This window comes from Paenibacillus sp. CF384, assembly GCF_900106745.1.
Lineage (GTDB): Bacteria > Bacillota > Bacilli > Paenibacillales > Paenibacillaceae > Paenibacillus_Z.
Genome location: NZ_FNNV01000031.1, coordinates 1 through 43,041 on the forward strand (window position 1 = coordinate 1; position 43,041 = coordinate 43,041).

At 53.1% G+C, this 43,041-nt stretch carries 29 protein-coding genes; 9 read left to right on the forward strand and 20 right to left on the reverse strand.

The window, feature by feature from the left end; all coding sequences use genetic code 11:
- Positions 1 to 451: 451 nt before the first annotated feature.
- The 6 genes from BLW29_RS29880 to BLW29_RS29905 all read right to left on the reverse strand — a co-directional run bounded on the left by BLW29_RS29880 (position 452) and on the right by BLW29_RS29905 (position 8,333).
- Positions 452 to 1,711, reverse strand: a complete 1,260-nt coding sequence (locus tag BLW29_RS29880; protein WP_090986573.1) for a glucosidase family protein — start codon at positions 1,709 to 1,711, stop codon at positions 452 to 454.
- A gap of 42 nt (positions 1,712 to 1,753) precedes the next feature.
- The gene (locus tag BLW29_RS29885; protein WP_090986575.1) at positions 1,754 to 2,647 is read right to left on the reverse strand and encodes a carbohydrate ABC transporter permease; all 894 of its coding nucleotides are present in this window, start codon (positions 2,645 to 2,647) and stop codon (positions 1,754 to 1,756) included.
- Positions 2,648 to 2,665: 18 nt separating this feature from the next.
- Positions 2,666 to 3,571 (reverse strand): ABC transporter permease, encoded by a 906-nt coding sequence (locus tag BLW29_RS29890; protein WP_090986577.1) that lies wholly within the window; start codon positions 3,569 to 3,571, stop codon positions 2,666 to 2,668.
- 71 nt (positions 3,572 to 3,642) lie between these two features.
- The gene (locus BLW29_RS29895; protein ID WP_090986579.1) at positions 3,643 to 5,349 is read right to left on the reverse strand and encodes a sugar ABC transporter substrate-binding protein; all 1,707 of its coding nucleotides are present in this window, start codon (positions 5,347 to 5,349) and stop codon (positions 3,643 to 3,645) included.
- A 136-nt stretch (positions 5,350 to 5,485) separates the two neighbouring features.
- A complete protein-coding gene (locus BLW29_RS29900) occupies positions 5,486 to 6,523 on the reverse strand; it encodes a response regulator transcription factor (RefSeq protein ID WP_177186863.1) in 1,038 nt (345 codons plus the stop codon).
- The gene (locus tag BLW29_RS29905; protein ID WP_177186864.1) at positions 6,498 to 8,333 is read right to left on the reverse strand and encodes a sensor histidine kinase; all 1,836 of its coding nucleotides are present in this window, start codon (positions 8,331 to 8,333) and stop codon (positions 6,498 to 6,500) included. Before BLW29_RS29905 ends, BLW29_RS29900 begins: the two co-directional genes overlap by 26 nt.
- Positions 8,334 to 8,587: 254 nt before the next feature.
- On the opposite strand from BLW29_RS29905, the gene BLW29_RS29910 reads away from it, so the two are divergent.
- Genes BLW29_RS29910 through BLW29_RS31965 form a run of 3 tightly spaced genes read left to right on the forward strand, consistent with a single transcriptional unit; the run spans position 8,588 to position 12,152 of the window.
- Entirely contained in the window at positions 8,588 to 9,784 is a 1,197-nt protein-coding gene (locus BLW29_RS29910) for a hypothetical protein (protein ID WP_143044479.1), read from the forward strand.
- The gene (locus BLW29_RS29915) at positions 9,781 to 10,542 is read left to right on the forward strand and encodes a glycosyltransferase family 2 protein (protein WP_256209064.1); all 762 of its coding nucleotides are present in this window, start codon (positions 9,781 to 9,783) and stop codon (positions 10,540 to 10,542) included. The genes BLW29_RS29910 and BLW29_RS29915 overlap by 4 nt, the downstream gene beginning before the upstream one ends.
- Positions 10,539 to 12,152, forward strand: a complete 1,614-nt coding sequence (locus BLW29_RS31965; protein WP_256209065.1) for a glycosyltransferase — start codon at positions 10,539 to 10,541, stop codon at positions 12,150 to 12,152. Before BLW29_RS29915 ends, BLW29_RS31965 begins: the two co-directional genes overlap by 4 nt.
- Before the next feature lie 655 nt (positions 12,153 to 12,807).
- On the opposite strand, the gene BLW29_RS29925 is transcribed toward BLW29_RS31965, so the two are convergent.
- The 6 genes from BLW29_RS29925 to BLW29_RS29955 form a co-directional block, all read right to left on the reverse strand.
- The gene (locus BLW29_RS29925) at positions 12,808 to 17,532 is read right to left on the reverse strand and encodes a X2-like carbohydrate binding domain-containing protein (RefSeq protein WP_090986586.1); all 4,725 of its coding nucleotides are present in this window, start codon (positions 17,530 to 17,532) and stop codon (positions 12,808 to 12,810) included.
- A 961-nt stretch (positions 17,533 to 18,493) separates the two neighbouring features.
- Positions 18,494 to 20,248 carry a glycosyltransferase family 2 protein gene (locus BLW29_RS29930; protein WP_090986588.1) on the reverse strand — a complete coding sequence of 585 codons (1,755 nt, stop codon included), beginning with the start codon at positions 20,246 to 20,248 and terminating at the stop codon, positions 18,494 to 18,496.
- Positions 20,245 to 22,005 (reverse strand): glycosyltransferase, encoded by a 1,761-nt coding sequence (locus BLW29_RS29935; protein ID WP_090986590.1) that lies wholly within the window; start codon positions 22,003 to 22,005, stop codon positions 20,245 to 20,247. Before BLW29_RS29935 ends, BLW29_RS29930 begins: the two co-directional genes overlap by 4 nt.
- Positions 21,989 to 24,085 carry a glycosyltransferase family 2 protein gene (locus BLW29_RS29940; RefSeq protein ID WP_090986592.1) on the reverse strand — a complete coding sequence of 699 codons (2,097 nt, stop codon included), beginning with the start codon at positions 24,083 to 24,085 and terminating at the stop codon, positions 21,989 to 21,991. Before BLW29_RS29940 ends, BLW29_RS29935 begins: the two co-directional genes overlap by 17 nt.
- Positions 24,086 to 24,109: 24 nt before the next feature.
- Complete coding sequence (locus BLW29_RS29945) at positions 24,110 to 25,414, reverse strand: DUF6385 domain-containing protein (RefSeq protein WP_256209066.1); 1,305 nt, start codon at positions 25,412 to 25,414, stop codon at positions 24,110 to 24,112.
- A gap of 57 nt (positions 25,415 to 25,471) precedes the next feature.
- Positions 25,472 to 25,927, reverse strand: coding sequence for a DUF6385 domain-containing protein (locus BLW29_RS29955; protein WP_090986594.1), 456 nt, complete (start codon positions 25,925 to 25,927; stop codon positions 25,472 to 25,474).
- 202 nt (positions 25,928 to 26,129) lie between these two features.
- Between BLW29_RS29955 and BLW29_RS29960 the strand changes: the two genes are divergently transcribed.
- Together BLW29_RS29960 and BLW29_RS29965 are read left to right on the forward strand one after the other, a co-directional pair.
- Positions 26,130 to 26,663 (forward strand): hypothetical protein, encoded by a 534-nt coding sequence (locus BLW29_RS29960; RefSeq protein ID WP_090986596.1) that lies wholly within the window; start codon positions 26,130 to 26,132, stop codon positions 26,661 to 26,663.
- A gap of 6 nt (positions 26,664 to 26,669) precedes the next feature.
- Entirely contained in the window at positions 26,670 to 27,251 is a 582-nt protein-coding gene (locus BLW29_RS29965; RefSeq protein WP_090986598.1) for a hypothetical protein, read from the forward strand.
- Positions 27,252 to 27,375: 124 nt separating this feature from the next.
- Here BLW29_RS29965 and BLW29_RS29970 read toward each other — a convergent pair whose 3' ends face one another.
- The 5 genes from BLW29_RS29970 to BLW29_RS29990 all read right to left on the reverse strand — a co-directional run bounded on the left by BLW29_RS29970 (position 27,376) and on the right by BLW29_RS29990 (position 30,833).
- Positions 27,376 to 27,828, reverse strand: coding sequence for a MarR family winged helix-turn-helix transcriptional regulator (locus BLW29_RS29970; protein WP_090986600.1), 453 nt, complete (start codon positions 27,826 to 27,828; stop codon positions 27,376 to 27,378).
- Positions 27,829 to 27,943: 115 nt separating this feature from the next.
- Positions 27,944 to 29,527, reverse strand: a complete 1,584-nt coding sequence (locus tag BLW29_RS29975; RefSeq protein ID WP_090986602.1) for an ankyrin repeat domain-containing protein — start codon at positions 29,525 to 29,527, stop codon at positions 27,944 to 27,946.
- Positions 29,528 to 29,535: 8 nt separating this feature from the next.
- Positions 29,536 to 30,024, reverse strand: coding sequence for a CcdC family protein (locus BLW29_RS29980; protein ID WP_090986603.1), 489 nt, complete (start codon positions 30,022 to 30,024; stop codon positions 29,536 to 29,538).
- A 120-nt stretch (positions 30,025 to 30,144) separates the two neighbouring features.
- Positions 30,145 to 30,621, reverse strand: coding sequence for a NanQ anomerase/TabA/YiaL family protein (locus BLW29_RS29985; RefSeq protein WP_090986605.1), 477 nt, complete (start codon positions 30,619 to 30,621; stop codon positions 30,145 to 30,147).
- Positions 30,622 to 30,626: 5 nt separating this feature from the next.
- Positions 30,627 to 30,833, reverse strand: a complete 207-nt coding sequence (locus tag BLW29_RS29990) for a YwbE family protein (RefSeq protein ID WP_090986608.1) — start codon at positions 30,831 to 30,833, stop codon at positions 30,627 to 30,629.
- Between the two features lie 238 nt (positions 30,834 to 31,071).
- Here BLW29_RS29990 and BLW29_RS29995 point away from each other — a divergent pair, with 238 nt between their 5' ends.
- Complete coding sequence (locus BLW29_RS29995) at positions 31,072 to 31,296, forward strand: DUF1450 domain-containing protein (protein WP_090986610.1); 225 nt, start codon at positions 31,072 to 31,074, stop codon at positions 31,294 to 31,296.
- Between the two features lie 113 nt (positions 31,297 to 31,409).
- Positions 31,410 to 31,916 carry a ferritin gene (locus tag BLW29_RS30000; RefSeq protein ID WP_090986628.1) on the forward strand — a complete coding sequence of 169 codons (507 nt, stop codon included), beginning with the start codon at positions 31,410 to 31,412 and terminating at the stop codon, positions 31,914 to 31,916.
- 655 nt (positions 31,917 to 32,571) lie between these two features.
- Here the strand turns inward: BLW29_RS30000 and BLW29_RS30005 are convergent.
- Both BLW29_RS30005 and BLW29_RS30010 read right to left on the reverse strand, forming a co-directional pair.
- Complete coding sequence (locus BLW29_RS30005; RefSeq protein ID WP_090986612.1) at positions 32,572 to 33,303, reverse strand: WecB/TagA/CpsF family glycosyltransferase; 732 nt, start codon at positions 33,301 to 33,303, stop codon at positions 32,572 to 32,574.
- A gap of 67 nt (positions 33,304 to 33,370) precedes the next feature.
- Positions 33,371 to 33,895, reverse strand: coding sequence for a hypothetical protein (locus BLW29_RS30010; RefSeq protein WP_090986614.1), 525 nt, complete (start codon positions 33,893 to 33,895; stop codon positions 33,371 to 33,373).
- Positions 33,896 to 34,053: 158 nt separating this feature from the next.
- Between BLW29_RS30010 and BLW29_RS30015 the strand changes: the two genes are divergently transcribed.
- Positions 34,054 to 34,554, forward strand: coding sequence for a Gmad2 immunoglobulin-like domain-containing protein (locus tag BLW29_RS30015; RefSeq protein WP_090986616.1), 501 nt, complete (start codon positions 34,054 to 34,056; stop codon positions 34,552 to 34,554).
- A gap of 65 nt (positions 34,555 to 34,619) precedes the next feature.
- On the opposite strand, the gene BLW29_RS30020 is transcribed toward BLW29_RS30015, so the two are convergent.
- Entirely contained in the window at positions 34,620 to 35,021 is a 402-nt protein-coding gene (locus BLW29_RS30020) for a VOC family protein (RefSeq protein ID WP_090986618.1), read from the reverse strand.
- Between the two features lie 425 nt (positions 35,022 to 35,446).
- Between BLW29_RS30020 and BLW29_RS30025 the strand changes: the two genes are divergently transcribed.
- Positions 35,447 to 42,910 carry an immunoglobulin-like domain-containing protein gene (locus tag BLW29_RS30025; RefSeq protein WP_090986620.1) on the forward strand — a complete coding sequence of 2,488 codons (7,464 nt, stop codon included), beginning with the start codon at positions 35,447 to 35,449 and terminating at the stop codon, positions 42,908 to 42,910.
- Positions 42,911 to 43,041: the final 131 nt, after the last annotated feature.

A 43,041-nucleotide genomic window follows, 5' to 3' on the forward strand; every position in this document is an offset into this window, starting at 1 on the left:
GTAAAATCGTTTGCAGGATGGTGGTAAACATAGTAGACTTTTTCATAGGGCCGCCTCATTTCGGATGTTTGTAGGGGTACAAACACATTACCGAATGAGCGGTCTTTTTGCTACCTTTTTTTGGTTAATCAACAGTCCTGCATAAAATGCAACATTTTCAGGCTAATACGCTCATATGGCGCTCATCTGCTCAGAAATGTTGCATTTCCTGCAACATTAGCTCCCTCAGTAACCTCTGACAGCCGAATTGTTGCACTTTATGCAACAATCACGCACACTCGTTCGCTCCAAAGCCCCGCCTAAGCAGCAGATGGCAACAGAGGTTACCCTTTACCCGCGTGACAGCTGATTTGTTGCATTTCCTGCAACAATCACGCACTCGCCACGCCTAAGTAGAAGGACCGCATCACCGTATCACCGCCGGCTCGAGCCGTCCTAGCCGTCCTCATCGTCACACGCTGAATTCTTCCCGCTCCTCCAGCGAAACCCGCTTATCGCCAATGCGCACATGGATAACCGGTCCCGACTGGTTAGCTACCGTTATGCGGCCATCGCGAACTTCAACCATAAGCGTATTGCTCAGCATCGCAATTCCTTCTGCTCGTACCCAGTCCACTCCATCCGGCAGTTGCGGCGTAATCTCGATGAGCTGCTGGTCGGCATATGGTCGGACGCCTAGCATCCCCGTGACCATATTCCCGATAACGGAATACGACACTTCCGGGTACTCTCTGCGCTCCATCCCTTCGTCACACAGCGCCAACATTGCCTGATAGGCCGCTTCCTTCTCATCCGTGGCATAGTAGATATCAGCCAAATGCGACATCTCCTCCACATTGGAGACGCCGTTGCGAATGATATCCTGCACCGCCAGCCGCCGTTTCTCGCCAGACAAGATCAATCCAAAGTATACAGGCATGTATTGCGCCGACAAATAGAACCGCGTATGGTAACGACCATCCTGCAAAATAGCCGCACTGAACCGCTGCTCCGCCTCACTCCACCACTCTGCGTCGAACATACGCTGCAGCCGCTCCGCCAAAGCCATATAATGCGCCGCTTTATCAAACTCTCCGCGCAGTGATGCAATCGCACTATAGGCGGCATACGCGCCAAATTGCGCCGCAACCAGATCGCCTCCTACCTTCGGCGTCAGCGAATCCTCCACATAAGACGCAATGCCGCGCCGACCCTCACCCTTCACATGGTCGGGAATGCCGTCGCCATCGCGATCCCAGCGTTGCACATAGTCATTTAAGCTGCGCTCATAGAAAGCAACAAAACGCTCATCGGTCAAATACTCCCGATCCCCGCTCCACAAATACTGCCGATAGCAGCAGTCAATCACATCGAAGTTTGCGGGCAGGTTATACCAGAAATCCTCATCACTCGTATAATCATCCGGGCATGGAAGCCCGTCCTTCGTGATTTCCCAGTACGTACACCAATCCTTGGATTCGCTGATGTTCTCCGCAAACTTCAGCAGCATATTCTTAGTATGTGCGCCTAATCCAAGCACGGCGGCACCGGCGCTCATATGCGCCACATCTCTCATGCAGAATGCCTGACGCCCCGGCAGTGCAGCTTCATACCAAGGCCCAACCGGATCACTTACCGACGCATACGCCAGCGCCTGCTCCTTCGCCCAGCGCGCAGCAGCCTCCAGCACCTCGGACGAAGACGTCAGCTTAAACGGACTTAATACGGACATCGGACTCACTCCTTAACCGACTTTATCTCCAAGCAACCCAATCTACTTAACCGAACCTAACGTAATCCCGCCGATAAAATACTTCTGCAAAAACGGATACACGCACAGAATCGGCACCGTCACGAGGACAGTTGTCGCCGCACGCAGCGTCTGCGGAGATAAGCCCTGAAACTTATGCAGCAGCAGCTGTTGATCGCGAATTTGCTGTGTAGCCTCGACTTCCAGAAGCAGCCTACGAAGATACACCTGGAGCGTATCGAACTTCCCGTTAAAGTTATACAGAATGACATCAAACCAAGAGTTCCAATGCCCCACTGCTCCATAGATAGACACCGCGGCGAACACGGGCATCGCTACAGGAATGACAATGCGCCAATAGATGCGAAGCTCACTGGCTCCGTCAATCCGAGCCGATTCGAACAGCGCTTCCGGCAGGTCGGAGATATAAGAAGCCATGAGCAGCATGAAGTACGCATTAATAAGCCCCGGAATCCAGTACACCTGGAACGTATTCGTCAGATGCAGCTGGTTCATCAGAATATAAGTCGGGATGATGCCGCCGCTGAAGTACATCGTCATGAAGAACAGAATGCGCATAAACTTGCGGCCCGAGAATGTCCGAATACTGATGATGTAAGATAGGAGCCCTGTAACCAATAAGCAGGTTCCCGTGCCGACCACGACACGCAGAACGGACCAGCCGAGTCCTTTCAGCAGCTTCTCATTCTCGAAGAGCATGCTATAAGCAGAGAATGAAAACTTGCGAGGGAAGAAGTAAATGCCGCCGCGCGCCGCATCTTTGCCGTCATTAAAGGACAGAGCCAGCAGATTGATGAACGGATAGACAACGATAAAAGCCAACAGCAGCAGAGCAGCAACAATGAGGACATCCGCCACCCGGCTCGCAAAAGAGTTCTTGATATAAGAGGTTTCCATCGCAGGCAGTCCTCCTTCCTAGAAAATAGATGATTGCATGTAGCGCTTGGACAAGCGGTTCGCCACGATGACGAGAATCAGACCGATTCCACTCTTCATCAAACCGACGGCTGTTCCGTAGGAGTAATTCCCGAGCTGTACGCCGAAGCGATACACATACGTATCAATAACCTCGTAATGATCCTGCGTGAGCGGATTGCCGATCAAGAGCTGCTGCTCGAAGCCGGCATTCAGTATGCCGCCGATTGCGAGGATGAGCAGAAGTACGGCAGTAGAGCGGATGCCGGGCAGCGTAATATGACGCACAAGACCGAAGCGCCCCAGCCCGTCTACCCGGCCTGCTTCATACTGCTCCTTATCAATCCCGGCAATGGCGGACAAATAAATAATGGCGGAGAAGCCCATGTCCTTCCACACGTTGCTGCTAACCAGAATGGTCCAGAAGTATTTGCCCTCTGTCAGAAAGCCGATCGGTCCGTCAATGAAGCCAAGCCTGAGCAATATATCGTTCAGAATCCCGTCGCTTCCCAGCAGCGTAATGAGGATGTTGGCCACCACTACCCAGGAGATAAAATAAGGAATGTACGACAGCGATTGAATGGTCTTTTTAAAATAACGGCCTCTCAATTCATTCAGCAGCAGCGCGAGAATAATCGGGGCAGGAAAACCGACGATCAGATTTAAGAAGCTGATTACGAGCGTATTGCGCATGATTTGCAGGAAATCCGGTTCATTGAAGAAGCGCACGAAATTGTCCAGCCCGATCCAATTGGAGAACATGGAATGTCCGGGGATATAATTCTGAAAGGAGATGAGCAGTCCATACATGGGGTAGTACGAGAAGGTAAGCACCCATGCGATCATCGGAATACAGAGCAGCCAAATTTGCCGTTCACGCCGCACTCTTTTCCACAGCTGTGTCATACTTGAGCCTCCATTTCCTATGAGAAAGGGAACCGCCCCGAACAGGAACGATTCCCCCGCTTTGCGCGTCGTTACTGCATTTTAGCCAAATTGCTCTGATACTCCTTAGTACGGAAGGCTTCGATATCTTTCAGGCCAAGCTTCTCCGCTTTATCGCGCATATCGTTGAAGGCGTTAACCGCATCCTGCTCGGATTTGCTCATGACGGCCTTGGCGAAGCCGGTTTTGATCAAATCTTCAATCTGCTGATTGACGATGGTAAGCGGATTATCGACCGAGAAGACAACGCGTCTTGCGGTATTGTCATAAATCGTATCCTTCAGGTTCGTGTTCATCAGCGCTTTCCACTTGTCTTCCATGTTGAAGTTCTGATCGTACCAAGCGGTGCTCTTGTTGTCGTCACTCATGAGTCCTTGCGGATGAGCCAGCCAAATTTGATTCCAGCCCGTAACCTCATCTTCCTTCTCAAAATCAAGCGTACCCGAGAACAGCTCCTGCTTCTGCTTATCGTTGAAGGACCATTTGCCGCCTTCTTCATAGTTCCAAACGGAATCCGGTGTATTCGGAATACCCCAGCCCAATAAACGTGTGCCGATTGGCGTCATTTCAAAATCCAGGAATTTGATGATGTCTTCGGGATGCTCTTCTTTATCCGTAATGACGGTGTAATTCCAGCCTGTCGTATCTTTCGGCGACAAGTAAGCAGCTTCGGCCTCAGGCGCTTTCAAGCTGATTTGCACGTAGCGCTGCTCATCCGTCCAGCCCTGCATAGTCGTCTTCCACACCTCATGGCCGGCATTCCACGACTGCCACCAAGTCCCGATATGGCCGAGAATCCGTTCGTTCGAGAATTTGAGCTTCCAGTCATCGAATTTATTCAAGAAGCTGTCCGGATCCATCAGCCCTTCGCGGAAGAAGCGATTGTAGTATTTAACCGCCTCAAGACCTTCCGATGTATTCAGCCAGTGCGTCAGGTTGTGGCTTGCATCGTCTTTGTAGCCATCCTTTAAGCCCCAAATTCCCATTACGTTATTGATACCGACCTGATCGTTCCAGGAAATCGCGTACGTTTTCTCGCCTTGCGCGTTCTTCGGATGTTCAGCCACCATTTGCTTCAGCACATTGTAATAATCATCCGGCGTCTCGATCTTCGGCGAGCCCATCGCTTGATACCAATCCCAGCGAATATGAGCACTAAAGTCCGGAATCGGCAGGTAACCCCAGCCTCTTGGAATTCCCCAGAGTTTGCCGTCCTTGTCCAGATAGGAGCCGTATTTGGCACCGAGCTCTTTCTTGATGTTCGGGCCGTACTTATCTACCAGAGGAGCTAAGTCGATCAGCTTGCCTTGGGAACGCCATTTGTCGAGCGACTCGCTGTCAATGGAGGACATCACACCGGGGTAATCGCTGGAAGCCAGCATCAGGTTCAGCTTCTCTTTGCCATCCACGTCATATTGCGTTTTCTTCACGTCGACGTTGAAATTTTCAAGGAGGTAATCATGCATGGCGACTAGCTTCTTCGCCGCTTTATCGGGATTGTCTTTGTCTGCCGAATAGTAATCGATCGTAATGGTCTTCTCCGGAACCGCCCAGCCGAACATATTGACCTTCGGTGCAGCCGCTGCATCTGTCTCTGTATTCTGCTGCGTGTTTGCTGCTGCGCTATTCGTGTCATCGCTCGTGTTCGTATCCTTGGTATTGTCCGAGCAGCCGGCCAGCAGTCCTCCGGTTAGAAGCACCGAGCCTAATACGATAGCCGTGCTTTTTCTGAATTTCATCCTTTCATCCCCCTAACAGTGATAGTGTTTCGCTCAAGACGCAATGCTTACATGACTTATACTAGGGGACATGAAGGGAATTGAGGATGTACATATCTTCACGAGTATGTGTTATTCATCACTGGAATGACAGCGTTTACACGAGCTTCCGATATTCGCTTGGCGTGACGCCGACAACCTTCTTGAACAGCTTGGTGAAATGCGGGTAATCCGGATACCCCACCTGCTCGCCGACTTCATAGGTTTTGAGCTGTTTCTGCTGACTGAACAGCCCTTTGGCTTGCTCAATCCGGTATTCAATCAAGTAGGAGATGAACGATTTTCCTGTTTCCTGCTTGAACATATTATAGAAATGCGTGACCGATATATTGAGCACCGACAACAGCTCATCCAGCTTGAACTGCGGATCGGCGTAACGAGCTTGAATCACGGCAATGGCTTCGGAAATGGCGGAGTGTTTCCCCCAATTTCGACTGCTTCTTACTTGTCCCAGCTCATGAAGAAGCATGTCGTGAAAGTCCTGAATCATCTCCGGGAGCTGCTCCCTCCATACGAGCTCGAAGGCAAGCGGCGTGCCCCGCTCTTCCGATTGATGCCGAATGGCAGCGGCGGTGTCGAGCAAGCTTTCTTTCTTCTGCTCATCCGGCAGCTCATAGCTCAGTATCATCCTCACAACCTCTTCGGCCGCCGCTTTCACGCCGGGCTCGTCCACCTTCCAGATCAGCTCGAATAATCCGCCGGATGCCTGCAGGCATTGGAGCATCAGGTTGTTCTTCGTGCGGCTGCATTCGATCTTCTCCCGATGTTTCTCATAGAGCCCTACCATGAGTTCCTTCACGGCAGAGACGCGAATCGGCTTTAAAATATAATCGGCTACTCCATAGCGCAGCGCTTCCCGCGCATAATCAAACTCCCCATAACCGGATAGGATCACGATCTCCGGCTTCCAGCCCTTCTCGTGTATAGCGCGAATCAGCTCCAGCCCGCCCATGACGGGCATGCTGATATCGGTAATGATGACATGCGGCTGTTCCCGCTCCGCCAATTCCAGCGCTTCTTGACCATCCATCGCATCCCCCACAATTACGAAATCGGGATGCGTGTCGGTTATGATTTTGCGCATGCTCAGCTTGATCATCGGTTCATCATCAACCAGCAAGATGCGGTAGCTCATCGTTCTTGTCCTCCTTAGATTGGGCCTGCAGCGGCAGCACCAATTGAATCGTCGTTCCGTTCTCGTCCGAGGCGGCAATATACAGGCCATACGGTTCTCCGAAGAGCATCCGCAGGCGTGAATGCACATTATGCAATCCAATTGACAGCGAGCCCGGTTGCGGGCTGAAGCGGCTCGCTGCATCGGTTTCGTTTTGCAAGAAGACTGTATTGTATCGTTCCATCGTTTCAGGCGGCATGCCATGTCCGGTATCTGTGATCTCCAGCACGAATCGATTGTCATCGACGATACTGCCCGCAATTCGTATTGCGCCGGGACGGAGTTTATGGCGTTCATAGCCATGCTTGAAGCAGTTCTCCACAATCGGCTGGAGCGTCGAACGCACGGCCGGAATCGAAGCCGCTGTTGCACGATCGACGTCGATCCGATACGTAAACGTTGGATAACGCTCGGATTGAATCGCCAGATAAGCTTCGATATGCTGTAATTCATCGGCCAGAAACACGCCGCCGTTCGGATTCTGCACATTGTAGCGGAACATGTCCCCTAAGGAAACAATCATATTGCTGATCTTCTCGTTCCCTTCCACGATGGCGTTGGAGTTAATAAACTCCAAGGTGTTGTATAGAAAATGAGGATTGATCTGCGCCTGCATCGCATGCAGCAGCGACTCCTTCTGCTTCACTTCAAGCTCTTTCTCGCGAAGCTCGGACACATGCACGATTTCGATGAGCCGTTTGATTTCCTCGACCATTTTGTTAAAGCCTCGGTACAAGCTTCCAATCTCATGTCCGCCGCCTTCACTTGGAGCTTTCGCGGTGAAATCACCCATTTCTGCGCTCTTCATGAGCTGCAGCAGCTTCACCAAGGACTTGGTAATGGAGTAAACCACTCCGCTGGCAGCCAGCATGGAAAGCAGGAAGAGCAGCACCAGCACGACAATTGAAATTCGGCTTACGGTGACGATGGATTGATTGAGCTCCGACAACAGCACCTCCGAGATCAACGTCAAATCGGTACGGTCTGAACGTATAAACACGACGAGCTTCTTCCCTTGATCCGTATTCATCGTAAAGGTGCCGCTTTGCTTCGAGCCCATCTCCTTCAGATAATTAGCCGGGACTACCTGCGACAGATGGTCATCCTGCGGATGATAGATGACTTGATTGGCGGAATCCGCCACCCACACAAAGCCTGTCCGCCCAAGCTGCACCTGCTGAATGATATGCACCATCTCGTCGCGCTTAAGGTCCACGATGAGCATCCCTTGCTTCATCGTGCTTTGCGGCGGATTAAATTTCATCGCCATTGCTACGACCCTTGTGCTCGGCGTCCCTTCAAAGCCCATGATGCGGAATTTGCCCGGCGACTTCAGCCGTTTGAGATAGAAGGAGTAACGCTGTTCCGCGAGCATGAAGCTTGAGCTTGAGGTCGCTTTAATGCGGTCGGAGATCAGTGAGATCCCCTGGATATCCTGCCGATTCATGACGATCTTGGCAAACAGCTCTTTCTCGATCCGATAAGAAAGCTCATATCGCTTAATAGGGTCATCGTCCTGATTGTTGAGGAATGCTCCTGTCAGGTCGCTCGCCAGCATCGGCAGCATGGTCCGCTGCACTTCCGTAAAATACGTCTCCAAATGCTGATTGACCTGATTCACCATCTGGATGCTGGAATCTACCGCATTGTTCTCAATGACCTGATAGGTCCGCTCATACCAGATCCAGCCGAGAATCGGCAGCGGAAAATAGAGAAAAATCATAATGAAAAGCAGCTTCTTCTGAAGTGAAACAGACTTCAAGCGCTTCATAGGTAACCCTCCAATAAGCAATGGCTGTCGCCGTCGTAGTCGCTGATCGCGAGATAAGTCGATGAAATCAATGAACGAGGAACGATTAGAATTTGAATATAATCGATAATCTATGAAAGCGCTATAACAATTCAATTCGCAGCAACTGGGCATAAATGGAATGTTCGTCGCCCCCTATCCATACAATGATGGATGAGTCAAAAGTCTGCGCGCTGCCCTGCGGCAGTGCCGCTCAAACGGTGGGATGAGCTGAAATGGCAGATACCCTAGTGTTGTTCCCGCATTGTGCGTGGGGGGACTTCCCTTATCGTCCAATGATCGAGTCAGCCGGCCGCGGGCGGGCTGTCTATGTCGTAGCTTCGGCGGCCGCAATGGCAGGCGCACCGGAAGGCTATCGCGCTATCGCACCCGAGACGCTTGCTGATATTCCGTGGGCAAGTACGGCAGCTGTTGTTACCCATCCCTGCTGGATTTATGAAATTGCCGGCAGACAGCCGGAAGCTCTGATCATGCTTCTCCCCGCTGAGCTTGAGCAAGGGGATGAAGCTTATTTGCACTGCCGCGACGCCTTGTGCGCGTCGGCTTCGCTTGTCGTGGCCGGCTCGGAGCCGTTCTACTTCGAGCAGTGGTTTCGGCGCGACCGTGTCTTCATGCAGGATGGCATCGACACGGCGGCGGACGGGATTGCCGAGGCAGCCGTAAGGGATGCGATTAGCGGCAAGGGAGTTGCCTCGCTGGCGAAGCTGCAGCTGCTGCGCCGATGTGATTTTCGCGAGGAGCAGTTGAAGCTGCTGCTGCCTTCGGCCATGCAGACTTTTTTTCAAACGGTTTATTCCTATTTGCTTGGTGACGCCGATAAGGCCGAGCAGTTAGGTAAGGCGGCGTTCGAGCGGGCGATCTTCACGGGCGATTCCGGGGCGATTTCCACTTATTTTCGCTTCTTATCTGCCGTAAGGCTGCTGCAGGGGCGGCTGTCAGACGCAATTGATACGTATGGAATCAGTGCGGTAACCGATCATGAGCGTGACGCCTTCTCGGAGTTGGTTGAGCTATTAGCCAGCGGTAGGGATAAGCTAGCTTCGGCGCTGCTCTATCGGCTCAATGACGATTACCGGCATGCCGCTGAATTATTGCTACCGCTAGTTGGGGGTGCTGGCGTGGATCCCAGTGTCCGAAGCCGCGCTGCGGAACTCTTAGTTGAGGTTTATATGCTGAGCGGGCGGCCTGACGCGGCTTTGCCTCTGATGGAGGCGCCGCCGCGCAGTGTGCAAGCCCGATTGAAACGACTGCAGATTGAAGGTGCCGTGCTTGCGCTCCAGGGTGAGCGGCATGCTGCCGTACACGCGATGCTGCAGGCTGCAATGACCGGCATGGAGCCGCTGAAAGCCATAGCGGAACTGGCGGCCGTCGACTACAAAGCCCATCAGCTGGCAGAGGGGGAATATGCGTGAGCGATGCACCTCGACCTCGACCGCTTCGTAAGGCAAGCGGCAATAAACTGACGGCGATGATGCAGGTTCGCAATGAGGCCGGTCGTTATCTGGAGGCCGCATTGGCAGACTTGTCCGGCTTTGTCGACGAGATCGTCATCGTCGATGACGCCAGCGATGACGGAACGCCGGATATTTGCAGCGCCTTCCCTAAGGTGAAATTGCTGGTGCGGCTGGAAGAGCCGCTGTTCGGGCAGGAGGCGCGGCTTCGCCAGCTGTTATGGGAAGCCGCCTTGCGGACAGAGCCGGACTGGCTGCTGTCTATCGATGCGGATGAATTCTTCGAGCAGAAGGCAAAGACGCAGATAAGGGCACTCATTGACCAGGATCGGTACGACTGGGTAGCTTTTCGCATGTATGATTTCTGGGGCTCGCTCGCCTACTATCGGGACGACCCGTTATGGCAGCTTCATAAGCGGCATACGATGATGCTTGTCCGCTACTTGCCCCTCTATTCCTACTTCTATCCGGCTTGGAATCACCATGTACCGCGGCTGCCAGTCACTTGCTCCGCACTGACAGGATTCCAATCCGAGCTGCGCGTCAAGCATTACGGCTGGGCTGGCGACGAGGCGCAGCGGAAGGCCAAATACGACCGCTATATGCTTAATGACCCCCTCGGCAAGTGGGGCAGCTTGGAGCATTACGCCTCCATCCTCGATCCCCACCCCCATCTTGTGCGCTGGCAGGAGGACGAGGAAGGCGGTGGAAGAAATTGAGGACCGTTACGATTTTGACGCACAGCTACTTGAACGGTTATTCGGAGGGCGAGGCTTATTCGAAGCCGTTCGGAGGCGGCTTGGAACGATATATTTTCGACCTGTGCGGGGTTATTCAGGAGCGAGGATGGCGAGCTGTCGTGTATCAGCTGTCGTATTTTCGCAGTTTTGAAACGACCTATAACGATGTGAGCGTGCGGGGTTTTGCCTATGAGCTGAATGATATTGCCGGAGCATTCGAGCGGATGGCCGCTGAAGCTGAGGGGCTTATTATTTATGGGAGCTGCCTGTGGCATCCGATTCGGTATGTACCGGGCAGTATCGGTATTTGTCACGGCGTCAGCTGGGATTGGCATGATATGAGCGAAGTGGTCAAGGCGGATGTCGCCGTTATGATTCAGCGGGCGGTCAACGGCTTGGAACGCATCGTGACCGTCGACTCGCATTTCCAAACGTACTGCCGCTCCTGCTGCTCCTATGATGATGCCGAGCGGCTCGAGCTGCTGCCCAATGCGGTGGATACAGCGTGGTTCACGCCGCGGGGCGAGTTGGAGGATGATGCGGTGGATGACGGACCGGAGGGTGATAGCCCGGAGGATGTGGCGGAAGAGGTTGTGCGGCTCGGAGTCGTTACTGAGGAGTATGCAGAACGGATACTGGAGGAGCGAGTTGATACGTTAGCGTTGGCTGCCGAGGCGGGAGATGGAGCGGATGATTGGGCATCAGTGTTAGAGGCGGTTATGGCTGAGGTGGCAGATAGCACACAATTAGAAGCGGTTATGGCTGAGGTGGATAATGATACACAATTAGAAGCGGCGAAGGCTGGGGCGGATGATGGTGCACAATTAGAAGCGGCGAGGGCTGGGGCGGATGATGGTGCACAATTAGAAGCGGCGAGGGCTGGGGCGGATGATGGTGCACAATTAGAAGCGGCGAGGGCTGGGGCGGATGATGGTGCGTCAGTGTTAGGAGCGGCTGGGAACGCTAGTGAGCCGATTAAGGCTGCCATCCACCTCATTCATCTGCCGGAACTTGTTCCCGGGAGGCTTCGGCTGCTCTATCCGAGGCGGCTGAGCTACGAGCGCGGCATCGTGCCGATGATGCTCATTGCCGATCGACTGCTGGCTGAGATGCCGATGCTGACGGTGGAGTTTGCCGGCGAGCTTGTCGAAGGTACGCCGGTGGCGCTCGCTTTCTACACTTGGCTGAAGAGTCACCCTTACCGCGATCGGATTGAGCATCACACCTATGCTTTTTCTTCTGTGCGGGATGCTTACCGAGCGGCGGATGTCGCTGTTATTCCAACCGTCTATTCGGAGGGAACCTCCCTCTCCTGCCTAGAGGCGATGAGCTGCGGCGTTGCCATAGTCGCCACCAATGTCGGCGGCCTCAACGACCTTATTACCGACGGCTTCAACGGACGCCTCGTCCCTCCAACCGAGAATGCGCTGTATGCCGCTGTGCGCGAGCTTCTAATGGATGAGGATCTGAGACAGCGGTATGGAGCGGATGCGCGGCGCACAGCCTACGCTTTCGATATCGGAAGATGGCAGCACCGATGGGGTTTGTTATTGGAGGAACAGTTCCAGCGGCGGGACGCTGGCAGCTGAAGTACGTGTACACGCACCCTAAGGGTAAATGAGAAAAATGTTGCAAAATATGCATCATTCATCCGGCCCATAGGCTAATTACTCACCAATGCTGCACAACTCTCCAACATTTTATAGAGATATCGCCGCGAAACCGCTATTTTGGGCGAAAATGTTGCATAACGCGCAGCAATTCTCTCTACAACAAGGCCAACTACGTTGGAATGCTGCAATATGTGCAACATTTCATCTTCGTTACTGCTTCGATACACCTCAGAAATTCTAACGAACCGTACGGGCCTTATTTGCTCAAAAAAACATCCATTCGAAATTCTAACGAACCCTACAGGTCTTTATTTGCTCGAAACCCGTGCATTTCCGCGTAATTCGGTCAAATAAGACCTCTGTGGTTCGTTAGAATTTTGATGGTGCCAATTTCTACGAAATAAGGCCCCCACGGTTCGTTAGAATTGTAAGAGGCGAGTCTGAGGGAGGTCGGCGATGAAATCGCCAGCCACCAAGGCTGCGTGACAGTGACCTTGCAAGCGCCGAAATGCGATGTCTTGCAGGAAAAACCAATTGGAGCGTAATACCCCTTAATATAGACAACAAAGAAGCAGCCCGGATCGATGATCCGAGCTGCTTCCTTCTTTTCATGCTTATGCCATGCCGTAAACTATTCCGCAGCCTGCTCGCCGCCGCCTGTTCTTGGCTGGTATTGATGTTTGATCGACGCTTCCTCGATATCACCGGCTGCCCAATGGGTGTCCGGCACGTCTTTCCATGGGGAATGCGCAATTCCGTAAAGCGGGCCTCTGCCAAGCACGCGGTTCATAATCGTTACCGCTTCGGCGCGCGTGAGCGTGCTGCCCGGATGGAACGTACCGTCTGCATAGCCTTTCAGATAACCTGCGCTTTGAGCGATCTTGATAGACGAATCCGCCCAGTGGCCGGCCGTATCGGAATATCCCGCTCCTGCAGCCTGGCCCTTCGGAGCGAAGCTCGCCGTAATCGCAGCCAGTTCCGCACGGGTTACAGCCTGCTCCGGCTTGAAGCTGCCATCGGCATAACCGTGCATCAATCCCATACGCGTCACTTGTGCAATCGCGCCTTCTGCCCAATAGCCGGACTTCACGTCAGCGTAGGTATGGCTGCTCCCTGTCTCGGATTGCGTGGAGACGCGGGACAGAATCGTCGCAAGCTCTGCACGGGTGATGCTGCCGTTCGGCTTAAACAAGCCGCCGTCATAGCCCTTCACGTAAGACGCGTGTGCGAAGATAGAAGAATCCCCTGCGATCTTCATTAGCGCGAACGTACTGAACTTGTTCGTCGTAAATTGAATGCTGCGTACGCCGTTAATCGTCGTCAGCGTACCTGGCTTGAACTCGGTCGTGCCGTCGCTGTGTTCAATGTACACGCCAAGCCGCTTCAGCTGCGCTTCGCTGATGGTTGCATCCTCGATTGGGAGGACAAGCATTACCTCGCGATTTTGCAAATTCGTCTCGATTTCTACCGGATGACCAAGCAGCGTCACTTCACTGCCGCCGGCTGCCGCGATGACGACCTTCGCGCTGCTTGCGCGTTTCTCGAGTTCCTTACCCTTATCCGCTGCTTTGACGGGAACGAGATTAAAGTAAGCATCGTCTTTGAAGTCCTTCAGCGATGCGTTCGGAATTTGAACCGTTACGCCATTCGCCTCCAGTTTGACGTCGAGTCCGCTCTCCCTGAGCTGGCTGACCGTTTCTTTGGGCAGTGTGATGCTCGTTAAAGATACTTCATTCTTCGATACCGGAACCGAGACGGTAACGAATTTGTCGCCTGCGGCTTTGGATTTGTCGATTAAGGCTTTGGCAATGTCGCCGGATAATTTTACTTCGTCCTTAACGGTACCGTCAGGCAGTGTCGTATGCACGACTTTAATTGCGCCCGGATCTGTGTATCCACCGCCCCCACCGATATTAATCGGACCTGCGGGATCGGAATTCGCGGAGACATTGAATTTAAGCGCATCGACAAGCATGAGCGCGCCTGTTTTCTTGACGACTTTTAGCGTGTGTACGCCGTCTGACAATGATGAGATGCTGAACAAGCTGACCATTGCGTCCCGAGTTACCGCATTCGCATTCACGGTTTCCTTCAGTTCGCCGTCCATATAGATGTCCATATCGCCTTGCTCCGGTCCTGTCGGGGACAACAGCTCGACGCCTGTTCCCTTGAATGAATATTGGAAGTAATCGCCGTTTGCAGCTGTCGCGTGCACATCATTTACATTGTCTCCTATAAATGTAAACGTCAGCTTTGTCGTACCGACCGGCTGAGCTGCCAAGTACGCTTTGTTAATGGTAACTTTATTGCCTGCAATGCTGTAATCAGTACCGTTTACGAGCGTGTAAGCGCCGTTTGAGATTTCTTTAAGCGTGCCGATGCTGCCAAGAACATTCACGCTCACGTCGGCTTGTGCGGAGACATTCTTGTCGAATTCGGCTAAGGACACGTCTATCATATCGGTTAAACGCACTTTCAGGGCATCAAGCAGCATGAATTGGCCGGATTTCTTGACCGCCTTCAAAGTATGAATGCCGGGCTTCAAACCCGAGACCGTATAGACGGCTTGCTGGGGCTTATTGCTCGCATTGGCTTCATATGTGCTGACCGTTTTGTCGAATACGCCGTCGAGGTACATATCTACATCGCCTTGACCTTTATCGACTTCGGTAATGTACGAAATACCCGTACCGTTGAACGTATAAGTAAAGAAACCCCCGTTCGTTTCGAGGTAATGCACATCCTTGTTGTAATCGTCAAACGGACGACCGCTGCTGGAATTCCATGAACCCGTATATGAAATGTTCGGGTTGTCGTCATTAATCATCGCATAGCGTTCCGGCGATGCTGAATTGATGACATTGATGACCAGCGTCTGTGGGCTGCTAACGCTGAATTTGAAGGTGATGTTCGCCACGCCGACCGGTTGCTGCTGCAAATACGTCTTGTTAATGGTCACAAGACCGTTCTCGATCGTGTAATCTGTACCTTCAGTCAACGATGCCTCCCCGTTCTTAATCGCGGTTAAACTGTTGCCGTCGCCAAGCGTCAGAATCGTCGTGACATTGGCTTGTGCCGAAGTTTTCAAATCAAAGGTCGCAGATAAAGTGCTAAGCGATGTACCTGTAACCGCGATTGAAATCGACTGCGTATCACCGCCGGCAAAGCCAAAATCCAGCACGGTCGATTGGCCGGATGGCTGCTGCATGAGATAGCTTTGCTTGATCGTCACGTCGCTTCCGGTAATCGAATAATCGGTATTGGCTGCAAGCGTTGCCGCTCCGTTCTTAATCCCCGTCATCGAGCTTGCTCCATACGGCAGATGGACCGTAATGTCAGCAGGAACGTCCTTGCTGAAGCTGGATGCGGACGGCTGACCGAGGAGTGAATCCGTGGTGACCTTCAACGCATCGAGGATAAAATAATATTGGCCTGTGCCATTGCGCACGACACGAATGGTATGTGCGCCCGGCGCCAGGTCCGTCTTGCTGAAGACGGCGTATTGGCCGGCTTGCGGCGTGCCTTCGGTATTCACCGTTACGGCTGCATCGTTGTCGACATAGACGTCGAGCTTGCCGTTGCTGCCGCCTTTCTCCGACCACAGCTCAATGCCGGTGCCGTTAAAGGTATAGGTGAATTCAGGTTCCTTCCCGTTGTCGGGTTCACCGTAGTGCACGTCGTTCATGTAATCGGACAGTCCGTTTCTATTATTGCTGTAGCCCCACCTGTTGGAGTAGGAAATAGCCGGATCATTGTCGTTAAGCATGACCGTATGCGATACAGCCGCTATGCCAAGATCCTGACGCGATAGCTGCGAGTTGTCGCCGTTCTCCGCAATTTGTGTAACGTTTGGAGTCGGAGCGGGGGATGAATCTGTTACCGCGATGGACAAATCCTCCACATCGCCTACCAGCTCTTTGCCGCCATTGCGAGTCCAGGTCCCTGTATAACGCATGCCCGTGTCGTCATCGTTAACTAGCGACGTTCCGGCTTGTGCCGTTACCTTAAGCAATCGCGAAGCATGCGGTTCGAGTGTACCCGAACTGAAACCCGTCGCAAATTGGCCCAAATCCTTATGCGCCCACAGATCACGGACGGAAGCGGCACCAGTAAGGCCAATGTCCTTCCAGTTCACATTCACCGAGGAGGCCTTGTTGCCAAGGTTGTACAACGCGACCGTATACGTGCCATCGCCATTATTGGCGTACCATACCTGCTGTTTGGTAGACATAGAAACCGGATGTGCCGGACGGCCCGCCTGATTGACGGCGATCACCTCGTCGTTCGTCAGCAGCTCAAGTCCGTAATCATCCAGATTGCTCAGATCGTCACCGGTATACAGCTGTGCGGAAGATGAAGCCCACAGCGTCATCGCCGTCTGCCGTTCATCCTTCGTCAGCCCCGATGTCAGTCCATTGCCGATGTTGAGAGAGTCGAAGTCGTTCCAGCCGCCCGGACCTGCATCCCGCCACCACAGCGCGGCATCCGGGAACAAACGGGCAATGTTGGCCCACGTCGTCATGCCGACTTCGCGGTCGTAGGATTCAACATCCCAGTCTACGCGCCAGCCGTTCGCGTATTTCTTCCAGAAATCTACGTAGTTATGATCAAGCGCCCATGAAAGCTCGAACCAAATTTTACGTTTGCTAAGCGCTTCGGACCACGCTTTGACATCATCCCGCGCGTCAATCGACGTGTCGTTATGGCCGGAACCCGGCGTAACGCTGTCGAACTTCACGAAGTCCACGCCCCACTTAACCAGCTGGTCCGCGACGGACTCGACGTATTTCTGCGCGCACGGATTGCTGAAATCGACCTTATAGCCCAAACCCCAGTAATCCGCAACCTTGTGAGGCGTTACGGCAATATCGTTAACGAAACAATCCGTCGTGCCGTAGACCGGAACCCGAGTAGGCGAATTAATGATGCTCGGAGAGATACCCGGAATCATGTATATCCCGATTTTCTGTCCGTTGTCATGGACGTATTTCGCGAGATTCTCGAATCCGCCCGGATAGAGCGTCGTGCTCGGAATCGGACGTCCATATTCGTCGTTGTCGCCATTCCAGCCGGCATCAATATTAATATAGTTATAACCGTGCGCCTGCAGCTTCTCGTGCATCGCATCGGACATTTGCTTGATTTTCGCCTCGGAAACCCAATTTCCCGAAGGACCGTCATATACCTGCATGCTGTAGCTGCTCCAGCCCATGTACGGCTTCAACGCTAAATCGTTATCGGCCGCTTCCGCCACGTTGGCGTGCGGAGGCACATAGCCGATCTGCGCGATGGCGATAATAGCCAGAAGAAGACCCAGCCAGATTTTTCTTCGGCGCTGCTGTGATTTGTTTTTCATTTCCTTCAGTCCCCTTTGTCATTAGAAAATAGCCTCTAGATGCATAGGCGGCATTCATCCGCGGTTATGTACGGCGAGCGGACGCTGCTTGTCCCCCTTTCTCCCGATATGTCACTCTGCATGTGCGACGACAACCTTAACGGCCAATCTGAAAGCGCTTTTATTCCGAGGCAAAAATATGTAGTTGCCAAGCTTCAAGCAGTAGATAACAATCCGCTCGAATATGTATGACAGCGCTTTCCACACGACCGATTATATAAGACCCGTTTACGGCGGAGATAGGTACACTTCCGTCCAAAACAGTACGAATTGTCAGATTCCAGGGGTACAAATCATCCTCGGCAGGGCCGCATTTGCTGTTTTTGAGCTCCGCTTTAACTGCACGCGGCAACACATCTCAATTGTTCCATACCAACGGGGACAAGGAATTTCTAACGAACCGTAGAGGTCTTATTTGCCCCAAAAACCGCGATTCCAAATTCTAACGAATCCTACAGGTCTTATCCGCTCCAAAACCCGTGCATATGCGCCGAATTCAACTAAATAAGACCTCTGTGATTCGTTAGAATTTTGAAGGTGCCAATTTCTACGAAATAAGACCTCCACGATTCGTTAGAGCGGCGAAGGCAAGAGAGAAGTTGGTGGAGTGACTGAAAAAGGTTGGCGGGAGAGCTGCCACATCATCAATAGAGCACCTCGTAGTATGACGGCGGAAGGTTGGAGAGAAGTTAGTGAAGTGACTGGGAACGGTCGGCGAGGAACGGTTGTATAGAATAATCGAGCGAATGCCGGGAGGCTACTAAGGGACCGTCAAATGACCTGGCGAGCGGCTGAAGAGAGGCTGCCAAATGGTTATTGAGGGGCTATCGAAGACTACAGGATGGCTATTGAGCCACCGCAGAGAGACTATGATGCGACTATCGGGGACTGCTGAATAGCATTGATCGGCTGCGTTGAAACTCTAATTCGCTAGCACAGTAGTTCCGAGCAACAGCTCCAGCAGCTTCTCGCTTTGAAGCTCGGGTAGCAGCTCGGCGCCGCAAGCCCCGCGAGCCTGCGCGGCAAAAGCGGCGGCAAGCCCCGACGCAGCGGCGCGCTGCTGCCATGGGCGCGCGCCCACGACGCCGGTCGCGGCGGCGAAATCATCCGCTGCCGCCCGCCAACTCCCGCCCAAGGCGGCAGTCCAACCCGCGGCCAAGCAGCGCCGCGCCTCGGCCACAGGCGACCGCGCCAATAAAGCGGCCGGTCCGCCCCATGCCTCAAGCATACCAGGCGCTTCGCCCTGTCGAGCGAGCCAGACACTTCTGAGCAGCGGCCTCACCACTGTGACAGCCGGGGATGCAGCCGAACTTGAATTCAATTGCAAACCGTGCAAGAGTGTCCAAACCGCCTCGCCCTCATATTTGTCCAAACCAAGATCACTAAGTATCGCTTCCATCTCGCTTATAAGATACCGATCACCTGCTGCCAACGCTTCGTCCCCACAATCGGCAGCTCTAAGCCATTCCTCCGCTTGCCTCCAATATTTTCGAATCGGGGCATGCAGCAGCCCGAGCAGCAATAGCCTCTGCCAAGCCGGCCAGTAATTCGGCTTATGCGCAAGCGCCGATACATACGCCTGCGCGGCCTCTTCGAACCGATAAAGCCGCTCCAGCGCAGCGCCTCCCATATAGCGCGAGCGATAGGTGCCCGCACCTTCAGCAGTCGAATAATTAGCCGGCACCATACCTATGGACGCCGCAGCTACCGCACAGCCCAGCGCCGCTTCCGCATCATCGAGGTCAAACAGTACTTCGCCTCTGGCTGTATGCATATCCGCAAAATCCGGATAACGCAGCACCCCAACCTTGGCGTAGCGAGCGGCATCATGCAATCGGCCTGCAGCCCTGCAGCCGTGGACGATTTTGAGCAGCAGATCCGAGCCGTAGCCTTGGTCCTGCACGATCGCCGCATCTACCAGCGGTTCCAGCCACTTCAACGCCTCGCTGTATCTGCCCGCTGTAAACAATTCCGTTCCCGCCGCATAACGAAGAATCGGATCGTTCGGTTCATCCGCTAAGGCAAGCGAAAGCAGCCGCCTATTCCGAGCAAACTTCCTGCGCTCCGCAATGATTTCATCCCGATAGCCTTCATGCCAAATTTCAATGCCGGATGCAAGTCCAAGGCGCTCCTCGCCCCCAAGCTCGATGATGCTCGATGCCGCTTCTTCGTGAATAATACCGCGAAAGCGAACCCCTGCATTATTGCGAAAAAGCCTGCATACCGCATCCGTCACCACACTCACGGAACCCGCACCCGAGCCGCCCCCAACCCAGCTGTGAAGCTTCACATAGTAGCCCCACTTGGACGAATCGGCCAGCAGCACCTCCCAGTTTTCCACGGAAGCCACCACTAACCGCTCATCGGCGTCGAGCACCAGAATCCATGGCTGCCCCGCTGCAGCGAGGGAACGATTTCGTGCCGCGGCAAAATCATCCTTCCACGTCATCCGCAGCACGTTGGCACCGAAAGCTTCCCCGATTGCAATTGTATCGTCCGTAGAGCCGGTATCCACAACGATCATTTCCGCAACGTACGGTGCCGCGGATCGCAGACACTCCGCTAGAAACCGACTCTCATTCCGAACAATCATACATAAGGAAATGGGCAGCACCCTCCCGCCATTACCACCATTCCCGTTCCCGCTCTCACTCCCCGCATCACGTTGCCCGATCATCGCAAATGCTCACTCCCTGCCGGCAGCAGCAACCGAATGCTTGCCGCTGCTTGTTTTAGCATTGAAGCATCATGTTGCAGTCGGCTCAAGTGATAATCCGCAAGTCCGCAGAGCGCTTGCACAGAAGCGCGAATCCCCTTCTCGGAACCTGAACCATCAAAAGCAGCAGGCGGTTTCAAATCCAAGTACTGCCCGATTACTGCCCTCACCTTCTCTATTGCTCCCTCGGCTTGTACGGACGACTTCTCCCGCATGGTCTCGCTGCTTCGCAGCAATAGCGGCAGCCAGTGAACGGCTCCAGCCGGATACCGCTGATCTTCAGCTCCACCTAGCCACGAAGCAGCGGCCGCAAGTTCCGTCACTAACGTCTGACCTCCCGCATCCGTCGTCTCCTCAGGACCAAGCCCTTCCTCCATACGCACGCACGCCGCCGCCAACGTTTTCCAAGGCAGAAGTGCGGCACGTTCCTCGTCTGAAGCCGCCGCCAACGAAAGCCGATTATCCAACCATAGCTGCGTAGCTCCATAACAACCGTTATTCAGCATGATACCGGCCAACTTCACAGCAGCTTGCGGCGAATCCACTGTAAACCGTTCACTTGCAAAAGCAGCCAACTGCTCCGGGCTGCCAGCAATGCGCATCATATGGCACAACCGCTGCAGCGGCAGAAGCAGACTCCCCCGATACCGCACTGCTTCCGCATACCAATGAGCCGCTGTCTCATAATCAAGCTCCGCTTCATGCATCGAGCCCAGCCAATAGGCGGATTGATACGTGCCCATCCCATCCTCCGTATGATAAATCGCCGGCGCACGCCCGATATGAATAGCCGCCGCGAACGCTTCCGCCGCCCGGCGCCATCGGCCCACCACGGCAAGACTGACTCCTTTGGCATGCCACAAATCCGGGTAATCCGAATACCAAACCAGACTCTCCTCCAGAAGTGCCAGCGCTTCCTGCCATCTCCGAAGGGCTTGCAAGCCATGAACTTCATGCTTTACGAGCAGATGGGCGTAGCTGACTGACGCATAATTAATACCTTCTCTTGCCCGGCGAAAAGCGCCAACCGCTTCCTCCACTTCACCGCCGCGAAAGTATTCCACGCCAAGGTTATACCAATGAAACCGATTATCCGGGTCCTCCTTGATTGCTTGCTCCAGCAGAGTACGGTTGCGCTGCAGCTTGTTTTTGGCGGCGACGACCTCTCGTTTGTACCCGTAGTGATGAATAATCACATCGCTAAGATGAAACCTCGCTTGCGGCGTATGCTGTGTAATCGGACCGGCAATTTGCTCATGAATGCGTCCCTCGAACCGGTAGCGCGGATCGTTGCGAAACATGCGAAGCACTGGATTAATGGTCGCCCCTTCGCTCCGGCCATCGCTCATGTAATTCCAGATGTTTAGAAAATAAGCCGTAATCTCCGGCTCCTGAGCCAGCAGCCGAAGCTGCATCCCCGTAGCCTCGTCCAGCTCCTCATCCGCATCCAGAAACAACACCCACTCGCCATTGGCGCGGGCTAATCCCTTATTGCGTGCCGCTGCAAAATCCCCCGTCCACTCGCTCCGCACAACGATCGCACCGTACTTCCGCGCAATGGCAACCGTAGCATCCTTCGATCCCGTATCCACGATGATCAGTTGATCCACGATGCCTTGCACGCTTTGCAGGCAGCGCGGCAAATCCCTTGCCTCGTCCTTCACAATCATGCACAGCGTAATCAGAGGCTTCGCTATCGATTTATCCGGCTTGGACATGGGCACGCCTCCTTTGCGCGGCGCTGAACTTCGTCCGCCAGCCAGCTGCCTGCACGCGGATCAATGCCGTGCCGATTTGCTCCAAATCCGTATGCGGCCAGCCGCCGCCGAACTGCTGCGATTGCGAGGAAGCTGCCGCCGCCCACGGCAGCAGCGCTTCCCTTGCCAGCGACAACGAACAAGCGGCTGCGCCAAACCGCGCCCGCTCCGGAGCGGCACCTTGCTGCAGCGCCTGCTCAAACAAGGACAACGCCTCGCCGTACAGCTGCTTCCCGTAGAGAATTTCACCGAGGCCAAACAATTCCGTCGCACGCAGCTGCCTGCTCTCCATAGCAGATAGCAGCAAACCTGCAGCAGCGTGCGTATAGCCGTTCAGGTATAACCGTTCCGCGTACCCTTCGCGCAGCTCGGCTCCGGTTTCTTGAAGCTTGCCCGCCAAAGTCAGCATGCCAAGCCGAAGTGCGCGGTCCAGCAGCAGACTCGCAAAGTCAGCACGAATAGCCAATCCGCTGACGGTTCCCGCCAAGAATCCATCCATGGCAAGCAACACGGCTTCGAGCTGCTGCACCTCAGCATCTGCACTGCCATGCAGCAAGCCGCGCAGCCCTTCATCGAGCGCCCCGCCTTCACTCCAACTGCAAAGGGCCGCATCCACGCAAAGCTCCGGCCAGTGCGGCACTGTTTCCACTTTTGCAGCAGGCTGCTTCTCGCCTTCCTCTTCCGCATCTTCCGCGGCCCGAACTCCCAGCGCTGCAAGCAGCACCGCCCGCGCCTCGCCCGCGTGCCCGGCACCGACCAGGCATGCCGCGTACTCGCGCGCGTCCGCCGGCGCGAGCGGCTGCGCCGCGCGCCATAGCGGCAGTGCGGCGGCATACGCGCCTATGCCGCCAAGCACCCGGGCCTGCAGCGCTAAATCCCCCGGCGCTGCAAGCCCCACGCTCGAAGCCAGCGCTGCGCGTATGGCTTCATCGCGCTCGCCCGCGGCCTGCTGCTGCTCCGCCCAGCCGGCCAGGGCAGGGCCAAACCGCGGCGCCTCCGCAACCGCCGCCGCGTACAAGCGCTGCGCGCTGTCGCCCCGGCCGAGCGCCGCCTCGGCCGCAGCCAAACCGCAGCGGGCGCGATACGTCCCCGCGCCCGCCTCGGCCACATACCGGGCGGCGGCAGACCCCGCCGCCCCCGCTTCCAGCGCCGCCTCGTAGGCGCTGCGCGCTTCCATGACGCGCCCTTGGCGCATAAGGCTGTCGCCGTAGAGCAGCTGCACGTCAGGGTAGTCCGCGTAGCGGTCTACCTCCCGATGCAGCAGCGCGGCGGCTCCGCCGGCGTCATCCAGCGCAAGCAGCGCCTTCGCCCAGTCCCGGATTAACACGGGACGATACGGCGCTTCTGCACGCACAAACAAATAAGCCAAAGAGAATGCCGTACAAGCATCCTTTGGCTTATTCAATTGGCAGAGCGTGACGCCTTTGTTATAGAGGTGAAACGGATCGTCGGGCTGCAGCAGCAGCGCTTTCTCAACAAGTCGTAAGTTCCGCGCTGCCTTTCCTTTACGAGCAATTACGTCAGGCATGTATCCGTCATGCTCCATAGTCAGCTTGCAAAGTGGACCATCGACGGCAATGGGACCAGAGCCGGGCCGGACAAGCTGTTCATGAATAGCGCCTTGATAGCGAATTCCGCGATCTGCCCGGAACAGTCGCACAGCTTCATGACCGACCGTCTCTCCCATCTCGCCGCCGTAACGGTTCTCCATCGTCACACGATACGCATCCGCCTGCGCGCTGCGCAGTAGCTCCCGAAGGTCTGTCCGCTGAATACTCGCACTCAGGTACTCATCAGCATCCAGTACAAGCACCCATATCGTTCGAGCCGCATCCAGCCCGGCATTTCGTGCCGCAGCAAAATCATCCTCCCACGTCTGATGAATAACCCGTGCCCCGTACGCTTCCGCTATAGCGGCCGTACGGTCCACAGAGCCGGTATCCGTAACGATGATTTCGTCTGCAAGCCCCTGCACGCTTTGAAGACAGCGTCCAAGAACGTCCTCTTCGTTGCAAGCGAGGACATGAATGCCGAGCAGCATGCGATCACACTCCCGTTCGTAACATTAAGTGCCTTGTCCGTTAAAGAATACATCGATTGTCGTTGGATTGCCGGCAACGGCTGATTTGTAAGCGAGCCGCGTGTATTTGAGGAAACGCTGCGGCACAAGCACATCCACGCTGCCTACGGAAATCCCCGTCGACGTATCGACGTCCGCATACCAGTTGGAGCCGTCCGCACTGATTTCGACTCGAGCATCGGCTTTAGCTGCCCCAGGTCCACGGTTGTATACGAAGAACGAATAAGTGCCAAGCACGCTGGTGGTCACAGCATTGAGCGCCGTATAGGCGGCTGATGTTGTAAGCAGCGAGTTGGATTGCTCCATGAAGCTCTTCTGCGAAATCGAGGTTACGCTGCTCAGTGTACCTGCTGTGATTGTCGCTCCCATCACGCTGGTGATCGTACCATTAAGCAGATTCGTCAGTGTCCCGGCTGTGATCGTTGCACCAAGTACGCTCGTAATCGTACCGTTAAGCAGGTTCGTCAGTGTTCCCGCTGTAATCGTTGCACCAAGCACGCTGGTGATTGTACCATCTAACAGATTATTTATCGTTCCAGCTGTAATTGTCGCTCCCATCACGCTGGTGATCGTACCGTTTAACAGGTTCGTCAGTGTCCCGGCTGTGATCGTTGCACCAAGTACGCTCGTAATCGTACCGTTAAGCAGGTTCGTCAGTGTTCCCGCTGTAATCGTTGCACCAAGCACGCTGGTGATTGTACCATCTAACAGGTTGTTTATCGTTCCGGCGGTGATTGTCGCTCCCATCACGCTAGTGATCGTACCGTTTAACAGGTTCGTCAGCGTCCCGGCTGTAATCGTTGCACCAAGCACGCTGGTGATTGTGCCATCTAACAGGTTATTTATCGTTCCAGCTGTAATTGTAGCTCCCATCACGCTGGTGATTGTACCGTTTAACAGGTTCGTCAGTGTCCCGGCTGTAATTGTAGCGCCAAGCACGCTGGTAATCGTACCATCTAACAGGTTGTTTATCGTTCCGGCGGTGATTGTCGCTCCCATCACACTGGTGATTGTACCGTTCAACAGGTTCGTCAGTGTTCCGGCGGTGATTGTCGCTCCCATCACGCTGGTGATCGTACCGTTAAGCAGATTTTCAATGGCACCGACCGAAACCGTACCGCCGGAGATCGTGACCCCGGAGATGCTGCTGATGGTACCGTCCAAAATAATATTCAGTATATGACCAGCCGAATCGGTTGCTACCGCTCTCGCCGTTTCGGTATCGTCATGACCAAATATCAACGTCCGGAGGTTGTCCGGATTTGGGTTAAAGCTTGAAAAGTTCGGCATCGCTGTTCACTCTTTCTTTTTGCAAAATAGCCTGCAGCGCTTTCTGCAGTCTTGTCTTCACCTTGCCTTCTGTGATTGAAAATAAATACAAAGCTTGGTCGGTTTGCCGGGCTGCTGCGACTTGACCGCAAGCCGTGCATACCGCAGAAATTTGGCTGGCACGATAACGCCCATACCTTTGATCTCCACAACCCCTTCCGTTTCGATTACATAATCCCTCCCATTAGGACCGATCTCAAGTTGAACCGCCGCAGGCTCGCAGCCATGATTAATAACGGCATACGAATAGATCGTTTTATTGGATGTGTCCTGTGAAGGCAATGGAACAAAGTCGTCCGTCGTCTCGACATTCAGAAATGTGCGCTCCGAAAACACCCCCTTCTTGGAGGGTTGGCACTTCTTGCTGCCTGTCGATTGTCGATCGCTTTGGTTATATACACCGTCCCGCTTGTGGCATGGAAGAAGTAGAGGCTTGCTTCCCTTGGTACGGCGCCGCGAGTGCTTGCTGCTCATGACATCTTCCCCTTAGCAATAACGCTTCTGTACTCTATGTGCTTCCGGCAAAGAATGAAACGGCATATGTCCTTTAAGCTGTGGGCATTGGCCTTTTCTATTGAAATCCATTTTAATCTAGGTCACTTCGCAAGTAGATTCCATATACTGTTAAATAAGGATATTTTTATTAGTCTATCACTCTACTACTGAGAGGTGCTGGATGAACAATTACAACGTGTTTAATACCGAACATAACCCCATCTATATGCAGCAAAATAACCCCTACACCTCGCCCGGTGTTAACGAAGGTCCAGAGGCCGATGCTGCCAAGAGCGGCTTTCTCTTTATATTGAACACCGGCAGTACAAGCGTAGGCTCAGGAAACTCGCTTCTGCTGCAGGCTGCTAATCCGAATGGCAGCGGGAAGAAGCTGTATATTTCGCGCATCACAGGCGGCACGACTGCCGCGGCAACCTTAACGATAGCATCGGGCGGAACGATTACCGGCGGTACAACACCGACTCCCTTTAATGCCTTGTTCGGAAGCTCCACTACGAGCGTCGTGACTACGAAGCAAAATACCGGATCACTTGGCGGCTCCCCGACCACTTGCATGGTCATGCAGGTGACTTCCGGCCTCTTTGATATTAGCTTCACAGGCTCACTCATCGTGCAGGCCAACCAAACCATTTCCGTCACGCTCGGTACAGGCTCCTTGACGGGTGCACTAAATTTGACCTGGTGGGAGGTGTAACCGTATATGCCCAATCACTTTGTGTTCGATCAATCGAACAGCAAGTTTTATGGCCAATTGACGAATACGTACGTGTCACCCGGAATCCACGCACCGCCAGACTACGGTGCAACGGTATCGGCACGCGAATTTGCAGCTACTTACAACAACTCTGCATCGCTCAGTATATTAGGTGGTTCAGTGACAGCAACCATTCAAATCTCCAATCCCAATGCCAGCGGCCGAACGCTCTATGTCTCTCGTATTACAGGTGGTGTGGGCGTTGGACTTAGCTTGCTTTCCTCTTTCTCCGGCTCCTTGACAATGTCAAGGGCAGCTACGATCAGTTCACCTTCCACCTTAACTCCCTTCAATACGCAGTTTGGCAATTCCGCGACAAGTGTCATGACGGCGAGATCCTCCACAAGCGCCGCCTCCGGGGGGACGGCCTTTCTGTCTGTGCCGCTTAACCCCGGTATGTTTTCGTTCGACTATGTGGGCGGGCTAATCGTACCGGAGAATCAAAGCATTTCCATTACGGTCAGCAGCTCGCTCACCGTCGCGGGCACGCTTACCTCCTTCGCCAATATCACATGGTGGGAAGCATAATGCGCTTCGGTCCGTTTCCCGGGAAATAATCGCAACAGCCGCGCCTGCCAATAATCACAACAAAGACCCTTTCAGCCCGCTGCATGACGCAGCGCTGAAAGGGTCTTCTTAGTGTTGTATAGGCTTATAACTGGCCGCAGGACTGCTCATGGACAGCTGTAGTCAGCTTGCGAAGCTGTTCCCGAAGCTGGGTAATTTCCTCGCCCGGCATGTTGGTCCGGCAAAACACGCGCTCCGGAATCGTTACCGCCTTCGTCTTCAGCTCGCGTCCTTGTTCGGTCAAGCGGACGATAACACTGCGCTCATCCTCGGGATCGCGCTCCCGGTGAATGAGCGTCATCCCTTCGAGCTTCTTCAAGAGCGGCGTGAGCGTGCCGGAATCCAGATACAGCCGGGTTCCCAGCTCTTTCACAGGTACGCCGTCCTTCTCCCATAATGCAAGTAAGGTCACATACTGTGTGTACGTAATGCCTAACTCATCCAAATACGGGCGATACAGCTTCGTTACTTCGCGGGCGCAGGCGTAGAGGGCGAAGCAGAGCTGATTGTCGAGCTCCAGCTGGGCACCTTGTTCCATTGCAGTCTTCCTCTCTGCGGCTTAGGTTAGCAAGCCAATCTATAGTGAATAACACAATTAAATTGCATACAATTGATGTCGTTAGAATACCAGTTGCCGCAGATGCTGTCAACTGCTAGACCGCGCCTTTCTGATGGGAAAGCAGCAAATCCGCGATCGCCTGATGTCCCTTTCGTCTGGCCCATGCCAGCGGTGTCGCCCACTCCGGCACATCTACCGGCTCTATTGCCGCTCCTTGGCGAAGCAGATACGCCGCCATCTCCGTCTGCCCGAACTTGGCCGCCCAGCCCAGCGGAGTCGTATTATACTCCTCGTCGACAGCGTCAAGATCAGCGCCATAGCGAAGCAGCAAATCAGCCAGGTCGGTATCGCCTTTCTTCGCAGTCAGATGCAGATAGCTGATCCCGATCCAATTCCGAACGTTCGGATCGGCATCGTGGCGGAGCAGCAGCTCGACCATCTCGTTATTGCAGGAATACACCATATAATTGCTGGCGTACCAGGGTCCATTTAGCTGGACCTTATGCCGCAGCAGCAGCTTGACGATGTTGGTATATCCGCAGCTCGCCGCCTGGGCGAGCGGTCCATAATCGCCATCGTTGGCGGCTGCCGGATGGAGCGCGAGCATCTCGCCGACCAGATCGATGCGGCCAAGCGCGCAAGCACCGGCCATCGTCACGCTCCCGCCATGCTCATAGAGCAGCTCCAGCAGCTCCTGTGCGCCCTTCTGCATCGCGGCATAGGTGGCATTGCCTGATGCTTCTATCTCTGCATTTGGATTCGCTCCATGCGCAAGCAGCAGCTTCACGCACTCGGTATGATCCCCTCTGACCGCCGCATAGAGCGCCGCTCCGCCGGGGGCATCTCGCTCAGGCAAGTTCGGGTCGGCACCGCTAACCAGCAAACTGCGCACAACCTCTACATAGCCATGCTTGGCCGCGTAGTATAGCGCTGATCGCCCTGACGAGTCTCTGGCGTTGGCTAGCTGTGGATTCTGCGCCAGCTGCTCTTTCACTCGTGTCGCGTCGCCTACAGCAGCCGCGATGAAGATGTCGTACGGGATTCCTTTTCCAATCAGATAACCGAGTAAGAAGCGTTGATCACGAATCGTATTCGAGGGCAGGTCACGATTGCCTCTGTAGAAGTAATCGCCTTCCATCGCCAGATGGATAGCCTGACATCCGTCGGCTCTTTGCGCCTCGGGATCTGCGCCGCGCGCCAGAAGCAGGTCGATCAGCTCCGGCTGCCGTGTCATAACGGCCCAGTGCAGCGGCGTATTGCCTCGTTCATCACCTGCGTGGATTGTCTCCGGGTGCTCCTCGAACCATGCCAATAGCTCATCTCGCTTGTAGGCGCGAATAAGCCCCGCCGTCACATCGCCGATTGGCTGCACCTGATGGGTGCGCTGAAGATGCTCGCGAAGCAGCTCGGCCATAGCTCCGTATCCGCGGTCCTCTGCTATCTGCAGCAGAGAATCCTGCCAGCTGAGAATAGGCTTGTCCGCAGCATTTGCGCCATATCGGAGCAGAAGCGCCACCGTTTCCAAATGACCTTCCCGGACCGCAACATGCAGCGGCGATACGTATCCCCAGCTGGATTTTGCCAGATTGGAATCTTGCTGTAGCAGCTCATTCACCATCGAAGTTTCTCCTGCTGCGCACAGATCGAACATTCGTCTTAAGGATTCAGGCATCGTCATCGGTCGGCTTACCCCCGTCGCAGTAATTTAAGATACGATTGAAGCATGGCGATTCTCCAAACTACGATCATCCCGAAGGCAAGTACGAAGAACAGCGCACCCGTTTGCGGGATACTGACAGCCTGCTCCACTACATTGTGAACGAGCAGACGCACGATTAGAAGACCGAGCAGAATGAAGATGAACATTTTGGATCGTTTCAATACGATGGTTTCCCCAACCCTCTCCAGCTTCGAGGTGCGGATGAGCGGATAAGCGAACAATACCGCGCCGACTGCAAAAGCGGTAATGGCCCATAACCATGGCACATGCGTAACCGGCGCGACAAACATCAGGAAGCCGGTCGACATGCCGATCGGCGGAATAATGATTTTGCGCATCGTCGTTGGCCGATTGCTTGCTCGTAAACGCAAGAACATGACCGCTACGCCTGAAAGCAGCGTGACCACAATGGACGCCACGTGAGGGAGAGAGAAGGTTTGAGGGAGAAAGCTCATGTGGGCGCAGCTCCTTTATTTCGGGCAGTTTAGAGCAGAAGCCATAGGACCTCATTGGTGCAGTGTCGTACGTTCTCTCTAAGAAAGCGCTTGTTTTCTCTAATGCTACTCATTTTGCTGCTAGGTTGCAAATAGATCGCGATGTACCTTGACGACTGCCTTGCGGAGCGGAATATCTTGTTCCACCGAGCAGTTCGGCCTGTGAATGTCGGTCGGAAACAAAACAACGAAATCGCCTGGCACCATATCAATCGTATTCTCGTTATGTACTTCATCATAGAAGGCAATATCCTGCGTCTCATAGCGCTCATCTGTAATGACCTGTTCTTCCGAAACCTTGGCTACTCGCATCCGCTCGCGGCCGCTCAGCAGCAGTTGAATATCCGTATGCAGCCTATGCGTCTCCGGCTTTACCTCGCGCCAGTCCCTTGTAACGGGCTCGTTGATGAGCAGAAACATGCCGGGCTCGCCAAACTCATGCCGTCCCGCGGGAAGTTCATCCAGCTCTGTCTGCTGCAGTCGTTCAATCGCTCGGCGGATCGGCGCAGGGAATGTGTGCTGCTCCCGCTCCCAATTCGTTAAATCGCTGAATATCATCGCTGTTACGGCCCCTCTACGATTGATTTTACACGTCCGACGTCACCGGTCTGCAGTCGCACTTTAATGCCATGCGGATGATTGGGCGAATTCGTCAAAATATCCTTTACTACGCCTCTTGTTGTTTTGCCTGTTGCCTGATCCTTCTTTAACACAATATCTACAGTAAGCCCCGGGCGGATCGCCGAGCGTTGTTGTCCATTTGCACTCATGATTCGTTACGTACTCCTTCGATAGTTGGATTTATTGCTCCCATCATATGCCAGCGTGTGAGTGAAGTAAAGATTTGCGGGTAACGACGAATATAGCGGCAGTCCGGCGGGCAGATTTCAGGACAACGGGAAGTTTTTGAATAAGACCTCGCAAGAAACGATTGACAGTGAGAATGAGAATTACTATCATTGGTATAGAGCATGACAATACCATCCAGAGAGGTCGGGAACAGGGCGGATGAAAAAGATCAAGTACTGCTGCAGAAACTTCAAGCACGGCTCCAAGTCTGTTTTCAAAACCTTAAAGCAAGAATTTCCCGACTTGAAGCAGAAGAAGAAGGACTGTCTCGGCAACTGCAAGCTGTGCTCCAAGCAATGTATCGTAATGATCGGCAAAACGGAAGTCGTTGTAGCTCCGACAGCAGAAGTGTTGTACGCCAAGCTCAAACACCGGATAGGCTGATATGGCATAGTATGGTAATATAGGAGAAGAAGTAGTCCATACTCCTTAGTGGAGTTTGGCGCTTCGTCTCTTTTTATTTTATAATACATTTGGAAAGGGAGGTGCGGCCGATGATGAACGATACACTCAGCCAAGCTTTGAACGATCAATTGAATTTCGAGTTTTATTCCGCGCACGTGTACTTGGCAATTGCCGCTTACTGTTCCGGAGAAAGCCTCGACGGTTTTGCGAATTTCTTTATTGTTCAAGCCGAAGAAGAACGCTTCCACGCGATGAAAATGTACAAGTATTTGAACGATCGCGGGAAACGCGTCACCCTGGTCGGCATGAGCACACCTAACAATGAATATAGCTCCATCCTCGATGCTTTCCAACATGCTTACCAGCATGAGCAGGAAGTCACCAAGCGGATTTACCACTTGTCTGACCTTGCGATGAATGATCGCGAGCATGCAACGCTCCAGTTCCTGAAGTGGTTCATCGATGAGCAGGTAGAGGAAGAGTCGATGTTCGACAGCATCATCAACAAGCTGAAGCGTATCGACACCGACAGCAATGCCTTCTTCATGCTGGACAGCGAGTTTGCACAGCGCACATTCGTTCCACCGACTACGGCTTAGTTGTCGGGAGAGAATGGCTGAACCGGGAGTTCCCGGGTCAGCCATTTTTTTGTGCGCGGCTGCTAGCCGTTGCCTATACAGCCGCATGAGGCGGCGGTTCTCTGACATCTAGCACTTGTCACCTGCCGGCCATCTGCTATCGATAACTATACGTTGCCCGACTACCATCTGCTATCCAGAAAATACCCGCCACCTACCAAACTCTTGTTACCCTATGACCACCTACTATCGACAGCCACGTTCGAAGGTGTTAAATGGTACGTCAAAGTTGCCTTTTATGCAACATTCTCTACCGAATACAGACCTAAACTAAAAAATGCTGCATTTTTTGCAACATTGTTCTCAGAAACGGCTCGTTTTCTCGTTAATCGCTTCGAAATGTTGCATTTTCTGCAACATCTCAGCCTTTTGATCAATTTAACGCTCGGATTGTTGCACAACCTGCAACATTTGGTGGACACTCCCTCAGTTGCATTCATTTCGCATCCTCTACCAAGGCTCCACCACACATTTCCGCTACCTTTTGCGCTCGCCCTGCATTACTCCATGACACTTTCCCTTACCTTTTACGCTCTCCCTGCATGCCTACACATAGCGAAAGCCGCCCCAACAGTCGCGATGCGACTTATGAGACGGCTCCAGCTTCTAACGCTTACTATCGGCGACGGTTAGTCAGTATCGTCACGGCGAACCTCGGCAGCACGAGCTGGCGGCGCCAGCGTGACGGCTGCTTGAGCAGTCGGTACAACCACTCGACGTTCAGCTTCTGCCAGATTACCGGGGCGCGTTTGACCTTGCCCGCGATGACATCCAAGCTGCCTCCAACGCCGAAGGCAACCTTCGCATGCAGGCGGCTCTTATGCTTGTAAATCCAGCGCTCCGCATTAGGTGCGCCGAGCGCTACGATCAGCACGTCCGGGCGCTTCTGTCCGATATCGGCAACAAGCGCTTCTTCCTGCCCGTCCTTGAAGAAGCCGTTATGTCTGCCGACAATCGTGACGCCCGGGTATTTACCCGCGATGATTTCCGCCGCTTTCGCGTTGGTTTGCTCGTCCGCTCCAACGACATAAAGTGAGAAGCGATGCTGCTTCGCTTCCTCGAACAACCGAATCAGCAAATCATAGCCCGTTACACGTTCCGGGATATGTTCACCCTGCCACTTCGCGGCAAGCACTACTCCGATGCCGTCGGGCGTAATGATATCCGCTTCGTCCACAATCGCCTGGAGCTGCTTCTCCGAACGTGCAGCCATGACAATCTCCGGATTAGCTGTAATGAGATGAAATAACGGCTGATCCTTCCCCGCGATTTGGGATTGAACGAGCGCCACCGTATCCGAGAGCGTCCGCTTCGAGAACGGAACGCCTAATATATTGACTGTATTCATCCTACACCTTCCTCATATACACTCATGCTGTCTTTTATTGTAGCACAAAGCCGAAATCGGTTGAAACCTAGCGGAACAGCCCGGCTACCCATCTGATAAAATCGCCCACGATCGGCACAAGGCCGAATCCGTGCTCGCCGATCGCCACGATTCCGTAGACTCGCTCACCAATCGCAACTGCGCCAAGAACATGCTGTCCGATAGCTACAGCTCCGAGCGCATTCTGCCCGATTGCGACCGCACCGACAGCAGATTGCCCGATGCCAACCGCCCCGATCGCCAGCTCCCCGATAGCGACTGCCCCGGCAGACAGTCCGCCGGACATGGCCACTGCGCCAAGCGCGAGGAGCCAGCCCACCGACACGGCACCTACCGAAATGAGCCCGACCGAGACCGCCCCGCCGGCTACCAGCCCAACGGCCACATCGCCAAGTGCGATAACGCCAATGGCGACTTTAGGTTTGCCTTTGCCTACGCTTGTCCGAATGCTGATGAAAGGGAGCTTGGCGGTAGGCCACTGGTAGTCGATCTCTTCTTGCCCATTTCCCCTTATGTATCTGTTAAATCGAAGCAATCGCCGCCATTCAAACATGAATGCGCACTCTCCTCGCTTATATGATTATTCGCCGTACTGCCTGAACGACTGATTCAAGCTGTTTCTTCAAGCGTATAATAAATTAAGAAGCACAACAAGGATGGCAGCGTGAAAATATTCCATTTCATGCTCCCACAGAAAGTAGATGATTCGTAATGAACCTGAAATCTCTGCTGCTAGCGACTCTCGCGGCTCTATGGATGGCTGCGGGTTTCGGAAAACAGGACTTCTATAAGCCGAGCTCAGCTGCAGGCGGACAACCGCCCGCCAAAGAAGCAACCACGATAACCTCCGACGGCCGTTCGGAGTCACCAAAGGTCGCAGCCAGTAATGAAGCCTTCAAAGTCTATGAGCCGGCCGAAGGAACCGTCGTCGGCAAATCTTTTAAAGTGAAAGGGCAGGCCCGCGTCTTCGAGGCGGCTTTCCGTTATTCATTCGAGGATGGACACAACGTGCTTGCCGAGGGGAATGTCACGGCTGATCAGGGAGCGCCGGAATGGGGAGATTTTGAGTTCAACGTTACTCTCACGAGAGCCCCTACCAGCCCGACAGGCGTGCTGACGATCTACGAATCAAGCGCAAAGGACGGCTCTCATATTCACAAGCTCAGTCTGGCCTATAAATTCGAGGACGGCTTAGTGGACCTTGATAACTAGCTAATCTGATAAAAGAGAGCCGTTTAAGACTGCGCCTATACGCATGTCTTGAACGGCTCTCTTTCTTAATGGCCCGGCTGTGTGGCAATTTGCCAGCGGACGCCATACTTATCCTCGATTCGACCAAACATGCTCCCCCAGAACATCCGCTCAAACGGCATGATGATGGCGCCGCCGTTCCCAGACAGATTGTTGAAGGCATCCTCCGCTTCTTCCTCGGTCTCGAACTCCAAGGTGAGGTCAATCCCATTGCCGCGATGGATCGGTCCAGCATCGGCCATATAGAAAAGAAGGCCCGCCGCCTGCAGTACCAAATGCATGACCCTGTCTTTGTCATCCTCGGATGTGCCCGGCATCATCTCACCGTACGTTTGCTGACTTATAATTTCGCCGCCAAGTGCCTCCATATAGAAATTCGCCTGATCTTTCGCATCCTCGCAATAGAGGTACGGACGAAGCTTTGTCATCGAATCATCTCCTCCTCCGTTTATCAATAGTTACTCCTTTCATTGTTACCATAAAGTGTAACAAAACAAGCCTTCATTCGTAAATCCGGCTTCAGACTCGTCATAACCGAATCATAATAACAATATTTTTCCAAACAAACGCAATCTATTAACTATCTCTGCTTCGTCTCTAAAATTCCCCCTAATTGTATTAGGAAATCGATAGCACCCTTTCTTTTCAAAATTCTCCGCACACCGCCTGGTTACGGCTCTATTAGGTTCCACTAAGTGTTGGCTCCTTACTTTAATTCATAAACAACCCCTTCTTTTTATTGCCGAAATCCCCCCATACATGGACATTAGGCGTTCCGCTACAATTCAGGTAGATCGTCGAATTAGGCGTAAAAGCTCAATTGGCTAAACACTACAATTAAAGGAGCACCTCGATGAAAAGATCAAAAAGGATGACGAAATCGGTCGTATCCGTCTCTTTGGCTTGTCTCGTCATGACCAATATGCCATTGGCATATGCAGCCGCGGATCAACCGACATTTTCAACGAATCCGAACAAACCGGCAAGCGCGCCGGAGCTTCCCAAAGGGATCATAGTCAAAAACCCCGATGGGAAAGCTCCAGCCCAGCCCAAACTTACACCTGAACAGCTGCAAGGGTTGAAGGAAAAAGCAAAACAGAATCTGTCCGCTGCTATGGAAGAAGACCGGAAGAAAGAGCTTGAATCGCTTCAGAAAGTTCCGGCTGAAGCTGCTGCGCATAACCCCGATGAACTCGTATCGGTAATTGTCCAACTGAAAGGCCAGACCGTATCCCAACTTGCAGCACAAGGAAAAGTTGGCGTGAGTCAACAATCGCTGACTGCCGGTAAGACGGCCATTCAGAACGAAATCGATACTACGCAAAGCAAAATTATGAGCACGTTGGCCGGCAGTAAAGCGAAGAGCGGCAATGGACTATCCTTCAAGCATGAGTACCAGAATGTGTTCAAAGGCTTCAGCGTCGACAACATCAAGTACAGCAGCATCGAAGCGATCAAGAAGATGCCGAATGTCGCTGCCGTTACGCTGCAGCAGAAATACTATCCGGCGGAAGTCACTAATCAGGAGCATGAGCTGACGGGCATCGAGAACGTTTGGAGCGGAGCAGCCGTTGGCCAGGATTCCGGTTACAAAGGCGAAGGCATGCTCATCGCAATTCTGGACACCGGGATTGATTACACCCATGAAGCATTCCCAGCTCCTCATGATATGAGCAAGGCAAGGTTTGCCAAAGGTACGGGCAAATACTCCGACAAGGTTGTCGCAGGCTACAACTGGGCAGACCAAACGGACGATGTTATTCCGCACATGGAGGATACCATGCTGTCACCGAGCAGCCACGGCGTCCATGTAGCAGGTACCGCTGCCGGTTCAAGCGCTGTCCTTAGAGGCGTGGCACCCGAAGCACAGCTCGTGGCCGAGAAAGTATTCTCCGACATTCAGCCAGGCGCATTGACAGAAGACATTATTAAAGGGATTGATCATGCTTCATCCGTTGGAGCAGATGTTATTAATATGAGCTTAGGCTCCGCTTCCTCCTTTGACACGCGCGATCCTAAAGATCCGATGGGCATTGCTATCCGCAACGCAACGGATGCGGGACATGTCGTTGTCGTCTCTGCCGGCAACGCATCCAATGCCTATGCGGATCGTGGCGAGCTTGGCGCCCATTTGAAGCTCGGCGAGAATCCGGACTTGAATAAAGTAGGTAATCCGGGCGTTTATCCGGATTCCTTCACGGTTGCAGCCGCGAATAATATCGTGGAGAAGCACACCTATGAATTCCAAAGCGCTGATGTAGCCGGCTCCGTGTTCGGCGAAGGCATCGACGACTGGCATATTACCGCAGGCCAGACCTATGAATTAGCTGCCTTTCCGGCAGATTATGACTGGCAAGGCTACGAAATCGGATTTGGCACGCCATCCGATTATGAAGGTGTCGATGTAACTGGCAAAGTCATGCTCGTTAAACGAGGCGCAATCTCCTTCATCGAGAAGGTAAAGCACGCCGAAGAAGCCGGAGCAGCAGGCATTATCGTCTATAACTCCTCTCCGGACAAGCTTGCACCTCCACCGCAAGGCTTTGGCATCATTCCTTTCTCTTTCATCAGTTATGAAGACGGGATGAAATTGAAAGAAGCCATTCTGGCAAACATCGAAGTCGGTGGCGGCGGTGGCGGCATCGATATCGGACCGCTGGATATCGGCATCGAAGTTCCAGGCGGCAGCGAGGAGCCCGCTCCGCTGCCATCCATTCAGATCTCGATCGCTTCCGAAGAGATCGGATCCGCTTTCGATGAATCCAACCCGGGTCAGCCAACCGACTTCACATCGTGGGGAACGACAAGCGACCTGCTCTTGAAGCCTGAGGTTATGGCGCCTGGCCATGCAATCTTGTCTTCTGTTAGAACCTCTGACCCGAACGTAAACAACGCCTACGAAAAAGAAGACGGTACTTCCATGGCAGCACCTTATGTCTCAGGAGCCGTGGCAGATGTGATGCAAGCGCTCAAAGAGCGCGGCGTTCCTACCGGAAATCGGGCTTTTGCTCAATTGGTCAAAAACCTGATTATGAACACATCGGTTCCGACCAAACGGGATTATGTCAACGAAGAGAATTCGGCTTCACGCCCTGATTACAACACGGAGTACCAGCCTAGAAGACAAGGCGCAGGCATGATCCGCCCTGATCTGGCTGTTCAAACGCCTGTTGTCGTAGCCGGAGCAGACGGCAAAGGAAGCGTCAGCCTGAAGGAAATCGGCAGAACCGCTACCTTTACGCTGACTGCGAAGAATATGACTGACAAAGAAACCGCGTATACGGTGAACGGCACGATTATGACGGATTACCTGCATAATTCGATGCTAACCCATTCGGATAACATCCGCAGCCGCTATATGGAAGAGGCAGAGCTTACGTTTGATCATAATCAAATTACAGTTCCGGCGAATTCCACGAAGCAAGTCGTTGTGACACTGAATCTGGATGCTTCCACAATGAACAATATCTTCGTGGAAGGCTATGTTTATTTGACACCGACTGACAGCACGCTGCCTACGCTCAATGTACCGTATAACGGTTTCTTCGGCGACTGGGACGAACCAAGCATCATTGATGCGCCGGTCTGGGAAGACACCCATCATGTATGGGCGGAATCCGGTCTCGGAACGCAAATGGGATTCCAATCCGGTCCGTACCAATTCTTTTATGACCTACCGGATACAGCGGAAGAGATCGCACTAGGCGACAAATATTATGTATTCAATCCGCGTCTTGGCATGGTTCCATTCCCAGTCCTTACTATGCTGCGGGATGCGCGGACTATAAATGTAGACGTTGTCGATGAGGACCACAATTTAGTCACGCACCTGGCGAATGAAGAGTGGCAAGTAAAGATGGATCCATACTCAGGCGGAAACCCGTACACGCTCGTCGATGGAACAATTTGGGGCGGGCGGAATTTAGGCATTGAGTCGCCGGACGGACAGTACTACTTCGCCGTTACGGCAACGGCAGATATTCCGAATGCCAAGCCGCAGCCGACAATTTATATGCCGATGTATAAAGACACGCAAGCTCCTACGATCAATGTGATCAAAAATCCGGAGTATGATGAATCTACCCATCCTGAAGTTGCAGATAATGGAAACTACACCCTCCGCTGGACGGTAGATGACGAGGTTTCCGGCAGCACAAATGCGAACATATTCTTAGCGCTCAACGGTTCCGAGCCATGGGATGATTACAAATCAATGGTAGTTCATAACCCGGATGGCTCTTACCAGTTGGAAGTACCGGGGTTGATTAACGGTCTCAATGTCGTTACCCTAGCTCCAATCGACAGTGTTGGCAACGAGGGCGATTTCGTGAATATCGTAATCGATAATTCGAGCAGCAAAGGCCTTTTTGTCGACGAATATACGACCACCATCAATGACTCGCTTCCAAGCGGTTACTGGAATGCGAATGTGCAACCGGGCGATCAGTTCACCCTGAGCTTCGATGCATTTGGCACAAGCCTGGCATCCGTTAAGCAGGTCCTTTACAAGCTTGAAGATAGCGGCACGCTTACGAAGGTCGGAGCTACGATCGACGACTCCGCAACATGGGAGACAAAGGTTGGAGCAGACATTTCGAAATTTCCCATCACCGGACATGTAACTATTCCTTCCAATTTGCCGGATGGCCACTATATCACCTTCTTTGCTTGCCTAGAGGATGGTAGTGTGTGGGAAGCTGCTGAAACGGTTAGCGGCATTTCCGACCTCACCGGCAGCGCTTATACAGGCATTCATACTTACGTGGATACTCAAGCACCGACAGTTAAACTGAATACGGAGATGAGTGCGGATTTGACTCAAACGAGCGCATACGTGGATACGGACAAGCCGGATATCATCTCGCTTATGCTGGATACCGTTGCGCAAGACACAGTCGCAAACTCCAGAGGCTACAAGCTTGAGGTTGCAGTAGACGGCAACTCATCGGAATCCATGGGAAGCATACTACGTGCTTCAACAGTCGAGGAAGACTTCCGATATCCGGTCGTTTTGAACGCCGGTGAGCATGTACTGGTTGTCAAGGCCACCGATTTCTTGGGCAACACGAGCAGCATCACGATTAACGTCACAGTTGATCTTGCAGGCAATGTGGTACAGGTGACCAATGACGGCGCAGGTGGAACAGCAACAATCCCGATTCAAGCTGTCCAGTACGCGAAAGACAATACACCGGAGTTTGTCATTAATCCCGGAGGACTATGGGAAGATGGAAGTTTCCATCTAGATAATATGGATCCTCTTGTATCCGGATATGTATTACCGGCTTATGCTAATAACGGATCATCTGATCAGTTCGATCGCAATTTAGTGCCAATCGTACTCCTTGGCAATGAACAGGCGCTACCGGCGACAGGTGCTTACTACCCGCCGCTTAGCTCCGTTCCATACAATAGTAGACTCTACTATAACGCGGAACCAAGCGGTTATGGAGAACCTGCCGGCAGCTATACGTTCTACTACCAGCAGAGCGGTTATACAGACCCAGGCAGCATTCCTCAAGGGGATAGCGAGCTTCCATTCACGATGATCGACTATATGGGCAATAAGACAACGATCAAGATCCCGGTACACAAGAACTCGGAGCAACCTCGAGTTGAGCTCGACAATGTCATTACGGACGCAACCGGTACCGCGTCGTTCTATACAACAGGCGACTCCATTACAATTACAGGCACCGTGTTTGCGGATAATGCATTGGGTTATGATTTTGCTGCATCCTTGCAGGATTACAGAAGAAGCATCAAAGGCTTACCTAGTTACAAGAGTCTGTTTGATGACAACTGGGTAGAAACAAAGTTTGATCAGGATTTAAAGTTCCCTGATAGTTTCATGCAGCCTGCTGGCGAGCATCGTTTCAGCATTACGATCGACGATCTTCAGCACGGAGGAAACTTCTTAGGCATTGAAAGTGGACTGGCAATGGATGGCAAAGTGTTTTCCGGTTATTATACTTCCATCTTGAACCTAGTTGTTTACAAGATGGGCGGCGAGGAAAGCGCAGACCAATTCCAAGCGGCACAAGCGGTAAACAATCTCACTTGGGATATGCTGAACGGCGCTAACGTCGATGAGGCGCATGTGAGCACGAATCTTTCATTGCCTACCTCCGATCCGGGTAACCACGCCAAGATTACTTGGAGCAGCGATAACCCGAACGTCATCAATGAAACCGGACAAGTAACGAGACCTGCAGCTGAGCAGGCCGTAAAGCTTACGGCTACGGCAACAATGGGTACGGCAACAGCAGAGAGAGTCTTTAATCTGACTGTTTTGGCGGCAGCAGCTACAGATGAGCTTGCAACCGCAGATGATGCTGCAAGTGTTACATGGGACGTCATTCGCGGGGACAATGAAACCGAAGCTGACGTATCTTCGGTACTGAGCCTGCCAACGCATGGCTCGAACGGATCTACGATTACATGGGCATCGAATAAACCGAGGTTTATTACGAATCAAGGGCGCGTATTTATACCGCTGTTTGACGAAGGCGATGCAAACGTTGACCTGGTTGCCACTGTAACCAAAGGCGACAGCACATCCAAGACGACGTTTAATCTCACTGTTCTATGCGATACCAAGAACAAAGAGAAAACGCTTCTGCTCCGTGCAGCGAAATCGCTGAAGGTTTCCGATTTACTTGGCGAGAATGCTTCAGAGCTGTTTGTAACAAGCAATCTAAACTTCCCGACTACGTACGGAGAAGACGGCATTCAAATTGAATGGTTGTCCGAGCATGAAGAGATCGTCGCGCCGGATGGTACTGTAACCAGACCCGCGGACCTCAATGCTTATGTTCCCGTAGCCGCTTACCTCACTTTAGGCAACTACTACATGTATGTCGATTTTGGTTTCTATGTCAGAAGCCTGGATCAAGAAGTGGCACTCGTATGGAATATGATTAAAGGCGGCAATGACAGCCAAAACGCTGTCACGGCTAACCTTTATTTACCGACCGTTGCTCCAGACGGCTCCGAAATTACTTGGACATCCAGCAATGAGTCGGTCGTTGAGAGCAATGGTACCGTTCACCGCTCCAACCAGGACGTGGAGGTTACACTCTCGGCAACAACGACGAAATACAAAATATTAGTTCACACAACCGCATTCCATCTTGTCGTTCTAGCAGCTCCGTCATCTAGTGATGGTGGTTTCATCGGCGGCGGAACGGACAATGCCGGTGAGGAACACTCGGTAGTTATTGATCCGGGCAAGCTGAGTAATCCTTCTGACGGCGTTGTATCCATCGAAGTGCCTGCTAACACAAGTGAAGTGAAACTGCCTGCGAACGCGGCCGACCTTCTAGCTGATAACAAGCTTGAAGTGAATACCGGCAATGTAACGCTGGAGATCCCTTCCGCACTGCTTGAGGCACTCACTGGCAAGCTGACTGCAGAAGAACTGAAGAACGGTCAGATCTCACTGAAACTGAGTGCCCTGTCTGACACTGAGAAAGAAGCGCTTGAGAAAGCGAGCAGCACAGCATCTTATGCAGATGTGAAGGCAGTCGGCGGCGTTTATGAACTCGAACTGTCCGTAACGGATGCAACCGGCAAGAAGCTTGCTACGCTTTCGACATTCAATGAACCGATCACGATTCGTTTGAAGGTCGATGCATCTGCAAATCTGGATAATACGGGCATTTTCTACGTTTCCGGTGATGGCAAGCTTGAATATATCGGCGGAACGCTCGAGAACGGCGAGCTGGTAGCGGAAATTTCTCACTTCAGCAAATACGCGGTTCTGGAAGTTACAAAGACGTTTACTGATGTTTCGAGCAGCCATTGGGCAGCCAAGGTGATTCAATCGTTGGCAGCGAAACAAATCATTAACGGTACAAGCCCGACGATGTTCACGCCAAACCGCAATGTGACACGCGCTGAATTCACGGCAATGCTCGTGAAGGCGTTAAAATTAACTGCGGCTGGGGACACGACCTTCAAGGACGTGGCAGCTGATGCCTGGTATGCGCGAGCGGTATCCATCGCGGTTAAAGCCGGCATCGTTAGCGGCAAGAGCAGCACGGCATTCGCTCCAAGCGCGCAAATTACGCGCGAAGAAATGGCGACCATGCTGATGCGCGCATACGCAGTCATGAAGGGAAGCGAGCCAGCGAAAGGTGCTGAAGCTTCATTCACCGATGCGTCCGCAGTATCCGCTTGGGCTGCCGACTATGTTGACGCAGCAGCATCGCTGAAGCTGATCAACGGTCGCGGAGAAGGCAAGTTCGATCCGAAAGGCATTACGACCCGCGCAGAAGCAGCGCAAGTGATGTACAATCTCATTACGATTCATTAATGAATAAAGGGATGCCACTATTGATAGTGGCATCCCCAGGCTGTCGAGAAAGTCTCGACAGCCTTTGTTATATCCTCATAATTTAACACGACACCGCGTTAATATAGTATAATATAAGTAACAAATAACAA

What these genes read in the sequence shown, in the direction of transcription:
- BLW29_RS29930 (WP_090986588.1), bottom strand. Translation starts at nt 20,248, where the DNA reads ATGATCGGGCAACGTGATGCGGGGAGTGAGAGCGGGAACGGGAATGGT.
- BLW29_RS29900 (WP_177186863.1), bottom strand. Translation starts at nt 6,523, where the DNA reads ATGAGCTACCGCATCTTGCTGGTTGATGATGAACCGATGATCAAGCTG.
- BLW29_RS29960 (WP_090986596.1), top strand. Translation starts at nt 26,130, where the DNA reads ATGAACAATTACAACGTGTTTAATACCGAACATAACCCCATCTATATG.
- BLW29_RS29955 (WP_090986594.1), bottom strand. Translation starts at nt 25,927, where the DNA reads ATGAGCAGCAAGCACTCGCGGCGCCGTACCAAGGGAAGCAAGCCTCTA.
- BLW29_RS30010 (WP_090986614.1), bottom strand. Translation starts at nt 33,895, where the DNA reads ATGTTTGAATGGCGGCGATTGCTTCGATTTAACAGATACATAAGGGGA.
- BLW29_RS29925 (WP_090986586.1), bottom strand. Translation starts at nt 17,532, where the DNA reads ATGAAAAACAAATCACAGCAGCGCCGAAGAAAAATCTGGCTGGGTCTT.
- BLW29_RS29970 (WP_090986600.1), bottom strand. Translation starts at nt 27,828, where the DNA reads ATGGAACAAGGTGCCCAGCTGGAGCTCGACAATCAGCTCTGCTTCGCC.
- BLW29_RS29980 (WP_090986603.1), bottom strand. Translation starts at nt 30,024, where the DNA reads ATGAGCTTTCTCCCTCAAACCTTCTCTCTCCCTCACGTGGCGTCCATT.
- BLW29_RS30005 (WP_090986612.1), bottom strand. Translation starts at nt 33,303, where the DNA reads ATGAATACAGTCAATATATTAGGCGTTCCGTTCTCGAAGCGGACGCTC.
- BLW29_RS29995 (WP_090986610.1), top strand. Translation starts at nt 31,072, where the DNA reads ATGAAAAAGATCAAGTACTGCTGCAGAAACTTCAAGCACGGCTCCAAG.
- BLW29_RS29895 (WP_090986579.1), bottom strand. Translation starts at nt 5,349, where the DNA reads ATGAAATTCAGAAAAAGCACGGCTATCGTATTAGGCTCGGTGCTTCTA.
- BLW29_RS29910 (WP_143044479.1), top strand. Translation starts at nt 8,588, where the DNA reads ATGGCAGATACCCTAGTGTTGTTCCCGCATTGTGCGTGGGGGGACTTC.
- BLW29_RS29885 (WP_090986575.1), bottom strand. Translation starts at nt 2,647, where the DNA reads ATGGAAACCTCTTATATCAAGAACTCTTTTGCGAGCCGGGTGGCGGAT.
- BLW29_RS29905 (WP_177186864.1), bottom strand. Translation starts at nt 8,333, where the DNA reads ATGAAGCGCTTGAAGTCTGTTTCACTTCAGAAGAAGCTGCTTTTCATT.
- BLW29_RS29975 (WP_090986602.1), bottom strand. Translation starts at nt 29,527, where the DNA reads ATGACGATGCCTGAATCCTTAAGACGAATGTTCGATCTGTGCGCAGCA.
- BLW29_RS30000 (WP_090986628.1), top strand. Translation starts at nt 31,410, where the DNA reads ATGAACGATACACTCAGCCAAGCTTTGAACGATCAATTGAATTTCGAG.
- BLW29_RS29985 (WP_090986605.1), bottom strand. Translation starts at nt 30,621, where the DNA reads ATGATATTCAGCGATTTAACGAATTGGGAGCGGGAGCAGCACACATTC.
- BLW29_RS29990 (WP_090986608.1), bottom strand. Translation starts at nt 30,833, where the DNA reads ATGAGTGCAAATGGACAACAACGCTCGGCGATCCGCCCGGGGCTTACT.
- BLW29_RS29935 (WP_090986590.1), bottom strand. Translation starts at nt 22,005, where the DNA reads ATGTCCAAGCCGGATAAATCGATAGCGAAGCCTCTGATTACGCTGTGC.
- BLW29_RS30025 (WP_090986620.1), top strand. Translation starts at nt 35,447, where the DNA reads ATGAAAAGATCAAAAAGGATGACGAAATCGGTCGTATCCGTCTCTTTG.
- BLW29_RS29945 (WP_256209066.1), bottom strand. Translation starts at nt 25,414, where the DNA reads ATGCCGAACTTTTCAAGCTTTAACCCAAATCCGGACAACCTCCGGACG.
- BLW29_RS29940 (WP_090986592.1), bottom strand. Translation starts at nt 24,085, where the DNA reads ATGCTGCTCGGCATTCATGTCCTCGCTTGCAACGAAGAGGACGTTCTT.
- BLW29_RS29880 (WP_090986573.1), bottom strand. Translation starts at nt 1,711, where the DNA reads ATGTCCGTATTAAGTCCGTTTAAGCTGACGTCTTCGTCCGAGGTGCTG.
- BLW29_RS29890 (WP_090986577.1), bottom strand. Translation starts at nt 3,571, where the DNA reads ATGACACAGCTGTGGAAAAGAGTGCGGCGTGAACGGCAAATTTGGCTG.
- BLW29_RS30015 (WP_090986616.1), top strand. Translation starts at nt 34,054, where the DNA reads ATGAACCTGAAATCTCTGCTGCTAGCGACTCTCGCGGCTCTATGGATG.
- BLW29_RS29965 (WP_090986598.1), top strand. Translation starts at nt 26,670, where the DNA reads ATGCCCAATCACTTTGTGTTCGATCAATCGAACAGCAAGTTTTATGGC.
- BLW29_RS30020 (WP_090986618.1), bottom strand. Translation starts at nt 35,021, where the DNA reads ATGACAAAGCTTCGTCCGTACCTCTATTGCGAGGATGCGAAAGATCAG.